Source organism: Neobacillus cucumis, from assembly GCF_016908975.1.
GTDB lineage: Bacteria > Bacillota > Bacilli > Bacillales > Cytobacillaceae > Neobacillus > Neobacillus cucumis.
Genome location: NZ_JAFBEX010000005.1, coordinates 230,686 through 288,356, shown reverse-complemented (window position 1 = coordinate 288,356; position 57,671 = coordinate 230,686). Strand labels below are relative to the sequence as shown.

General features: G+C 37.2%; 51 protein-coding genes (2 of these 51 only partly in view). 6 read left to right on the top strand and 45 right to left on the bottom strand.

What is annotated here, in order from left to right:
• Both JOC76_RS08995 and JOC76_RS08990 read left to right on the top strand, forming a co-directional pair.
• On the top strand, positions 1-78 hold the 3' end of the coding sequence (locus JOC76_RS08995; RefSeq protein WP_205177258.1) for a DHA2 family efflux MFS transporter permease subunit. The gene continues 1,356 nt to the left of window position 1, outside the view; 78 of the gene's 1,434 nt are visible here — the last part of the coding sequence; its start codon lies beyond the left edge, outside the window; it ends in the stop codon at positions 76-78.
• Between the two features lie 214 nt (positions 79-292).
• The gene (locus tag JOC76_RS08990; RefSeq protein WP_205177257.1) at positions 293-781 is read left to right on the top strand and encodes a DUF2798 domain-containing protein; all 489 of its coding nucleotides are present in this window, start codon (positions 293-295) and stop codon (positions 779-781) included.
• Positions 782-845: 64 nt separating this feature from the next.
• Here the strand turns inward: JOC76_RS08990 and JOC76_RS08985 are convergent, their stop codons facing one another.
• The 26 genes from JOC76_RS08985 to modA all read right to left on the bottom strand — a co-directional run bounded on the left by JOC76_RS08985 (position 846) and on the right by modA (position 33,890).
• Positions 846-1,811, bottom strand: a complete 966-nt coding sequence (locus JOC76_RS08985; RefSeq protein WP_205177256.1) for an ROK family glucokinase — start codon at positions 1,809-1,811, stop codon at positions 846-848.
• 57 nt (positions 1,812-1,868) lie between these two features.
• Positions 1,869-2,840 (bottom strand): sugar phosphate isomerase/epimerase family protein, encoded by a 972-nt coding sequence (locus JOC76_RS08980; RefSeq protein WP_205177255.1) that lies wholly within the window; start codon positions 2,838-2,840, stop codon positions 1,869-1,871.
• A 20-nt stretch (positions 2,841-2,860) separates the two neighbouring features.
• On the bottom strand, positions 2,861-3,301 hold the full coding sequence (locus JOC76_RS08975; RefSeq protein WP_205177254.1) for a C-glycoside deglycosidase beta subunit domain-containing protein: 441 nt from the start codon (positions 3,299-3,301) through the stop codon (positions 2,861-2,863).
• A 12-nt stretch (positions 3,302-3,313) separates the two neighbouring features.
• The gene (locus tag JOC76_RS08970; RefSeq protein WP_205177253.1) at positions 3,314-4,441 is read right to left on the bottom strand and encodes a Gfo/Idh/MocA family protein; all 1,128 of its coding nucleotides are present in this window, start codon (positions 4,439-4,441) and stop codon (positions 3,314-3,316) included.
• Between the two features lie 65 nt (positions 4,442-4,506).
• Positions 4,507-5,412, bottom strand: coding sequence for a sugar phosphate isomerase/epimerase family protein (locus JOC76_RS08965; protein WP_205177252.1), 906 nt, complete (start codon positions 5,410-5,412; stop codon positions 4,507-4,509).
• 460 nt (positions 5,413-5,872) lie between these two features.
• Complete coding sequence (locus JOC76_RS08960; RefSeq protein ID WP_205177251.1) at positions 5,873-6,760, bottom strand: carbohydrate ABC transporter permease; 888 nt, start codon at positions 6,758-6,760, stop codon at positions 5,873-5,875.
• A gap of 17 nt (positions 6,761-6,777) precedes the next feature.
• Positions 6,778-7,644 carry an ABC transporter permease gene (locus JOC76_RS08955; RefSeq protein ID WP_239557639.1) on the bottom strand — a complete coding sequence of 289 codons (867 nt, stop codon included), beginning with the start codon at positions 7,642-7,644 and terminating at the stop codon, positions 6,778-6,780.
• 209 nt (positions 7,645-7,853) lie between these two features.
• A complete protein-coding gene (locus JOC76_RS08950; protein WP_205177249.1) occupies positions 7,854-9,353 on the bottom strand; it encodes an ABC transporter substrate-binding protein in 1,500 nt (499 codons plus the stop codon).
• 320 nt (positions 9,354-9,673) lie between these two features.
• A complete protein-coding gene (locus tag JOC76_RS08945; RefSeq protein ID WP_205177248.1) occupies positions 9,674-10,621 on the bottom strand; it encodes a helix-turn-helix domain-containing protein in 948 nt (315 codons plus the stop codon).
• A 76-nt stretch (positions 10,622-10,697) separates the two neighbouring features.
• Complete coding sequence (locus JOC76_RS08940) at positions 10,698-13,379, bottom strand: glycosyl hydrolase (protein ID WP_205177247.1); 2,682 nt, start codon at positions 13,377-13,379, stop codon at positions 10,698-10,700.
• Positions 13,380-13,451: 72 nt separating this feature from the next.
• Positions 13,452-14,855, bottom strand: coding sequence for an MFS transporter (locus tag JOC76_RS08935; RefSeq protein WP_205177246.1), 1,404 nt, complete (start codon positions 14,853-14,855; stop codon positions 13,452-13,454).
• A 630-nt stretch (positions 14,856-15,485) separates the two neighbouring features.
• On the bottom strand, positions 15,486-17,732 hold the full coding sequence (locus tag JOC76_RS08930) for a glycoside hydrolase family 3 N-terminal domain-containing protein (protein ID WP_205177245.1): 2,247 nt from the start codon (positions 17,730-17,732) through the stop codon (positions 15,486-15,488).
• Between the two features lie 96 nt (positions 17,733-17,828).
• Positions 17,829-18,920 carry a Gfo/Idh/MocA family protein gene (locus tag JOC76_RS08925; RefSeq protein WP_205177244.1) on the bottom strand — a complete coding sequence of 364 codons (1,092 nt, stop codon included), beginning with the start codon at positions 18,918-18,920 and terminating at the stop codon, positions 17,829-17,831.
• 19 nt (positions 18,921-18,939) lie between these two features.
• Positions 18,940-19,725: a sugar phosphate isomerase/epimerase family protein gene (locus JOC76_RS08920; protein WP_205177243.1), complete on the bottom strand. Its 786-nt coding sequence runs from the start codon at positions 19,723-19,725 to the stop codon at positions 18,940-18,942.
• A 218-nt stretch (positions 19,726-19,943) separates the two neighbouring features.
• Positions 19,944-22,481: a GH39 family glycosyl hydrolase gene (locus tag JOC76_RS08915; RefSeq protein ID WP_205177242.1), complete on the bottom strand. Its 2,538-nt coding sequence runs from the start codon at positions 22,479-22,481 to the stop codon at positions 19,944-19,946.
• Positions 22,482-22,626: 145 nt separating this feature from the next.
• A complete protein-coding gene (locus tag JOC76_RS08910; protein ID WP_205177241.1) occupies positions 22,627-23,616 on the bottom strand; it encodes a sugar phosphate isomerase/epimerase family protein in 990 nt (329 codons plus the stop codon).
• A gap of 17 nt (positions 23,617-23,633) precedes the next feature.
• Positions 23,634-24,041, bottom strand: a complete 408-nt coding sequence (locus JOC76_RS08905; protein ID WP_205177240.1) for a C-glycoside deglycosidase beta subunit domain-containing protein — start codon at positions 24,039-24,041, stop codon at positions 23,634-23,636.
• Positions 24,042-24,304: 263 nt separating this feature from the next.
• Positions 24,305-25,558, bottom strand: coding sequence for an MFS transporter (locus JOC76_RS08900; RefSeq protein WP_205177239.1), 1,254 nt, complete (start codon positions 25,556-25,558; stop codon positions 24,305-24,307).
• Positions 25,559-25,633: 75 nt separating this feature from the next.
• The gene (locus tag JOC76_RS08895) at positions 25,634-26,791 is read right to left on the bottom strand and encodes an FAD-dependent monooxygenase (protein ID WP_205177238.1); all 1,158 of its coding nucleotides are present in this window, start codon (positions 26,789-26,791) and stop codon (positions 25,634-25,636) included.
• A 22-nt stretch (positions 26,792-26,813) separates the two neighbouring features.
• A complete protein-coding gene (locus JOC76_RS08890; RefSeq protein WP_205177237.1) occupies positions 26,814-27,569 on the bottom strand; it encodes a cyclase family protein in 756 nt (251 codons plus the stop codon).
• Positions 27,570-27,594: 25 nt separating this feature from the next.
• Complete coding sequence (locus tag JOC76_RS08885) at positions 27,595-28,506, bottom strand: fumarylacetoacetate hydrolase family protein (protein WP_205177236.1); 912 nt, start codon at positions 28,504-28,506, stop codon at positions 27,595-27,597.
• Between the two features lie 15 nt (positions 28,507-28,521).
• Complete coding sequence (locus JOC76_RS08880; RefSeq protein ID WP_205177235.1) at positions 28,522-29,628, bottom strand: alpha/beta hydrolase family protein; 1,107 nt, start codon at positions 29,626-29,628, stop codon at positions 28,522-28,524.
• 220 nt (positions 29,629-29,848) lie between these two features.
• A complete protein-coding gene (locus JOC76_RS08875) occupies positions 29,849-30,796 on the bottom strand; it encodes a VOC family protein (protein WP_205177234.1) in 948 nt (315 codons plus the stop codon).
• A 200-nt stretch (positions 30,797-30,996) separates the two neighbouring features.
• On the bottom strand, positions 30,997-32,232 hold the full coding sequence (locus JOC76_RS08870) for an ATP-binding protein (protein ID WP_205177233.1): 1,236 nt from the start codon (positions 32,230-32,232) through the stop codon (positions 30,997-30,999).
• Between the two features lie 203 nt (positions 32,233-32,435).
• Positions 32,436-33,095: a molybdate ABC transporter permease subunit gene (gene modB, locus JOC76_RS08865; protein WP_205177232.1), complete on the bottom strand. Its 660-nt coding sequence runs from the start codon at positions 33,093-33,095 to the stop codon at positions 32,436-32,438.
• Positions 33,096-33,101: 6 nt separating this feature from the next.
• Entirely contained in the window at positions 33,102-33,890 is a 789-nt protein-coding gene (gene modA / locus JOC76_RS08860; protein ID WP_205177231.1) for a molybdate ABC transporter substrate-binding protein, read from the bottom strand.
• 151 nt (positions 33,891-34,041) lie between these two features.
• On the opposite strand from modA, the gene JOC76_RS08855 reads away from it, so the two are divergent.
• Positions 34,042-34,974 carry a substrate-binding domain-containing protein gene (locus JOC76_RS08855; protein ID WP_205177230.1) on the top strand — a complete coding sequence of 311 codons (933 nt, stop codon included), beginning with the start codon at positions 34,042-34,044 and terminating at the stop codon, positions 34,972-34,974.
• A gap of 46 nt (positions 34,975-35,020) precedes the next feature.
• Here the strand turns inward: JOC76_RS08855 and JOC76_RS08850 are convergent, their stop codons facing one another.
• A complete protein-coding gene (locus tag JOC76_RS08850; RefSeq protein ID WP_205177229.1) occupies positions 35,021-35,269 on the bottom strand; it encodes a hypothetical protein in 249 nt (82 codons plus the stop codon).
• A gap of 190 nt (positions 35,270-35,459) precedes the next feature.
• Between JOC76_RS08850 and JOC76_RS08845 the strand changes: the two genes are divergently transcribed.
• Positions 35,460-37,460 (top strand): fibronectin type III domain-containing protein, encoded by a 2,001-nt coding sequence (locus JOC76_RS08845; protein ID WP_205177228.1) that lies wholly within the window; start codon positions 35,460-35,462, stop codon positions 37,458-37,460.
• 67 nt (positions 37,461-37,527) lie between these two features.
• Here the strand turns inward: JOC76_RS08845 and JOC76_RS08840 are convergent, their stop codons facing one another.
• Positions 37,528-38,325 (bottom strand): DUF2935 domain-containing protein, encoded by a 798-nt coding sequence (locus JOC76_RS08840; RefSeq protein WP_205177227.1) that lies wholly within the window; start codon positions 38,323-38,325, stop codon positions 37,528-37,530.
• An 819-nt stretch (positions 38,326-39,144) separates the two neighbouring features.
• Here JOC76_RS08840 and bcaP point away from each other — a divergent pair.
• A complete protein-coding gene (gene bcaP / locus JOC76_RS08835) occupies positions 39,145-40,533 on the top strand; it encodes a branched-chain amino acid transporter BcaP (protein ID WP_205177226.1) in 1,389 nt (462 codons plus the stop codon).
• Positions 40,534-40,656: 123 nt separating this feature from the next.
• Positions 40,657-41,082, top strand: a complete 426-nt coding sequence (locus JOC76_RS08830) for an EamA family transporter (RefSeq protein WP_205177225.1) — start codon at positions 40,657-40,659, stop codon at positions 41,080-41,082.
• A 52-nt stretch (positions 41,083-41,134) separates the two neighbouring features.
• Here JOC76_RS08830 and ssuE read toward each other — a convergent pair whose 3' ends face one another.
• From ssuE to JOC76_RS08745, 17 genes are all read right to left on the bottom strand, one after another.
• Positions 41,135-41,668 (bottom strand): NADPH-dependent FMN reductase, encoded by a 534-nt coding sequence (ssuE, locus tag JOC76_RS08825; protein WP_205177224.1) that lies wholly within the window; start codon positions 41,666-41,668, stop codon positions 41,135-41,137.
• A 40-nt stretch (positions 41,669-41,708) separates the two neighbouring features.
• The gene (locus JOC76_RS08820; RefSeq protein ID WP_205177223.1) at positions 41,709-41,921 is read right to left on the bottom strand and encodes a Fur-regulated basic protein FbpA; all 213 of its coding nucleotides are present in this window, start codon (positions 41,919-41,921) and stop codon (positions 41,709-41,711) included.
• A gap of 88 nt (positions 41,922-42,009) precedes the next feature.
• Positions 42,010-43,140: an amidohydrolase gene (locus JOC76_RS08815; RefSeq protein ID WP_205177222.1), complete on the bottom strand. Its 1,131-nt coding sequence runs from the start codon at positions 43,138-43,140 to the stop codon at positions 42,010-42,012.
• Positions 43,141-43,158: 18 nt separating this feature from the next.
• A complete protein-coding gene (locus JOC76_RS08810; RefSeq protein ID WP_205177221.1) occupies positions 43,159-43,671 on the bottom strand; it encodes a GNAT family N-acetyltransferase in 513 nt (170 codons plus the stop codon).
• An 11-nt stretch (positions 43,672-43,682) separates the two neighbouring features.
• Positions 43,683-44,720, bottom strand: coding sequence for an ABC transporter substrate-binding protein (locus tag JOC76_RS08805; protein ID WP_239557623.1), 1,038 nt, complete (start codon positions 44,718-44,720; stop codon positions 43,683-43,685).
• Positions 44,721-44,765: 45 nt separating this feature from the next.
• Positions 44,766-45,536: an amino acid ABC transporter ATP-binding protein gene (locus JOC76_RS08800; RefSeq protein ID WP_205177220.1), complete on the bottom strand. Its 771-nt coding sequence runs from the start codon at positions 45,534-45,536 to the stop codon at positions 44,766-44,768.
• Positions 45,533-46,243, bottom strand: coding sequence for an amino acid ABC transporter permease (locus JOC76_RS08795; RefSeq protein WP_205177219.1), 711 nt, complete (start codon positions 46,241-46,243; stop codon positions 45,533-45,535). Before JOC76_RS08795 ends, JOC76_RS08800 begins: the two co-directional genes overlap by 4 nt.
• Positions 46,244-46,258: 15 nt before the next feature.
• Positions 46,259-46,966, bottom strand: coding sequence for an amino acid ABC transporter permease (locus JOC76_RS08790; protein WP_205177218.1), 708 nt, complete (start codon positions 46,964-46,966; stop codon positions 46,259-46,261).
• A 27-nt stretch (positions 46,967-46,993) separates the two neighbouring features.
• Complete coding sequence (locus JOC76_RS08785; protein WP_205177217.1) at positions 46,994-47,824, bottom strand: transporter substrate-binding domain-containing protein; 831 nt, start codon at positions 47,822-47,824, stop codon at positions 46,994-46,996.
• Between the two features lie 114 nt (positions 47,825-47,938).
• Positions 47,939-48,217 (bottom strand): glutaredoxin family protein, encoded by a 279-nt coding sequence (locus tag JOC76_RS08780; RefSeq protein WP_205177216.1) that lies wholly within the window; start codon positions 48,215-48,217, stop codon positions 47,939-47,941.
• A 318-nt stretch (positions 48,218-48,535) separates the two neighbouring features.
• Positions 48,536-49,870: an LLM class flavin-dependent oxidoreductase gene (locus JOC76_RS08775; RefSeq protein ID WP_205177215.1), complete on the bottom strand. Its 1,335-nt coding sequence runs from the start codon at positions 49,868-49,870 to the stop codon at positions 48,536-48,538.
• Positions 49,871-50,068: 198 nt separating this feature from the next.
• Positions 50,069-51,382: an LLM class flavin-dependent oxidoreductase gene (locus JOC76_RS08770; protein WP_205177214.1), complete on the bottom strand. Its 1,314-nt coding sequence runs from the start codon at positions 51,380-51,382 to the stop codon at positions 50,069-50,071.
• Positions 51,383-51,420: 38 nt separating this feature from the next.
• A complete protein-coding gene (locus JOC76_RS08765; protein WP_205177213.1) occupies positions 51,421-52,479 on the bottom strand; it encodes an LLM class flavin-dependent oxidoreductase in 1,059 nt (352 codons plus the stop codon).
• Between the two features lie 16 nt (positions 52,480-52,495).
• Positions 52,496-54,517, bottom strand: coding sequence for an ABC transporter ATP-binding protein (locus JOC76_RS08760; RefSeq protein ID WP_205177212.1), 2,022 nt, complete (start codon positions 54,515-54,517; stop codon positions 52,496-52,498).
• A 12-nt stretch (positions 54,518-54,529) separates the two neighbouring features.
• On the bottom strand, positions 54,530-55,420 hold the full coding sequence (locus JOC76_RS08755; RefSeq protein ID WP_205177211.1) for an ABC transporter permease: 891 nt from the start codon (positions 55,418-55,420) through the stop codon (positions 54,530-54,532).
• Positions 55,421-55,433: 13 nt separating this feature from the next.
• On the bottom strand, positions 55,434-56,360 hold the full coding sequence (locus tag JOC76_RS08750; protein WP_205177285.1) for an ABC transporter permease: 927 nt from the start codon (positions 56,358-56,360) through the stop codon (positions 55,434-55,436).
• Positions 56,361-56,390: 30 nt separating this feature from the next.
• Positions 56,391-57,671: the 3' portion of an ABC transporter substrate-binding protein gene (locus JOC76_RS08745; RefSeq protein ID WP_205177210.1), read on the bottom strand. It continues 369 nt past the right edge of the window; only the last 1,281 of its 1,650 coding nucleotides appear in the window; its start codon lies off the right edge, out of view; its stop codon occupies positions 56,391-56,393.

Here is a 57,671-nt window from a genome sequence, read left to right as displayed (position 1 = left end):
ACGCTTGTCGGTCTTGCCCTTGCCTTCTTCATCCGCCGCGTTGTCGTCAACCATTCCGCGATGAATCCAATGCATTAATGACAAAATCAAATTTTTTTCTGAGGACTTCCTTGCTACACAGGTGGTCCTCTTTTTTTAGGTCATTTATTTATAAGGAGTAGAGAGAACTTCAAGATACCAATAACAACGAGAAATATGTAAGGAGAGCGATAAAATGTTCACAAAATGTTCACTTACGAGAGGTTTTTCACTATGGTTATAATGAAAAAGTTAAAAGAAGGGATGATGAAACTTGCCTACAACTAAAAAGGAAAGTCTACAATTTGGCTTAATGATGTGCTTTGGGATGGTTTTATTTATGACCATCTATAATTTATTTTTAAGTGGCTTTATCGAAGCCATTACCTTAATGGAAGTAATTAAAGAATTTATTATTGGTTTTCTTATTGCATTAACTTTGGATATTTTCTTAGTTGGTCCTGGAGTTAAAAAAATTGTATCTAAACTACCAATAGATAAATCCAAAAAAATCAATATGGTCCTTGCAATGTCAACATTAATGGTTTTAGCTATGGCTTTATTTATGTCTGTTTTTGGTTTAGCAATTTCATACCTGCATAATGGTAATGAAGATAATTCTTTATTGAAAGATTACTTTTCTACTTTTTTAAAGAATTTTATCGTTGCTTATCCACTTCAATTAATTGTTATGGGACCGCTTGTACGTTATTTATTTATTAAGTTTGTTTTAAAAATAAAATGCAATTGCAATGAATATTGATAATTTATTATAAAAGCCCATACAAACAAGATATTGTGATAACTTGTTTGTATGGGCTTAAGTATTAACAGTTACTAGATTTTTTCACTAACGATGCAGCTCCAATAACTCCAGCATCATTCCCTAATTGCGCAAGTTTCAGTTTCGTACTTGTTCTTACTGTCGGGAAGGCAAACTTTTGGAAATATTCTTCTACCCCATTTAACAGCATGTCACCTGCAGCTGACACTCCCCCGCCAATCACAATCGTTTCAGGGTTTAACATGTTTCCAATATTACCGCAAGCTAGTCCTAAATAAAAATAAAATTTATCGACAACGATTAAAGCCAATTTATCTTCTTTTTTAGCCTGATCAAAAACGGTTTTAGCCGTCACTTCTTGTCCATCATCAATTAACCACTTTAATTCAGATTCCCCGGCATATCTCTCTGAAAAATCTCTGGCTAATCGGACAACACCTGTTGCACTTGCCACTGTTTCCAAACAGCCCTGATTTCCACATGTACACTGATAACCATTAGGTTCTACAACGATATGGCCAATTTCTCCTGCTGCACCAACCTTACCATGTATAAGATTGCCATCCGCGATAATACCGCCCCCTACACCTGTTCCAAGTGTAACAAAGACAACATCCGCGCCATCTTCACCGGCACCTTTCCAGCGCTCGCCTAATGCCGCCACATTGGCATCATTATCAATATAAAAAGGAATGCCTGTTCCTTCTTCAATCTGTTCTCTTACTAACTGCAAGGTATTCCAGTTTAAATTATATGCTCCAATGACTGTTCCTTTTTCACTGTCAACTGTCCCTGGAGAACCCATCCCAATTCCTAAAATATCCTTAGATGAAAGCCCATACAAATTAAGGTGATGATTAATCGATTCAACAATGTTTGGAACGATATTCTTTCCTTCATTTTGAATATCTGTCTCAATACTCCACTTTTGTTGAATCTCACCTTCTTCAGTCAAGATTGCAAATTTTGCCGTCGTTCCACCTAAATCAATACCAATTAGTTTTTTCATTTTGTTCCCCGCCTTATGAAATAATACAGGTGATATACCCACCTGTATTATTATAAACTATTTATCTAATAATTTCCGCTCCATTTGTAAATGTCGTTTGGTCATTTCTAAAGCTCTTCCCGATAAATGATCTTCATATTCTGAAACAATGTAACCATCAAAATCAGAGTTTTGAATAATCGGTAAGATTTTATCATATGGTATGCTAGCTTCTTCCAAATTCTTATCAATATAATGGAATTTCCCATGAAAATGAATCACATGTGGCATGATTTGTTTTAACCCTTCATAATCTGGTTCGTTATAGAAGGTTACAAAACCATACATTCCTTGGAAGGCACCCATGACAGCACCATTTGCTCCAGCATCAAGCATTCGTTGTCTTGCTTCCATCATCGGTACACCATCATAACGTAATTGAGCTGCCATTTCTAATAGTTCTAAAGGTGCTCCATTCGCCAAGGCTTCATCCCAATGCGGTTTATTTGGTTTAGTCGCAAAAGTACCAAAATCAGTGACAAGTCCAAGATATGGAGATCCTGTTTTTTCAATTACCTCAGTGAATTTCTGAATGCTTGGTGATGTTGGCGTTTCGGGATTATGAATTTCAATTCCAACCTTGATACCATAAGCCTCCGCATATGGCGCTAATTTGGCAAAAACTGACGGTCCAATAAGATATTGAGCACGCATAATTTTACAGCCCAATTTATTCGCTGTTTTTAAATCAATAATAGACGACTGAAGCAATTCTTCTTCAGTTAAATCACGATCAGATCTTAATCCACGGTCCGCATTAGCTCCATAAGAAATAAATTCGATTCCATAGTGATTCGTTATGGCTTTAAATTCATTTAAAACTTTGTCATTTACATATGGGTATGATGGCAGCATTTGCGTACCTACCAACTCAAATCCTTCCGCTCCAAATTCAGCTGCAGTGCGAATGCAATCCTCTAATGTAAATTTGCCTTTCACATATTCATCAGTAAAGCTATATAAAGAAACACCTAATTTAATATTACTCATTAGTTAGTACCTCCTTTCTCCTAATCTCTCACTAATAATGTTTTGCTTCCGCAAGAATCTAATACAGCGTATTCTCGTTCTGTCTTTCTGCCTGGAACGGCCATATATGGAATCCGTAACATCATTTTCACATCAATATGATGTTCGCCTTCTGTTAAACCGCCAGGTGCAAATACACGAATCGTAGCTGGGTCTATCAAATTCCAAAATTTCGAAATAAGACTTGGCAGTTGTCTTAAGGTAAACTCTTTCTCATTAAGACTAAAGGTTATGTCATCAGAATTTACTTCTTTACCATCAACAGCTACCACAAACTCTTCAATACAAGATAAGTAATGTCCGCGATAGTTACTCAAACGGATTTGAAATTCATACCCTAGTTTTTTTCCATTTACATACGTGTTTTTTAAACTTTCATCGCAAACAACATCGACGAAAGGTAATTTCATACTAAATGCCACTCTACCCACCTCCTATTTGCTTGCAACTGTTTCCTGTTCAAAAACAATTTCTTTACCAGTTTCAGCAGATCGATAGACAGCATCTAAAATTTTTGTCACAACAAATGCTTGTTCTGGTTTTACTAGTGGTTCTTTATCATATTTAACCGCTTCTAACCATTGTTTTGCTTCTAGTACTTCTGGCTTATTGGATCCACCTTCAAAGAATGCAATTGCTCCACCTGCAGAGTTTTTCTCTTCTGTTAACATACCATTGCGTGCAGAGTTATAAATTAATTCATTGTTGCGGAAACTCATGCCGGAATTGATTTGTGCTCCTGCCTTTGTACCACATAGAGTTGTAGCAGCTTCTCTTGATTCTAGTACATTGAGTGCCCAAGAAGATTCAAGGAAAACCGTTGCTCCATTTTCCATTTTGATGTATCCGAAAGCTGAATCTTCCACTTCATATGTTTCTGGATCCCAAGGACCAAACATATTTCCTTCAACAGCTTCTGGCAGATTACCTAATTTATTGAAAACAGAACCTGTCACCGAAACTGGTTTGTAATTATCCATCATCCATAAAGTGATATCAAGAGCGTGAGTACCGATATCGATTAGTGGACCGCCGCCTTGTTGAGATTTATCAGGAAATACTCCCCATGTTGGTACGGCGCGGCGACGAAGGGCATGTGCTTTTGCAAAATAAACTTCTCCAAGCTCATCTTTTTCACAAGCTTTATAAAGAGATTGAACTTCTGGACGGAAGCGGTTTTGATATCCAATGGTGAATTTCTTACCGGATTTTTTCCAAGCATCCATCATTTTCTGAGCAGCTTCAGTATTATGTGCCATTGGTTTTTCACACATAACATGCTTTCCTGCTTCAAATGCTGCAACGGTAATCGGGCTATGGCTAACGTTAGGAGTTAATACATGCACAAGATCAATGGATTCGTCTTTTAATAGCTCTTTATAATCAACATAAATTTTCGCATCTTCAGTTCCATATTCTTTCGCCGCTTTTTCAGCGCGTTCAATTTGAATATCACAGAATGCAACCATTTCAGCAACCTCTTTAAATTGTGCTAATGCTGGAAAATGTTTTTGATTTGCAATACCACCGCAGCCAATAATACCAATTTTTAATTTACCCATAATTTTCATTCTCCTTTTTTTCTTCATTATTAAATGATTTATTAGATTTATATATGATTATCTATCTAAGCAAAAAATTGACTCAAATAGTTTTTACTGATTTTAATAGAATCTTTCTTGGATTTTAGTGAGTCTTCGAACGCTTTGTCTTCTACCTCAATGACAGCATATCCTCGGTAGTCGATATCAGTTAAGGCAGATACATATTGACCCCAGTTTACATCTCCGAGCCCTGGTAGTTTAGGCGAGATATATTCTAGTGGTGTAGCCATGATTCCTACATCGTTTAGGCGATCTTTATAAACCTTAATGTCTTTAAAGTGGATGTGGAAGATACGCTCTTGGAATTCATATAGCGGCTTGATATAATCCATTTGCTGCCAAACAAAATGAGATGGGTCGAAATTCAATCCTAAATTTTGGTTCGGAATTAATTCAAACACACGGCGGAAGATAGCTGGTGTCGTCATTAGGTTTTGTCCGCCTGGCCATTCATCAGTAGTGAATAACATTGGACAGTTTTCAATGGCAATCTTGACTCCTAGCTCTTCTGCAAATTCTACGATTGGCTTCCAAACTGTTGACATCGTTTCCAAATTTTCTTCTACGGTTTTCTTTTGGTTCCTACCAATAAAAGTGGTTACCATGTTAATATCAAGCTTGTTAGCTGCCTCAATGCATTTTTTGATGTGGGCAACGTAGTAATCACTTTTTTCTGTATCCTCATCTAATGCATTAGGATAATAAGCAATAGCGGAAATTTTAATGCCTTTTGCTTCGGTATAATTTTTGATGTAATCGACATCTAAGTTATCGACATCAATATGGGTAACTCCCGCATATTTCCGAGCCGCTTTCCCTTTTGGCCATGCACATATCTCCACACATGAAAATCCGTTTTCAGCTGCATAGTCGATCACTTCTTCAAAGGTGCATTCATTTAAGATTGCGCTGTTAAATCCAAGCTTCATTGTGTCTGATCCTCCTATGTTTCTATTAAGTTTTTTATATTGATTTCGCTTACATTTATATCTTAACCTGTCTCCGTATTTTTGCCCTTTCTTTAATTATCCTCAACAGGTATAGATTTTCGTCTTTTTTCTACGTTTCTTTTCTTTTATATAAAAATAGGTTAATAATTATAGTGTAATTTTTAACCTACCCATTTATTTATCAATAAGCTCTATTAAATTTAGCTGTTGATTTCCTCTCCAGGCGCTCGCTTTCCGCGGGCGTGCCGGGGAGCCTCCTCGACGCTGAAGCGTCGAGGAGGCTCCCCTGCCCCGTACTCCCGCAGGAGTCGAGCGCCTTCCGTTCCAATCAACGAGTTATAAGAAAAATAATATTGTTTAATAGAGCCCATAAATATAAAAAGGTGCCATATTACTCTTTGCACCTTCTTTTTTAATCATATTGAATTACATTTTCTTTTTATCCTTTAACAGAACCTAAGGCAATTCCTTTGACCAGGTACTTTTGAAAAAATGGATAAGCAAGAAGTATAGGCAGGAATCCGATGACTGCTATTGCCATTCGAACACCTGTGGTAGGAATAGTGGAAGCCGCTTTACTCGCGTTCGAACCTAAATTACCGCTTGCTAAAAACTGAATGTCTGACAGCATTCTGTTCAAGATATTCTGGATACTATATAAAGATGGATCCGTAATATAGACTAGACCGTTAAACCAATCATTCCAATATAGAATGGTTTGAAGCAGACCAATTGTAGCCAATATGGGAAGTGAAAGCGGAAGAATAATAGAAAAGAACGTTTTAATTTCTCCGGCACCATCCATCCGTGCAGATTCGATCACAGGCTCCGGTATGGACGTCATAAAGAAAGTTCTCATTAATAACACATTAAATCCGTTCATAAGTAACCCAGGAACAATTAATGCCCAGATTGTATTTTTAATATCAAACACCTGCGTATAAACAAGATACGTAGGAACTAGACCGCCGTTAAACAATAACGTAAAGAAAACCAAGAAGGTAAACAAATTTCTGAAAGGTAAATCACGTCGAGAAAGTCCATAAGCCAAAAACGAAGTCATCACTAAGCTGACAAAGGTTCCAAATACCGTTACAAATATCGTAATTCCGTATGCCCTTAATAAGCTTGCTGAATTAGCGAAGAGATACTTATAAGCATCAAAATTTATCTTATTTGGAAAAAAGGAATATCCCTCTTTTAAAATATTTGCTTCACTTGAGAAGGAAGAAGCTACGAGTATTATAAACGGAATAATGCTGCCTGCCGATAGGACTATTAAAAAAATATGGGAAACCCACTGTGTGATTCGATCAGATTTATACATCCTTTACCACCTCCAGATTAAAATAATGCATGGTCTTTGCTTTTTCTACGAACGAGATAATTTGATAGTAATACGAGTATAAATCCGACGATAGACTGATAGAGACCAGCTGCGGCCGACATACCAATATCACCAAGCTGCATTAAACCGCGATAAACATATGTGTCAATCACATTCGTAGTATCATAGAGAGCACCAGAATTCATTGGTACCTGATAAAATAACCCAAAATCGGAGTAGAAAATCCTTCCTATTGCCAATAAGGTCATCATAATGATTACCGGAGAAATAGAGGGAATGGTAATATGAATGATTTGCTGCCATTTATTCGCTCCATCTAATTTTGCTGCCTCGTAATATTCTTGGTCAATTCCGATGATAGCGGCTAAATAAATGACACACAAGAAGCCGACACCCTTCCACATATTGATGAAAGTAAGTATATAAGGCCAATATTTTGCTTCTGAATACCAAGAAACACCATCTAATCCAAGCATAGGTAAAATAGTCTTATTCAGATAACCGACATCCTCGCTTAGAAAAGCGAATCCCAAATAACTGACAATCACCATTGAAATCAAAAATGGCAAAAGAATTACACTTTGGTAAAAGCTTTTCGCTAGTTTATTTTTAATTTCATTTAACATGATTGCTACTGCGATTGCTACTATTGTATTTAGAATAATAAATCCGACATTATAGAGAATCGTATTTCGAGTAATGATTAAGGCATCTCTTGTACTAAACAGGTATTCAAAGTTTTTAAAGCCAATCCAATCACTTCCTAAGATCCCTTTAGCAAAATTGATATCTTTAAACGCAATCATAAGCCCCAACATCGGTAAATAATTATTAATTAGCAAATAAATTAAACCTGGCAGCATTAAGATATAAATTGGAATATACCTTTTCAATTTGATTAGCCTAGTGTTGACCTTTCTCTTAGAAATTGATTGGACATCTGCCTTCAATTCCTTGACCGTTACTTCTGACATCCCTATTCCCCCTGTTCTAATAAGTACTGAACTATAAAAAAAGAGATTAAAAATCAAAATTGGATTTTTAATCTCACCATAATGGATAAGATAGTTAATTATTTATTTTGGTTATTTGCCCATTCATTTAATTGTTTTTGTTTTTCTTTTATAATCTTTTCAATACCCGCTGCCTTTAAACTGCTAATAAATTCAGGTAATTTCGTTTTAGGATCTAACACACCTGATTCCAATCCGAGCGCATATTTACTCACCACATTGGTAACGGCTGTCACCTCTGTTTTGACTGGAGAACTATCAAAATTAAAACCAAGTGCTTTCGATTTTAACGCACTCTTGTTAAATTCCTCTGTTTGAGTCCATAGGTTTGGATCATTCCCCTCAAATACATAAGAGAGGAAAGCATCTCCCATAGCAAAACTCATATTTAAATTGTATCCATCGTTTTTGGCATCGACACCATTTGGGTACTTAATGACATTATCTGATACTTTTACATAATGCTTTCCTTCAATACCCCAGTCTAGTAAATTAACGATTTCTTTATCCTGATACATTAAATTAAGGAATTTCATCGCAGCTTCAGGAACCTTGGACCCCTGTGGAATTCCCCACATCATGGTGGTTACAGCAGAAGTGGTCGTTACCGGTTCTTTAAGTGATGTGGTGACCATCGGAACAGTAGTAATTTGAGATTCTTGTAAAGCAATACCAGGTTTTTGTGGACTAAAATAACTAAAACCGACATTTGACTTTACTAAATTTGTTCCAGCTTCTGTATTGGTAGTCGGATTTTTTAAAGTCAGTCCTTCATCATGCCATTTTCTCATTTTCTCAACAAACTGAGCATAGTCCTTTGTTTCATATAAATCTACTACTTTTAGATTGTTATCATAGTTAGGTAAAACCCCTAAAGTATCTCCTAACGGATCAAACCAATTATAGACAACTGTAGGTTGTGCTCCAGCTTGAAAAGGCACAATTGGTGTAATACTTGGCTCATTTTTCTTTATTGTTTTCAGCATGGATTCTACATCATCCATCGTCTTAATCTTACTAATGTCAATATGATATTTATCTACCAAATCTTTACGCATATTAATACCAGAGGCACCAGCCATATCTCTAAGTGTTGGAATCGCATACATTTTTCCTGATACCTTTGCCGCATTCAAATAATCAGGATCCATTACCTTTTTTATATCTTGACCATATTTATCTACTAAATCATCCAAAGGTAGTAATTGTCCTTTTGCCACTTGTGATGTATATCCAAAGAAGGATGTAACTAGCATTAAATCCGCCTTTTCATTACTTGATAACATCAAGTTTGTCTGTTGAACATAGTTACCGATATTAATTGGTGTTAATTTTACCGTTGCATTAATTTTTTTCTTAGTGATCTTGTTAATTTCATCTTGGACTAGGTTTAAATCCTTAGGCACAGTTGTAGTAAAGAAGACCATATTTACTTCTGGTATATTTCCTCCTTCACCTGAACTTTCATTTGTCGAACTCTGTTTATTTGAACTACATGCTGAAAGTAAGATTAAAAAACAAACCAGAATTATACTAATTAATCTTTTATGTGTCTGCAAAATGACTAACCCCCAATTTCTACTGTCTCTTTGACACCGCTTACATTTCTAAGTAGTTTTCAATCACTTCTTTTAAATTCCCAAGCAGGAATCACCGCCTTTTGCGAATGGTCTTTTTATTAACCATCGTTCTATATATCGCTTATTATAAGGAGGAATACTAGCGAAAACGTTCACATTATTAACAATAATAATGTTAATTTTTAATATTTTTAGAAAATACAAAAATATTTAAAATCGAAAAACCGCAAAATGGTTTATAACATTCTGCGGTTACTCCGAATCTAATTATTAGATTTACTATCAATCAATAACATACTTCAACTAAAGCTTTTAATTTGAAATGCTTGAACATACTTATCCAACTCTATTAGATTGTCTTCTTCCGTATAATCATAACTCTCAATTCCTCTTTTTTCACTTTTAGAAGATGGACTAAAGGATTTCTGCTGATTTTTGCGAAACTGGTAGGGGGTTGTGTGAAAGGTATCTTTAAATAGCTTGTGAAACGTATTCAAACTAGAAAAACCAGACTCCATCGCAATCTGAATTACCGACCAATTTGTATTAAGTAGATATTGTACAGCCTGCTCCAGGCGAATACCGTTTAGATATTTTACAAAAGACTGTCCCATATGCTGCTGAAAATATCGTGATAAATAAGGAACCGTCAACTCTTCTTTTTCTGCAATTTCATTTAAGGTAATCGGGTGCATATAATTTTTTTGGATAAAGTTAGTAATTCTTGTCAGACGTTCCATATCTTTGCTGCTGTTTCGGTTGATCTGCTTATGATTTATCACTCTAAATTGACTAATAAGGTGGTATACAATGTCTAAAAGCAATGAATGAATTTTAATATCATATCCTAGCTCTTTTTTTCTTAATGTAAGCATAAGTTGTACCATTAACAAACGGATACCATCGAACCTTCCTTGATCCTCATTATGAAAGGATTGACATTCAAATGATTCCATCTCAATGTTTTGATAGCATTTTTTAATAAACGTTAGTGGAATTTGAAGTAATAACACCAAATTATCTTCACTTGCTTCCACACCGTGAACCTCATTGCTGTTTATCAGGAACAAATCATTTTCTTGTAGAGAATACTCTTCTCCCCCCACAAAAACTTGGATTTGACCTCTCAGAACAAACAAGAATTCAATCCTATCATGCCAGTGCATCGCGACATATCTCACACTTGTCATTAACATTAACATCGGAACCTCTTCATTTATGACCGCACTTTCATATGGATATTTCATAAGCGCCTCCCCTACAGTGAATATGAAAACTTATAAAAGGTGTGGCCTTTTCAGGTACCACACCTTTTTAGAATTCTCATGACATAAACAAGGTAATCTTTCCAAACATGCCAGTTGGATCTATTGGGTCATGCCAAACAATAAATGGTGGTTCTGGTTGATTAAAACGATCTCTATCCAATGTAGTTGCTACCTCCACACGAATAGTATTGGTACCGTTCCTTAAATAGGAGGCTACATCATAAATATATGGTGGACAAACTTTCATCCCGACATATTCATCGTTAATCCATAATTCCACAGCTTCATAAATGGATTCAAAAGCTAGAATCCCTTGTTTTGGAACCTCTGCAAGGTCAAATGACTTTTCGTACTTAATAATTCCCGTAAAAGCTGGGTTTATCTTAGAAATTGGTACCAATTCATTCATTTGATTTACTTCGCCAAAATTCGGATATTCAATGTTTTTTACCAGAGAATATTTCCAATCTGAAGATAGGTCCTTTGCTTTTTCGCAATCTGACAGCTTTATAGAAAAAGGAAGATGATCATTAAATTCTCCAGAATGTTCATTATCACTAACAAAAACAACACAAGATTCATAAGGCTTTAACTCTAGATAAATCATGGCTTTTTCATTTTCTTTTCTTACAGCTATTTTTTCAAATTTATTCTCTAAACCATTATAGACAATAGCAAATTCACCATCAGCTAGTTCGATTTCCCCGCTAAAGGTTTCATGCGCTGATTCATTCTGGAACATGTAAATGTTATGTTCTTTCAGATAGTGGTAATAAGTTAAATCCTTAAATGGTTTCTTTAATTTAATATCATAGATTCCTACCGTTCTAAGTTCAGAAGCCAATTCACCTAAAGATACCACCTTACATTTATCTACTGCTTTTAATAGGTTTGAGGCTTCCTCCTGATCAACTAGGTTCGAAATTCCTTCTGGTCTACCATCAACAAAAATAATCTCCAAGTCAGCTGAATTATTAATAAACGCAGCTAACTCTTTCGTTATAAACTGACTATATGGAATAACCAAACATTTAAATGCTTCTCCATTAATCATTAAATGTCTTTGGTCTAATTTCCCATTATAGGATTCTAGATCAATTAGCATATCAATTGGAACGAAGTCAAAATCAATTTGATTTTCCGTTAAAACCCTAGCTGGTTTTTGCATTTTCATGTATTCACCCGTCCACTCACTCTCGCCATGGTACAAAACAGCCACAGGTGCCACATGTCTGCCGCCATTAAAGATATGACATAAGCGGTTGGCATAGTGCATTAGATAGGCAAAATGTTTAAACTGTGGATTATGTCCACGGGCATAGAAGTGCGGAGGACAATCGAAATCAGGATATTCACGCATCGAAAATGCATGTGGAACAAGGTAATTGATGCCACGGACAACTAAATGATCCAAAATATACTTCATATCTCTAACGCCAAGCTTCCATCCATAAGCACCAAATAATTCGCACATCGTTCTTCCTTTTTTCTTGGGATCGAGATGACCGTAGGAAGAGCCTAGTTTTCCGAGTGTATAATGATAGAATTCACCATCTCCCTTGAAGATTCCACGGCGTTCTAACCCCGCACCGCCAAAAATCACTTGACCGCCAATCACATCAATTCCCGACATATGCTGTCCTGATAAGGCTCTAAAGAAATGCCCCGCACCGCTTCCTAATCTGCTATGCTGATCATTATCTTCAATCACGTGTCCAATGTATTCAACATGATGTGCTTCACACCATTTGCCCAATTGATGACTAAAGTTTTTTTCATATAAGCGGGTTACAATATCCATATAGGTATAACGGGTATGAACACAATAATTCATTTCATCCGAGCTATTCCATAAATAAGGTAAGCATACTCTCCACTGATCCCCTAGGGCTTCTGATAGCAGAGCTTTTGCTTCTTCACTCCAGGGTAATGGCATGTCTTTTTTTCCGATCGTTTCATTAAAATCAAAGCCATTAACATTACCAAATGCAGGCTCATCTGAGAAAAATCCTGTAAATGTTTTCCCAAACTCCTCTTTGTAACGTTCAAAATGTGGTTGATATACAGCTTCAAGCTGTGTGTTGACTGACTCTTCATCGATCATATTAATATATTTCGGGTTACCGCCATCTGTTTTCGTTTCATAAACGACATAAATTCTCCATGCTCCTTCTGGTAAGGTGCAGGTTAAAAAATCACCCTCAACTCGATCAGTTAAATCAATTAATTCTTCATTAATAATCCCTTCCGTTACTAATTTCCCAGCCACAACACTAATTAATTTATTATGTTTCTGTTCTTCTTTGTCAATTGCTTTCCCAATATCTAACCATGATGTCTTTGGCTTTAACATAAGCGAAATATGTATGGTGACTTCACTTTGCGCACCTAATACATCCACTGTATTATAATTGATATATGTTTTCTTTCGGTTCGGATATTTTTTCTCAATTAATCCATTGGCATAGCCTGTTGGAAAATGAGCATCATCTAATACCCAAACTCGCATTCCTCTTTGCTTGGCCTCGTCCATGACAATATCCAGGTCATGCCACCAGTCTGGACCTGCGAAGTCAGGATGCGGTCTTGCTTCGACACAGATTCCTTTGATCCCGCATTCAAAAATTCTAGCAATTTCTTCTCTAATAACAAGTTCTTCTTCCCCTCTCATCCAGAGAAAAGGTAGAATATAATTTTTGGTTTGATGATTCAATAAATCCTGTACTGTCTTATACATGATGTAAACCTCCTATTAAAATAGCTTATAAGTTACACATCATGTGCAACTTATAAGCTCATAAAATAATATTTACATTGTTATCCCATTTCGTCTTCTTAAAAGTTCATTTGTATTCTCCATAGCTCTTGCTTTAGAGATCTTATAAAAATATAACGGAATGGTGGCTAATAGATAAATGATCCCAGGTGCTAGGTTTACTAAAGCATTTATTCCGTGAACGACTTCAGGTGTCTGCTGTTGATTGGCCACATAACCAATTGCGCCTAAGATTGTTGCACTTGCCGCCCCAACTAAAGCGCTTGCAATCTTGGTTGAAAGACTTGTAAATGAGTAAATGGCACCGTCAGCGCGAATTCCTGTTTTAATTTGATAGTCATCGATACAGTCAGCAACCATACTAAAATTCATTGGGCTGGCAAAACCAGTTGGCAAGCATGCAGCGATTGTCAATACGATTATCATTGTAATATTAGTAGCTGGTGTAAAGTATAACGCTATAAAAGCAATACCAGTAAGAGTTGAACCAAGAATTAGGATTGTTTTCTTCTCAAAAAATTTAGCTATAAAAGGAAGCGCAAATGATCCAATTGCCCCACATACTGAAAGAATCGTAAATGAGACCGCAATTAAATCTGGACGATTTAAAACGTAAATACAGTAATACGTTAATGTACCAATTCTTCCAAATACACCTAATAGTACAACGAAAAGACTTGTTAATAACAGAAGTAATTGTTTATTAGCTCCAACAGCTCGTAAAGATTCCTTAAGTGTTGGTCTCTCCTCAATCGTTGGCTCTATTAATTCCTTACAGTTCTTAAAAGTAAAGAATAATAAAGGGGCCGATACCACTGATAATACAATTGCTGCATAGAAGAAACCATGTTGCTGATTACCATGACCTAAGATAGTTATTAAAGGCATTACCGCAGCTCCTGTAAGAATACCAGCGACTTGTCCAAAAACCCCTCTATAGGCATTTAAATTTGTTCTTTCGTGAGTATCTCTAGTCATTACAGTGGCAAGTGCACCATAAGGTACATTTACGACAGAGTGAACAGTACCTAAAAGTAAATATGTAACACCTGCGTAAATTACCTTAGCAGTTCCTGTTAATTCTGGAGTGTAGAATGTCAAAATATTTAATAGAGCTAGAGCAAATGCACCGTAAAGAATATAAGGTCTAAAACGTCCATGTTTGCTTTTTGTTCGTTCCATGATTAAGCCGAGGATTGGGTCAACAAAGCAATCCCAAACCCTTGCTACAAGTAGAATAATAGCTGCTGCTCCGCCAGCGATACCGAATACATCTGTATAAAAAAACAATAGATATGACGATGCTAAACTCCAAACGACACTTGCAGAGAATTCACCAAACCCATAGCTTAACTTTGTAAGAAAACTAAGGTTACCACCATTAATTTGAGGCACTACCAAACTTTCTTTTGTTTGTGGAACTGCTCCATTTGCCATATCGTATCCTCCTAGTTCAAAATACCTCAATTAGAATTTGTGAATCATTCAGTAGCTACTGTTACAATTATAGTACCGCACCTATTATGTAACCGCATTCATATAATTAAACACATAACAGCAATATCTTATCCTTTATAGTGAGTCTGTATGGGGGTTTACAAAAAGATTAAATAAATAGTTATTATTCTTAACCTAATTTTTAATCAATTCCGACATTTATTGAAAAAAAGCTATTATTTTAGCTTTTTTCTAGCTATTTTATCACATTTTTATCAATGGTAGATTATTATTTTGCTAGGTAAGCTTACCCAGTTTAAAATCTTTTGTTTTTAGAAATAGGCTGTGTGGATGTTGATTTCCGCTCCAGACGCTCGCTTTCCGCGGGCGTGCCGGGGAGCCTCCTCGACGCTGAAGCGTCTGCGGGGTCTCCCCGGCCCCGTACTCCCGCAGGACTTTGATATTCTTCCTCGGGTCCACCCACGCACGAAGAAAATGCGATAGCATTTTCGAGGAGTCGAGCGCCTTCCGCTCCAATCAACATCGTTCCAAAATCAACAATAATCATTAACACAGCCTAGAAATAAAAAACAACCTATAACATTGTCATAGGTTGTCGATCAATTCTATTTATTTTTCTAAAACTCTTAATTCACCTTCTAGTCCTTCTTGAGAGTTTGGTCCGACGCATACTTTGAACAAACCAGGTTCCACCACATATTCCATCGCCTCATTATAAAAACCAAGGCTATGTATATCCAGATCAATAGTAACAGTTTGACGTTCTCCTGGCTGTAGATTGACCTTCTTAAAGCCTTTTAATTCCTTGACTGGTCTTACTCTAGAAGCAACTAGATCTGAAATATAAAGCTGAACAACTTCTTCACCGGCTCGTTTCCCTGTATTAGTTACATCTACACTAATCGTTGTGAGACTATCCTTCGTAACCTCTGGAGAATTTACAACAAGGTTATCATAATTAAAGGTCGTGTAACTTAAACCAAACCCAAAAGGATACAATGGTTGATGTGGTCCATCAATATATTTAGATGTGAACTTGATCTTACCTGCCGGTCTTCCCGTACGCGGATGATTATAGTAAATTGGCACTTGTCCAACTGAATAAGGGAAAGTCGCCACTAATTTACCGCTTGGATTGTAATCTCCAAACAAAACATCAGCTACCGCAATGCCGGTCTGAATACCCAGTTGCCATGCTTCGACAATGGCAGATACGTTGTCGGCTACCCAAGGGATAGCTAAAGGTCTTCCGTTAATAAGGACCACTATGACAGGTTTACCTGTTTGGTGCAATGCTTTTAATAATTCTTCTTGTCGCCCTGGGAGATTTAAATCCATTCGGCTAGAGGCTTCACCGCTCATGTCGGCATTTTCACCAACAACCGCAATAATTACGTCTGAATCGCTTGCCATTTCCACAGCTAAGTTAAAATCCATCCCTTCCTCTCCAATGACTTCACATCCTTTGGAGTAGGCAATCTCTGTATCATTTTCAACCGCAGCTGTTATGCCGGAAAGAATGGTAACTACATCTTCTTCATTACCTGTTATTGCCCAAGTACCTAGTAATTCCTTTTTATTATCGGCCAAAGGACCAATAACGGCAATTTTCTTGAGATTTTTCTTTAATGGCAAGATATTGTTCTCATTTTTCAACAAAACGATCGATCGTTTCGCCATCTCTCTCGCGATATCGATATGTTCAGGTGCCAGCAGAGATTGTTCCTCTATAACCTTATTTGTTCTATACGGATTATCAAAGAGACCCAAGTTGAATTTCACACTTAAAATTCGTCTAACCGCTTCATCCAATACCTCAACAGAGATGGTACCGTTTTTAAATTGTTCAGGTAAATCTTCTTTGTAGGTACCTTGACTCATATCCATTTCTAATCCTGCAAGAAGTGCTTTTTTGCTCGCTTCTTTACGATTCTCAGCATATCCATGTACTTCCACTTCAGCAATCGAGTTGGCATCACTGACCACAAACCCAGTGAATCCATACTGTTCTCTTAAAACATCTGTTAATAGATATTTATTGACAGTACATGGAACACCATTCAAATCATTAAATGCACTCATAAAGGTTCCAACACCTGCTTTTGCCGCAGCCTCAAACGGTGGAAGGAAGACATCATGAAGCGTTTGGAGCGACATATCGACTGTATTATAATCCCTGCCACCAACTGCACCACCGTATGCAGCAAAATGCTTGGCACATGCTAGTATTCTTTCAGGTTGAGAAACGTCTTCTCCCTGAAACCCTCTGACTCTAGCAGCAGCAATTATACTACCCAAATAGGTATCTTCACCAGCACCTTCTGCTATCCTTCCCCAGCGCGGATCCCTTGTGATATCTACCATTGGGGCATAAGTCCAGTGTAATCCTGAAGCAGAGGCTTCTTTTGCAGCAATTTCTGCCGTCTTTTCAATTAATTCCATATCCCAGCTACAGGCTTCTGCAAGAGGAATGGGAAAAATCGTTCTGTAGCCATGGACCACATCTAAACCAAAAAGAAGCGGTATTCCTAATCTTGACTCTTCCACAGCAATTTTTTGTAATTCATTTGAAAGCTCCGCTCCTGTGACTCCTCCCATTGAACCAAGCAGACCCTCTTTTATTTCATCTCTATGATAATTTCTTTCCATTGCTTGAAATTCCTCATAAGAAATCTCACCTTCTACTAATTTGGCAATAATTTCGTCTTTTGTCATGCCAAATGCACCAAAAATGGATGGAAGAAATTGTGTTAGTTGACCGATTTTTTCTTCTAAGGTCATTTTCCCAACCAGATCATTTATTTTTTTCTCATAATCTTTATTAATGATTGTTTTTAGATTACTAACCTTTCCCATTACCATTCTCCTCGTTTATCTTATTATTGGTTCTATTACAAAAAGTACCCTACAGGTAGATTTTTTTCTACACTATAAGGTACTTTGCACCCTCTTTTAAAATGATGATAGTAACCGAACCTTATCTTTGACTTTTTCGAAAAAAACAGGTTCTTTTCTGCTAGCTGCTTTATAAAAATGATCGATTATATTCATCATGTAAACGCCGTGTTCTGCAGGTGCGATTAATTCTTCACCAGTTAATATACTATTTAGAAAATGCTCAAACTCATTCTTTAATTTAATATTTGGATTAAGAACTGGTGAAATATCAACACAGGTTTCCAATAACTCAGAGTGAATCTTTACCTCACCATTAATTAGACTTATTCCACCTTTAGTCCCTAGTATTTCAATAAAGGTTTTATCTTGTTCAATATTAGAAGCCCAGCTAAATTCAAAATTTACAGTAGCCCCATTTTGGAGACCAATAAAACCAACAGCTGTATCTTCGACATTAAAGATTCCATTGGGATTCCCCTTATAACCGTTACGGTTACGTGTAGTGGTATGGCTAAAATTTTGATGAATAGCACCTGTAACATACGACGGTGCCGGCATCCCGATGAGATATAATGCTAAATCAAGATAATGAACTCCTAAATCAATCATGACTCCGCCGCCAGCAGAATCTTTATTGGTAAACCAGGTACCCCTGCCTGGAATTCCGCTTCTTCTGATCCATCCAGCTTTTACTTGATAGATTTCTCCTAAGTATCCCGAATCAATATATTTTTTTAGAAAAACCGCTTCATTTGTAAAACGATTATTTAAACCAATCATGACCTGTTTGCCTGATTGATTCTTTGCATCGACTATTTTCTGTGCTTCATTTGCATTAATTGCAAGAGGTTTTTCACAATGGACATTTACCCCTTTTGTTAGCGCGTAGGTTGAAATCTCAGCATGAAGAAAGTTAGGAGTGCAAATACTTACCAAATCCAATTCTTCTTTGTCTAACATTTCCTCATAATTACTATAAACTTTGGTAATATTATATTTTTTCGCCAGTCTTTCTGCACTCTCAATATTTACATCACAGATAGAAACTAATTCAACATTTGCTAGTGTCATATAATTATTCAAATGCTTTCTCTCAGCATTACTGCCCGCCCCAATTAAACCATAACGTAATTTCTTGTTGTTCATTTGACCACTCCTCCTGTATTTAAAATGCTAGTTTTCTCATATACTCAATAGTGAAATCTATTCCTTTTTCTCCAAGTTCTCCAGTCCATACAGGAGAATGCGGTTCAATACTTAGTCCTCCTGTATAACCCTTTACTCTTAATAATGAAATAAATGTTTTCCAATCTGTTTGATCTAAGCCTGCTGGCGGGTCATCCACTCTCTCACCATTGATGATCATTGACCCTTTTAAATGTACATGGTTAAAACGGTCACCCCAATCAAGTGTTTCCTGGAGGTAATCACCGCCAAAATATCGACTGTGGGAAGGATCAAATTTGATTCCTAATTCCTTTAAATGACCATGAACGATTTTCCAGACATCTGGAGTATTAACAAAATTCACCTTTCGGCAATTGTAAGAAGAGACCTTTACTCCTTTAGGTTTTGCATAGTCTATTAATAGTGAAAAAAACTGAATGGCAGCTCTACAGTTTTCAAAGAAAGATAATTCTTCCACATAGTTACAACCACTTACAAAGTTGGTACATCCTAATTCACTTGCTACATCAATCAGTTTGTAGCATCTTTCTAACTCTTCTTCGATAACACTACCTTGCTCATTAATGCGTAAGGATTTCCATCTGCCAATCGAGCCAATGTCAATACCATATGCATTTTTCCATTTTTTTAGATTCTCACGGTTGTGATAAAACGCATCAACATCTTGACCTTCATTTACACAGACTTCTATAAAATCTAATCCTTTTTGCTTCGCTTTTTGAAAACTTTCTTCTGTTGGAGTAGCTATAATTCCAAGCTTCATTTTTAAAACCTCTTTCTTATATTTTTATTAGCCAATTATCTAACAATGTTTTTAAGTAACGCTTACATTTTTATTTTAATCTTTGTGTTAGATTTCTTCTTTCTTCTTGTTATCCATTTAATCGTTAATTTTCATTCTTTTTCATTTCTTTTCCATAAAAACAAAAAAAGAGGTTAAAAATCTATATTAGATTTTTAACCTCTTTATTCGAACATCATTTATATATCACTAAACAACAAGTTGAATTCAAATAATCTTACCTCGTGGGGCTGTAGTTCTCCTTTTAAAACAATTGAATTACCCTCCACCACATGATGTTCCACTTTCATATAGGGAACACAAATTTGTTTTAAATATTCGACTTCATCTGGTTTCATATCATCCACGGCACCAAATTTCAACCATTCATCAAGGACACTCCCATGATCGCGGTTTAATTTAAGCTCTTTTACTCGATATTTCCCATTGACGAGTCCTTGTATTTCTAGTGAGAGATTTAACGTTTCATTGTTCTCAAAAATTTCATATTGCTCGTTAATTCCCATAGTTCCTTCAGGATGTAAATAATAAGAGTAGTTAAAATGTTTGTAGTTAAAGCAAATTACTTGGAATCGATTTCCAGACCGCTTCGTTACAATATAATGTTCACCCTTGGCCACTAGAATTTCACCCAATTGCTTTAACAGCGTAAACGCATGGTAACTCGGTTTCTTTATGCCACTTTTCGTTACCAAACCTGCACCACCATGCAGAAGTGTTTTGGAATCCCAAAAGTCACTAAAAATATCCGAAAACAACCAGTACCCCATCATATTCACTTGATTTTGATTCAAATTTTCAATGATGTTTTTGGTCATGTAAGAAGCCTTAAAACAGCTATCATTAAGAAAGTTACGATTTGAAATGGAAATATTCCATTCTGTCACATTCAATTCTAAACCATCAAAACCAGCCTTTTTTAAAGCTTTTCTTACCTCATTCAGTTTATTTATAACATAATTAGGATTGTTGGAATGTAAATTTTTAATCGGTACCCGGTACTTATCTCGATTAATTTCAATTGGATATAGGTAAATGGAAAGAAAATCAGGCTGAATTTCCTCTTTCTTCCATTGTTCTAGAAGTAAATCAAGTTTATCGCCTTCCAAATCAATACTTAACCCACATCCACCAACCTTCGCTAATGGTATAAGTTCGTTTGTATGCTTTTTAAATTCACTGAATATCTTAAAATACTCTTTAAATTGGCTCAGGCCAACATCTTGATTGTTTTTAACTTGATCTAAAAAGTCCTTTTCATCTTGTAAACTTGTATTAAATACATCCGTGTGTGGTTTCCACATTTCAAAATACCAAGTCTCGACTTCATCAATTCCATATCGCTGAATACATTGCAGTAAAAAGGCCCTAAATAGGTTTGTCCATTCTTCTAGTGACCTTTGACTTATTGTTTGGATAGCAATTGTCTCTCCTATGGCTTTTTGAATGATTTTAGGTTTTGGACCCATTTCAATAAATGGTTTTAATTTATTTTTGACTAAAAAATCCAATAATTTGTTTGTATTTGAAAAATTGTAGGTGATCGTTCCACCAGAGCGATCTTCAACAAGCATATCATCTCCAAACAAACCCCAAAATCTGGCATAGGTGAAGCCGATTTCGCCTTGTAGAAGCATGATTTGCTCTTGCATATCCGAATTTAGAATATCTTTTGCATAACCAATATTCAAAAGCTTATTCCAATACTTCGTAAATGCATCCAATTTCCCTATCTTAATGGTTTCGGTTTCGACTGTTCCTGTCACTTTAGGGAGTGTTTGGACCTTTTGCTCCTCCGAACCTTTAAGATATTGACGCAGCTCAGTGAATGCTTCATCACTATCTTGATTCCCTACTTCTTCAGTAAAATTATCTTCTTTTTCAGTTGTCTCAGACATTTGTTTACGATATTCAACTGGCTTTACCTGATAATTTTCATTAAAGACCCTGTTAAATGCCGCTAAATTAGGAAATCCATTGTCCAATGCAATGCGAGTAATAGGCTTATTCGTGTTAACCAGTTCGTTAACCGCATGTGCGAGACGAATTCCATTTAAATATTGAGAAAAAGTTTTTCCTGTTTGTTTCTTAAAAAATTTAGACAAATAAGGAACAGAGATGAAATGGAGTCCGGCAACTTCCTCTAAGGTTAAGGGCTCCCGATAATTACTTTGAATGTACTCCATGATTTCAGATAATCTTTCATTTTGTCCTTTACTAGTTGAATAGCTTGGTATTTCTAGCTGATTCGAACTCTTTAAGTAATGAAATTTTAGTAATGAGATTAATTTAAATGTTTTCTCTAATGTTTCCACCTCGGAATCATTTCTCTGTTGCATATATACGGATAATAGTTCTTCAATGACTTGTCTAAAGTCCTGGTCTGAAGAAAGACTTTGTTCGTTAGAATTACATAAAAATAATAAATTTTTTTGACCAAGCAATGAACTTAATTCTAAATAATTGAAATGAAAAACAACAAATAAATTATCCTTTTCAGATTGAAAAGAGTGAAATTCATTTGAATTCACTAAGATAAAATCCGATTTGATCAAATGAAAAGTATTTTGATTGATTTTCACTTGAAGCTGACCTTTTATCACATAGATCAATTCAATTTCCCGATGGGCATGCTCTAAATTACTCTTATGATTCATAACGGAAACCGTTACCAAATTGGAATCTATGGAAGATTGGAAAATCTGTGTACCACTCATTTCAATCACCTCTTTAAAGCAATACTAAAAAAAGTACCTTTATTTCTAAATATAGCACAAAAGAAATCAATTCGACATTTTTTTTGTAATCTTCAAGTTAACCGTAAACATTAAATAGGAACCTTTTTCCAAGGTTCCTAACAATCTATTGATTTAGTAAATTGCTTAATAACACTTGATGTCGTCTAACTTGTTCTACACTGTCGACTTCCATATAATCTTGAATATGCCGGTTTCCTTCATACTCGCTGTCAATATAACCCTGGTACCCTGCTTCTGTTAGAACATTAATAATATCTTTATATGGAATACTAGGTTCTTGGTAGTTTTCGGTAACTTCATAGAATTTTCCATGGACGTGCATAATATATGGAATATAGTCTTTAAGGATATTAGGATCCGTGTAGACAAAGTGTTTTGCTAATTCTGCATATTCCACATCCTTTTTATTTGCATTCTTCATTCTTGTTACAGCTTCAAAGGTTTCTTGTTTGTCGAGTCCATTTGCATAATTGTCACTAACGAATTTAATAATTTCAGGTGTAGCTCCATCACGAATATATCTTTGCTCTATCACAGGTGCCATTCTCTTTACAAAGATACCTAAATCAGGCATGATTCCGAACCACTTGGTTCCGCTTTTTATGATATATTCCATCCTTTCCTCAAACCATGGTGTTCCAAAAGTAAACGGAGCATGTACTTCAAGAGCTATTTTCACTCCATACTCTTCAGCGTAAGGTAGACTCGCCTTTACTACTTCAAGAGGAGTGGAAACTAATGTTCTTAACACCTTAAAACCTAGTTTATTAGCAAGCTTGAGGTCCCTTACCATCATATCCACATTTTCTTCGAGTGTTAATAATCGATTAGGGAATAATTTGTTATCTAAAAACGCGTCATAGGCAATCGGTTCTACTTTATATTGATCCATCCAGCCAAACCACTGATCAACAAATTCATCTGTTACCTTTGGAAAACCTTTAAGCATTTGTTCCGGAAGCAATTCAATCCCAGTCGCACCCGATTTTGCCACCGCAGCAATACATTGTTCTAAACTTAACTTTCCAGTATAATACTCCTCCTGATAACTATATAAGGATACACCGCGTTTAATGTTTGCTAGATTTGTCATTTTGAAAGCCTCCCTCTCTATTCTAAGACCTTATCTGGTTCAAGTGTAATTTGTTTGGTATCATCACCAATATTTGGCCATGGTAGATAGGAAATCCGCAAATTAACGACAGCATGTACTTTATGTGTTCCCGCCTCTAAACCACCAGATTTTTTTACGAACAATGTTGCCTTTTCTCCGAATTCCCAACGATTATTGATGACCGTTGATATTTCATGATAAGGAAAGCTGCCAGTTTCTACTGAAAAAATCATATCGTCGTGTGAATAAAATTGATTATCCACCTCTAAATCAATACTATTAATCAATGACAAGGCAATACCTCGATAGTAAGGAATCCGCAATTTTACTTCAAAGCCAACTGTCTGTCCATCTTCCACAACATTTCGAAAACCATCTTCGCAGACTAAGTATTGTTCAAACATGTACTACCACTCCTTAAGAATCAAATCTCTTACTAGAAAACGTTTACTTTTTGGTCCCATTTAAAATATACCTCTACATTTTCAGTAAAACTATTTTGTTTTCTCCCAATTTCCATATACTTTTATAACCATTTTCCTTATGAAATGTATTTATGTAGTCATTTTAGATTAAAAAAGTAATGCATTTTTTTAACCAATTCAAAAAAGGGCTTTACTTCACACAAAAAAAAGGAAGGATTTTCCCCCTTCCTTTACACAACTAATTATAGCGGAGCTTGGATCTCTTTATTGCTCGAATGATTTAGTTTAATTGGTGCTGTTTCTTTTATTCCAAACGTGCAAAGGAACCCAACAAAGGCAGCAGCTGCCGTAACCCATAAAGGGGCCATAAGTCCAAAGTGATCAGCAAGAATACCAGACACAGTTGGACCAAAACTGCCTCCGATGATTTCACTTGTTAATATGACGAAACTTATGGCAGTGGCTGAAAATGCCCTAGAAACAGACTCAGCAGGAATAATGTTCATAATTAAAGGCTGATAGCCATTTCCTAATGAGAAAATAAGAATTGAGATGAGTAGAACTCCGAAGTTATGGTAAGTAAGCGCTATCGAGATAGGAAGGAATATAGCTAATAAAGAGAAAATCTTGATGGCCGGTAATCGTCCGACACGGTCAGATATAGCTGCGCCGCCGAATTGTCCAATAAACATTAGCAAACCCATTAACCCTAATAACATACCAATTTGTGATTCGCCATAATCAGTAGATTTTGCATAGATAGTAGGTAAAAAGGCAGTTAGCGTTAAAATGTAGATCATATTGCAGATACCCACAATGGTACTTAACCAAATATTCCTGGTTTTAAAAACGCTAACATAATCAGCTTTGGTAGGCTTTGCCTTTGAATCTTTAAGATGATGAGCTAAATTGAGTTTTGGTTCTTTTAAAAATTTCCAAATAATAAGACCCAAGAGAATTCCCGGAATTGCGATAATATAAAAGGAAGATCGCCATCCATAAGCTGCAGCAAGGGCTACGGTGACCACAGGTGCCAATGTCCCGCCAATTAAAGAGGATGAACTTTGAACAATCCCCATGTTAAATCCTCTTCTTTTTTCCGAAGATTCATGAATCACAATGGATTGTACAAGCGGCATGACTGGTCCTTCTGCTAAACCCATTATGCCCCTTACCAATAGTAAGCTGGCAAATGATCCGACCCAACCTGATAATAATGTAGCAATTGAAAAAAGAAACACAAAAATGACAAGCATTGGTTTCTTTTTGCCTAAAAAGTCAGAAAGACTGGCAAAGATTAAGGTAGACAGACCAAAAAATACTCCCGTAACGGACACAGTGATTCCTAATTGCGTATTGGACAATCCCAAGTCAGGAGCAATTTTAGGAAAGATAAAACCTAAACTTAACCGATCTAAGAATACCAGACCAACCACCAAAAACATGGTGAATACTAGGAAATTTTCATATTGAAAAAATCCTTTCTTTTTTCCCATTCAATTTGCCCCCTTCAATCAATACTCTTGCTACGATTACGAAGTGGAAACGTATACAAAGTTGTAACAATTAATTTATAGCGTGTCTACCTCCGTTAGCAATGGTTCATTCATTTTAGCAAGTGTTTCATAGACAAACTTACCTATATTCACATCCTCTTTCATTTGACCGCTCCAAGTAAGTAATTCCCATTCAACTAACTGGTCTGAATGATCAACAATCAGTCTGCAGCGTTCATACCGCTTCTCCATCAAAATTTTAAACGTCTCTTCGACCCCAATGTTAGATTTAAGAATATCAGCCAAAACTATTACATCTTCAATAGCGATAGAGGCACCTTGTCCTAAGTGAGGAGCTGTACCATGAGCAGCATCACCGACAAGTAAAACATTTCCTTTGTACCACGGTTTTGCCAGCATATGCGTAAAGATTGGTCGATAAACCACTTGATCAGGGTCGGTAAGTTGATTCGCCGCCTCTGCAATCGCACCGCCAAATTCAGTTAGCCTCTCTTTTAGTAGTACATGGAGTTGGTCATTCGGAAACTTCGGGTTACCTGGTTCATGTGTAGTGACAAGCAAATACATTTCATCCTTTGACATAGGAACCAAGCCAGCTTTTGCTTTTTGTCCATAATAAAACAGACCTCGATCCACTTCTTTCGGGCGTGGAAGGGTGTAACGCCATACCCCTTGTCCGCTATATTTTTGAACAATATCCCCAAACAAAAATTTTCGGACCCTAGAGTTAGCACCATCCGCTCCAATAACCATGTCATAAACAGCTGAAATTCCGTTGCTTAACTCCACCTTTACACCATGTGAGATATTTTCAATTCTTTCAATTGTTGAACCCATATAAATTTTGGTATCAATTTTTTCAACGGCCTCTAAAAGAAATTCATGAAGTTTTCTTCTCGATATTCCGTTAACTCCCGGATATCCTTCAATAGTGGGGGAGTCTCCCTTAAACATAAAATGTCCTTGGCCGGTGTAATAATCGAAGCCGGGATATGAATACCCCTCTTGCATACATACATCAGCCAAGCCAATTTCATTAAGGGCCCTAAGGGCATTTGGCGGCTGAATAATCCCAACACCGTATACATTCCATTCCCGTTCCTTCTCAACAATCTCCGCTTTAATCCCAATTTTATGAAGGGCTGCTGCTGCTGCTAAACCACTAATTCCACCGCCAACAATGAGTACTTTTTTAACAAATTGATTTACCATATTAAACACTCCTCATTTCCTATTAATCAATAATCGCGACAGCACGGGTCCAACCTGCACTGCCACCTCTTATTTTTACAGGAAAAACAGATACTTTAAATCCAAACGCTGGTAACTGATCTAAATTTGCTAGTTTTTCAATTTGGCAGTACTCTTTTTCTCTTCCGGCAAAATGAGCCGCCCAAAGGACACCAGGTCGTGGATTTTGTTTATAATCTTGCGCCTGTATCGACAATGGTGTATCCCAGCCCCATCCGTCGGTTCCCATTACTTTTATACCTTGTTCAATTAACCAGAGTGTCGCTTCCGCTGAAACACCTACATGGATTTCACTATAATTAGGCTGATATCTTTTTTTGTCTGCATCACTACGGATCATGACAATATCATACGGCTTTAGCTCGTAATCTATTTGTCTTAGTTTTTCCTGAATATCTTCTACTGTCAAAGTAAACCCTTGTGGTTTATCCGTAAAGTCAAGTACGACTCCATCGTTAAAAAACCATTCAAGTGGTAATTCATCAATCGTCCGGGAAGGTTTTCCTTCAGATGTCGGCCAATAATGCCACGGTGCATCGACATGAGTACCTGCATGACTGGTCAGTGTAAGAAATTCTCCTGCAAGCCCTTTTCGCTCAGGAAAATCATCCGGTGTTACCCCGACAAGCTTTGCACCAAATTCTGCCCCTTCTTCATGTGTTTCAAATCGAATTGAAAACGGAAGAGGATCTTTTAAATCCTCTTCAATGGAAACACTTAGGTCTACAATTCTTGCCATAAAAGTTCCTCTCCGTTCATGTCTCTTAGATAATTCTATTTTTCAATGAGCCAAGAGCTGTAATCGTTAATTCTACTTCATCCCCAGGCTCCAACCAGCGATGCACTTCGGGACCGAGCTCCATTATGCAACCAAAACCAACAGTTCCTGATCCGATAATATCCCCTGGATATAACGTAACGTCTTCAGAAGCCCGCTCGATCATGTCGCCAAAAGTATAATAAATATCCTTAAAGTTTCCGCGGGAAAGAATCTCACCATTTACGGCTGCTGTCATCTCAAGGTCAAATCGACCATTTGTTTTAAATGGTTCTAGTTCATCCTTTGTTAACAGATAAGGCCCAATCGATGTCGCGAAATCTTTTCCTTTTGCCGGACCCAAAAGCACTTTCATTTCTTTCATTTGGAGATCCCGAGCAGACCAGTCATTTAAAATCGTATAGCCAAAGATGTAGTCTTCTGCTTCATCAGCCTTGATATTTTTTCCTTGTTTCCCAATGATGCAGGCGAGCTCAAGTTCATAATCAAGTCGAATACATTTCGCTGGTCGTTTCACCTCATCCCCTGGTCCCTTCATGGTATGGGGATTCGAGAAATAAAAGATCGGCATTTCATACCACTCAGGTGCAACGGTATCCCCATTGCGACTTGTGGCATTTTTGATATGCGTCTCAAACGCCACATAATCTCGGAAAGTAACGGGGTTTGGTAATGGCGCAGTTAACCGTATTTCTTCAAGCGAATAGGCTGGAAGATTCTCTGCCCCTTGGCTTAAAACCTCTATATTTGCCATATACTTTTCGTTATTTTTGATAAAATCTGCCATATTATCAGGTAATTCACCCTTTGAGGCATGCTTCATATCTATTACTCTATTACCATCGAGCCATCCTGCCCGCATATGGCCTTCCGGATTATAAAAGGTAACAAACTTCATTAGTCCAACTCCTCATTACCTTGATAACTGCTCTTTTAACCAGTCATACATTTCATAGGTTTCAGTAATATTATCGACCTGACAATGAGACGAACCCGGACTGCTTGTTGGAATAATTTTTAACCAGCGTGGTCCTGTTAGGTCATTATATACATTGTAGGCATTATCAACTGTATTTTGACGGTCATCTTCACCATGAACGATGTAAGTTGGCATTTGGATTTTTTCAGCCACACCGCGTAAATTATAGTGCTGCAGCATTGCCCTTGCGGCAGGCATGTCTTCTACACCAAAGATATGCTGAAGGATTTTCGCTAATGGATGGTTATCTGGACGTTTTGCCCATACATCATTGTAATCATAAACTGCACCCCAAATTGCACAAGCTTTAAACCTTGGCTCGAATGCCGCACATCTTGCAGCCATATAACCGCCCATCGATACAGCCATTACACCAATCCGCTCTGGATCCACATCCAAGTTTTCAACAGCCCACTCATAGGCCGCTGTACCAGCAGTATCATAATCATGACGCGAATGAATATGATGGATTCGTAAGGCTCCTCCTTGACCAGGACCATCAAGGGCAAGCAGCGAAATCCCTCGTTGATTTAATAACTGAGCAGGACCATAATATAATTCCTCTGCAGTAGAATCCAAGCCGCCGAACATAATCATTAACGGTCCCTTACTTTGACCTGGGGCTTCAAAATAATATCCAGGCAGCACGGCATGCTCAAAAGGAATATTAATAGCTTTTGGCGGCGTGGCTAAAAGCTCCCCGCCTTTTCTAAACGATTCCACCCCTTTTAAATAGGTTGGTAGTTTACGTTCATCATCAGGCTGCAGGAAAAATTCTGCCGTACGAAAATAGTTTGCTGCCCGTAAATAGCCGGAACGGGCTGTTTCTTTATTTCCTTTGTCCATTGCATCATTAGCCGTTGATAATGATTTATTTCCAATTCTCATCCATTCATGATGAAAACTCTCTAAATCTCCTAACTTCATACGGCTGGCCGCATCGAGGATTTCATTTACTTCGCCGCCGCCAAAATACGACTGACTAATCATTCGTACAATTTGATAAGACCACATATAATTTTCCGGAAAGAAATGCCACATTTCGTTAATTCCCCTTTTTGCTTATATATTATTTAAGCTGTGTTAAACATGGATCTTGATTTCCGCACCAGGCACTCGCTTTCCACGGGCGTGCCGGGGAGCCTCCTCGGCGAAGACAGCGCCTGTGGGGTCTCCCCAGCCCCGTACTCCCGCAGGAGTCAAGCGCCTTCCACTTCAATCAACATCGTTCCAAAATCAACAATAACCTTTAACACAGCCATTATTTAATCACTTTACCAGATGCATCCCAAGGCATTTCTCGACCCCATGCATCATTTGGATTTTCAGAAAGACTCCAACGGTAAGGACCAAAATCAGGGGCAAACACAAGATGGGCTCCTGCGTATAACTCAAAACGATTGCCGCCTGGCTCATCTACGTAAAAGAAAAAACCTTCTGCAAGGGCATGTCGTGTTGGTCCTCCCATAGCCAATTCATAACCGTTTTCTAAGATGTGATCTGCCGCCAAGAGGACTTCTTCCCTGCTTTCAACGGCATAACACACATGGTTGAATCCGCCTGGTTTCCCGCTATGACCTTTCAAAAACGCAATATCGTGGGAGAGATTCGTGACAGATAACCATGCACCAATTTCAGGACTTCCTGGTTCATCCGCATTTAAGAAAATCCCTTCGTTATAGCGGAAGCCAATATTTTGATAGAATTCACGGTCTTTTGTTACATCATTACTAAAAAGTGTGATGTGATCAATTCGACGTGGAGAAATGCCGCGTCCTGGATTTTTTTGCGGACGATTTTTCCATTTACTGCGCAGTTGATCTGGTGCTTCATATAATTCAACATCCCAGAAAATCTCTTCCAAGTGTCCATCAGGAGAAGTAAATTGATAGGCTCGCCCATGACCAAGATCACCTTCAATCCAACCAATTCCGAACCCGAGTTTTTCAATATGGGCAGCTGCCTCTTCCAGTGCGGCAGGACTATCAGCGCGCCAGCCGATATGTCCAAGACCCGGTTCTTTTCCTGCGGTTATTTTCAAACTATGGTGGTAATGCTCCCCCCATGCCCGAAAATAAACGGAATTCTCTGTTCTGTCGGACTCTTCTAAGCCAATAATATTTTTAAAGAAATTTGCGGATTCTTCTAGCTCTGGACTGATTAATTCAACGTGGGCAAGATGGGAAAAAAAATGTGGATTTTTATACATACTATATTCCTCCAATAATAAATATCATATTAAACCAGCTTACACGAAAGCGGTTTATTAATGATAATTATAAAGAGACCCGCACTTGAAAACGTTCACATTTTTATCGAAATTAATATTAATTTTTATCTTTTTTTAGAAAACAATAACTACTCACTCATAATAAAAAAAAAGTGTAAAATTGCTTTCACACTTTTTCTTTAAACAGGAATTAATATCGTAAAGGTTGTCCCTTTCCCTTTTTCACTGTCAACTTGTATAGTCCCGTTTACTTTACTTATCGTACTATATACCATCAGCATCCCAAGACCCGTTCCTTCTTTTTTTGTAGAATAATAGGGACTTCCTAATTGTAGAACCTCTTCTTTGTTCATACCAATTCCGTTATCTTCAATTTTAATCATGACGTTATTCTTTTGCTCCGATACAACGATTAAAAGAATCCCCCCATTTTCTTTCATCGCCTCAACAGCGTTTTTAAGTAGATTAATTAAACACTGCTGGATTTGGTTTTTATCATATTTAAACGTTAAAGTGTTGTTGAAGGTATATTGAATGTCCACTTGATGCATGTTGGCAAATGGAGTCATAATATTTTTTACATACTCTGTTTCTTCCTTCAAATTTGAATTAACCATATTCTCTGATTGTGGCTTTGCAAACGCTAAAAAATCACTGACAATCTTTTCAGCACGTTTTAATTCCAATAATGCATATTCTATGTAAGTCCTTTCTTCCATGGTAATCGTTCGCGATTTACTTAAAAGCTGTAGAAATCCGTTTGTTACCGTAAGTGGATTTCGGATTTCATGAGAAACACTAGCCGATAATTCACTTAGTACTATGAGCCTCTCGGATTGTAATAATGACTTTCGGGCATTATTATTATTCATAATTTTCTCTAACAATACCATTATCACAAACATGACTAAAGCATAAGTACAAACTGCATTTACAGTCAGGATCCAGAATTCCATATTTAAGACTGGTAAAAATGTTGCTAGCGTTGAAAGATAGAATACCATTGTAAGAACAGCAACTACTATTGCAGAAATAATTCTTTTCTTTGCGTTTTGTTGAATAAACTTTTTACTTAGTAACGGAACTAAGCTAAAAATGACAGTTGAAAAAAGAAAGGATTGAAATGTACCCGGTCCACCAATCATGAACCGATAGATGTTTAACACAAAATACAATGTAAAACTATATTTATATCCCCCAAACAGCGCAATGATGAGAAATGGAATATATCGTAGATCAAATATAAAACCAATTTGTAATTTAATCGGAAACGCCATGCAGAGAACCATTGATATAGAGGAAAGAAAAATAAGAATATATTTATTATATGTATGAAACTTGTTCTCAAAGAAAATAAGATAAATTAAAACTGGAAATAATAGAAATAAAAAATTTAATAGTAAAGATTCGATCAAGCTGAAACTCCTTTCAGGCTGTTGAAATCAAAAAACCAATGGATTCTGTTTATAAACAGAATACTATTTTACTACATAAATTGATATCCATTTAAAAATTATTTTTCGTTTTCTCTTAAAGCGCTAAACAACAAAAGGAATAGAACTCATTCAATCCACAAATGTGCATTGTGAAAGAGTTCTACTCCTTAATTCATTGGCTTTTATTTAGATTTCATGAGTTGTAATCCAATTAACATTAAGAATGAAATGATCACCAAACTTGATACCCATAACCAAGCCAATTCCATATTACCTGCATCCATTGCTACATATATCGCGGTGGAAATCGTTTGGGTTTTCCCTGGAATGTTTCCAGCAAACATTAATGTGGCTCCAAACTCGCCTAATGCTCTTGCAAAGCTAAGTATCGCACCTGAAATGATTGATTGAAATGCAAGAGGGATAGAAATCGTCATAAATAATTGAACTTCTTTCGCCCCGTCCACACGAGCTGCATTCTCGATATCCTCATCTATTCCTTCAAACCCTGTCTTTGCAGATTGGTACATAAGGGGAAAAGCCACAACAGTAGAGGAAATAACCGCTGCCCACCAAGTAAACATAACAGGTTGATGAAAAATCCATTCCATCAATTGTCCAATTATACTATTTCTCCCAAATACGACAATTAACAGGAACCCTACAACAGAAGGCGGCAAGACTAACGGTAGAAGGAAAAACGTCTCAACAAAAGATTTCCCTTTAAACTTCTTATTAGCCATCACCTTTGCAAAAAATAAACCTAAGATTAATACACACACACCCGAAACAGCTGCTACCTGAATAGAGAGTTTAACAGGTGACCAAAAATCAGTTGTCATTGTAGTTTACTCTAATCCTTTAAACCCATACTTTGTAAAAGTCTTTAACGACTGTTTATTTTGAAGATATTCATACAATAGTTTTGCCTCTGTTGGATGGGTACTATTCTTGATCACACCAACTGAATAAACAATCGGTGCATGTGTATTTTCATTAGCTGTTGCTGCAATTTTTACCTTTTTTGAGATCAATGCATCGGTTTTGTAAACAATTCCTGCATCCACGTTGTTCGTCTCTACATAGGTAAGCACTTGGCGTACATCCTTGGCATATACGACTTTTCTTTCAACTGCATTCCAAATATGTAATTTGTCGAATGTCTCTTTTGCATACTGACCTGCAGGTACAACCTCTGGAGTTCCAATGGACAGTTTGTCTATCTTCGTGAGATCTTCGAATGATTTGATTCCTTTAGTAGAATCTTTCGGTACCACTAAGACCAAATCATTTCCAAGCAAGTCTTTTCCTTTTGTTTTCTCAATTAATCCATCTTGAATCAATTTATCAAACTTGTCTTTTGCAGCAGAGAAGAAGAGATCCACAGGTGCTCTTTGTGAAATTTGCTGTTGCAGTGCCCCTGATGCTCCAAAGTTATAGTTTATGGTTACATTCGGATATTTTTTTTCAAAGTCTGCTTTGACATCATTTAGTGCATCTTGTAAACTAGCCGCAGCTGAAACGGTCAATTCTACTTTCTTCTCAGAAGTCGTTTTTTTAGCTTGTTCGTTAGAAGAGCATCCAGCCAAAGTTAGTAAAAGCAGTATAATAGAAAAAAATATATATTTCCTTTTCAAAGCTCTCTCCCCTTTTTAATTATAAGTAATTATAACTAATTATAATTAGTTATAATTAAAATGAATAGAACAAATCTCACTTTTTGACAAATTCTTTAAAGAATATACTTTCGGACAAGTAGTAGTTAAAATAAGGGTTGGAGGGATGTACATGTCAAATGAGCTTTCCTATACGATTGAGGAGGTTTCACAGCTTTTAAAGGTGTCCAAATTAACCCTTTATGATCTAGTGAAAAAAGGCGAGCTGCCAATATTCCGTGTTGGGAGGCAAATGAGAATTGCGTCAAAAGACCTTGACAATTTTATAGCTAATCATAAAACAAATCAAAATAATTTAAGATCAGCCCCGGATACAGCCCATCAAGTTAACGAAATAAAGAATAATAAGATTGTCATAAGCGGGCAAGACATCGTTTTGGATATACTGGGAAAACACATTGAGAAAAATTCAATGTATAAGTCTTTAAGATCATATACAGGAAGTTTAAACAGCCTTATCTCTATGTACAGTGGTGAATGCGATATCGTTAGCTTGCATCTGTTTGATGGAGATACAGGTGAATATAATCTGCCCTATATCCGGAAAATTTTAGTTGGTTATCCTTTTATCTTAATCAATCTTCTCTCAAGAAAAGCAGGATTATACGTACAAAAGGGCAATCCATTAAATCTACAATCTTGGTCTGATTTTCATCGTGACGATATAATCATGATTAATAGAGAAAGAGGATCAGGTGCAAGAATTCTTCTCGATGAACAATTAAGAATAAACGAAATTCCCTCTAGAAGCATAAATGGTTATGAAAACGAAGAAACAAACCATTTAAGTGTTGCTTCCGCTGTATCTTCTGGAAAAGCTGCTGTAGGAGTTGGAATTGAAAAAGCTGCAAAAATGGTAGGAATAGATTTTATACCATTAGTAACCGAACAGTATGACCTGGTTATTATTAAAACCCCCAAAACAGAGCAGCTTATTAGGACAGTAATGGAAATATTATCATCCCCCTCTTTTCAATCAGAAATTAACTCATTAGGGGATTATGATACTTCCAATACAGGGAAAGTTATTTTTGAAACCTATTAAAAAGAAGGACTGATAATCAGCCTTCTTTTTTTGTTGACTTTATCGATTATAGTACTAGCAAATACTGAATTTGATATGGAGATAGCGGGGTAATGGCTGCAATATGGTAGCCAATACTCAGTAACTGAGATAAGGTCTCTGCACAATTTTGGCGGGGAGGTTCAATGGGTGCATGAAAACTTTTATATAGATTCATAAACTGATTATCAATTGTACAATGAAGTAAGACAACATGTTTACCCGTCCATGCTTGACCAATGATGGGTTGAATTGGAATTTCCGCTGTATATCGCATCTTTTTACACCTTCACTTATTGATACCACTACATTATGTAATCATTTTGTCCATTGTTCTGCCTAAAAAGGGATTTGGAAATCAACTGGAACATATTGTTCATTAAAAGAAAGCGATTTATATATTAATATAGAATTATATGTCTTTTGGTAGCATTTATTGAGTTCAAGATTTTTAAGAGGAGGCCTCTATGCTAAAGAAAATCATCTCAACTGTATTCTCCTTCTCCATCATGCTCACTGGTATTTTATCCATTTCAATTATAGAGCCAGAAGTTACAGAGGCTTCTTCCTATAACAATTTATCTGGACGTCCGTTTATGGGATGGAGCAGCTGGAGTTCTATTCGTAAGAAACCGACAGAGCAAAATATAAAAGCTGCGGCTGATATTATAGCAGCCAAATTTAAGGCTCATGGTTATGAATATGTAAACTTAGATGATTATTATCAACTTAATTGGACCACTCATGTCGATAAATATGGAAGATGGGTGGTTGATCCTAAGAAATTTCCACATGGAATGAAAGCCCTTGGAGACCACATTCATAAAAAAGGATTGAAATTTGGTCTATATATCACTCTCGGAATTCCCAAAGGGGCCATTGACCAAAATACCCCCATTGAGGGTACCCCCTACCATGCAAAAGATATTGTAGATTTTAGTAAGGGACAAAAAGTCAGTTTTAATTTTGATAATATGTATTCCATCGATTATTCAAAGCGAGGGGCACAGGAGTATGTCGATTCATGGGCTAGACTGTTTGCTTCTTATGGAGTAGATTATCTTAAAATTGATGGAGTTCGAAACGAGGATATTCCAGATATTGAGGCATGGGCTAAAGCATTGAAAAAAACTGGAAGAGCTATCCATGTGGAGTTATCCAATAACCTTGATATCAATCATATTTCGACTTGGCAGAAGGTAGCAAATGGCTGGCGGACAGATCATGATGTGGAAAGCTATGGAAAACCCACCCTTACCGATTGGGAACATGTCGTTAGAAGATTCAATCATGCCGCAAAGTGGCAGCCTCATGCTGGAGCGGGTGGCTGGAATGATTTTGACTCACTTAATGTTGCAAACGGCAGTAGAGATGGACTAACTGGTAATGAAAAACGCTCCTATGTATCACTATGGGCAATTGCGTCCTCTCATTTCGTCATTGGAAGTGACCTTACGAAACTAGATGATTATGGAATCAGCCTTTTAACAAATGACGAAATAATTGGAGTTAACCAAAGCGGTGTTGCAGGAAAAAGGTTATTTAAAACGGCTAACTCCGAGGTATTTTATCAAGAACTGTCAGATGGCTCGTACAACGTTGCCCTCTTTAATACCGGTTCATCTGCCCAAAAGGTAATGGTTAACTGGACGGATTTAGGGTTTGACGGTCCGGCAATGGTACATGATAGGTGGAGCCACGAAGATTTAGGTGAGAGTGAGTCAGGTTTCAAAGCCAATCTGGCTACACATGCTTCTCATATGATACATGTGGTTCCCTCTTCCACACTTACAGTTTCACCGATTAACGGCGCTTCAGAGATAAATCCTTCAAGTATTACATTAAGCTGGAGTGCAATATCCAAATCGGACAGCTATCATGTACAAGTGGCAACAGATCCTGATTTGACAAAAGTGGTTGTTGACCGTACTGTTACTTCCACTTCTGCAAAGGTAAAGGACCTTGAAAAGGATACACCCTACTATTGGAAAGTATCATCAGTCATAGGTGGAACGGAAACACAGATAGGGATTTATTCCTTCCATACAAAAATGACAACTGCCCCAACTGCGCCAGACTGGGTTATAGTAAATAAGAAAAATAATACGGTTTCACTAACATGGAACCCATCAGTAGGGGCTTCATCCTATACCGTCTATCGCAAAGAAGTAAATATATTTGGCTTCGAAAGCTATCAACCGATTGCAACGAATATCAAGGCTCCACGTTATGTGGATAAATCTACTACTGCCAAAACCAACTATGCTTATGTCGTAACGGCAAAGAATAGTGTCGGTGAAAGTGAACAATCTATTGAAGTGCAATCAGCTAGCAACCAAATAACGATTCAGCTAATTGCTCTTTTGACAGGATTTGTAATTTTTGTTTTCATTGTTACTACCTTGAGGATTAGAAGAGACCATTCCAACGCTACCTCTATTGAAGGTAAAATTGTTAAAACAGCTTAAAATGATACTCTAAAAAGGGCGTACCCAAATATCGTAGCTTGGGTACGCCCTTTTTTGATAAGCACCTTTATTCCTGAAGTCTAGGTTTAGTAGGATCACAATTGGGTGGTTCAATACTTGCCGATTCTGCCAATTTCATCAGGTAATAACATTCTTCCCGAAACATATGATCCGCCATTAGCGGGGCAAATGTCCCTAATGCTTGCTTACTTAGTTCAAGTTCTTCAATTTCAAGTAAAAAGTTTTGAAATAACTTAATTTCCAACTGGGCGTCTACATTCATTTTTGTTAAAGCTGGAAATGTAGTCAAACTTGTTCTTAGATAACCTGCTAATTCAACAGCCTTCAGGTAAAACTCTTCAAAGCTCTTCGTAAATAGATTACTTTTCTCTTTCAACTTCTTTTCAACCCCATCTAAATTAGAGGAAATCGCTTCTGAATGACCAGCAGCATCCAATAACCATACGAGATGATGATGGAGCTCATGATAAATTGGCGGCACTTTTCCTTCCTTAAGATGGCTCAAAATTCGGACATACTCCTCTAATTCATTGACCATATGATTGATAAAAGTAGGTGAAAGATGAATTTTAATTTTTCCAATAAGGTGTTTGTTAAGCAATTCTAATTTAAATTCTCGTAGATTTATCACCTCTTTTTCAGCTTCCACGGTTATTGAACTCAAATCAGCAGATTTTGCCCTCTCAAGCAGAGTGTCAAATATACGAATAAATTGGGATGCCTTTTTAATTTCCTTTTCTTGAACCGGTACAAGGGCTTCATAAATAAATCTAGAATGATCCCCTAATATTTGAAGCCAAAAACGGTGTTCAAATCGAGCAGTTTGTGCAAAGACATCATTCATATTAGCCTCCTCCGTATAAACTACCCCCACTAATTTAAGATTTTATTCTCCTGATTAACATTTTATTAAGGAAAAGCGACATAACTCCCTGTCCTTTTTTATAGCAGAACTAAAAAAAGGTTTGTCCAAACTATAATTTCATAATAAAAGGGCCCCTTCATGCCAAGGCCCCTAAACAACTGATTTATAAGTAGCTTTTTGCTTTAATAATCTTATTTTCTGATTCTTAGTTAAGATTCTCCATAATCTTGCTTTGAATACCATAATATACCTCTCCTCTCAGGGATCATGTATTTTAATGTCATTTCATAAACATATAGCATCGAATTAAGTAGTTGTGTTATCTATTGTAGCAAACATATTATTTAAAAGAAATTCTAAAAAAACGACTATTTATAACTCCAATTTACAAAATTCATGCATTATTTAATAAATGTGATCAAAGTTTTGGAGAATCACCGTAGAACCATCTCTATTATTGTCGAAATATGAATAAAAAAAATTGAATAAATATGTCAATAATGTGAACTGATGTATAAACTCTATGTAGATATTTCTATAATGTGTTTACCCATTTGTATCAATTTTTTAACATGTTATGGACACTTTTTATAAATTTATTGTTTTCCTTTCCCCTCTAAATCATATCAATTAAATTAAAAAATTTATATAATTTCTTTTTAAAGAATATTGATTTTTTTTAAAATAAATTATATTATTAGACTCGTTGATTTTTCTTTCGACATTTTTCGCGCTATTTTCATTCTTAATTTTTTCACAATTTTGATATTAATAAGAGTTTTTAGAAGGGAAGTACTTATGGAGATTTTTAGAAAAAAATCCATTCAGGATTTAATAAATGAAGCTGGAAAAAAAGATGTTTCCTTAAAAAAGGAACTTGGTGCCTTTGATTTATCTATGCTTGGGATTGGAGCCATTGTAGGAACAGGGATTTTTGTTCTCACAGGGGTTGCCGCAGCTGAGCATGCCGGTCCTGCACTTATTTTATCCTTTATTCTTTCAGGTTTAGTTTGTGTATTCGCCGCACTGTGCTATGCAGAATTTGCTTCAACAGTTCCTGTTGCCGGGAGCGCCTACACCTATAGCTATGCAACATTCGGAGAATTCATTGCATGGATCTTAGGGTGGGATTTAATTCTTGAATACGGGTTTGCATCCGCTTCAGTCGCAAGTGGGTGGTCCGGGTATTTCCAAGGACTGATCGCTGGATTCGGGATTCACGTACCAAAAGCCCTCTCTAGTGCATTTAATCCAGCAAATGGAACATATGTAGATGCACCGGCTATCTTCATTACATTTATTATCACGTTTCTTTTAACTAAAGGGGTCAAACATTCGGCACGTTTTAATACCTTAATGGTTATCATTAAATTGGCCGTTGTCATTATTTTTCTAGCCGTTGGGGCTTGGTATGTGAAGCCTGATAACTGGACACCTTTCATGCCATTTGGATTTTCCGGGGTAACTGCTGGTGCTGCAACAGCATTTTATGCCTATATTGGTTTTGATGCCGTTTCAACCGCAGCAGAAGAAGTGAAGAACCCGCAGCGAAATATGCCAATTGGGATCATTGCTTCCCTCTTAGTTTGTACGCTTTTATACGTTGCTGTCTCTGCTGTTCTAACCGGTATCGTTCCATATCAACTGCTTGATGTGAAAAATCCTGTCTCATTTGCCTTAAATTATATCCACCAAGATTGGGTAGCTGGGTTTATTTCACTAGGAGCCATTGCAGGGATTACGACTGTCTTAACCGTAATGGTATTTGGACAGACCCGATTATTTTATGCGATTAGCCGTGATGGACTGCTGCCAAAAATATTTTCCAAAGTAGATAAGAAAAAACAAACACCAGTTGTGAACTCATGGATTACCTGCCTCCTTGTCTCCATTTTTTCCGGCTTGATCCCACTCGGCAAGTTGGCAGAACTCACAAATATTGGGACGCTTTTCGCATTCATGTCCGTTTCTATTGGCATTTTATATCTACGTAAAAAACAAGGAGCACCAAAACGTGGATTCCGGGTACCTCTTGTTCCATGGATTCCGCTGCTCGCATTTTTATCATGTGGATACCTAGTGCTTCAACTTCCAGCTTTAACTTGGATCAGCTTTTTCGTTTGGCTGTTAATTGGTTTAGTAATCTATTTCAGTTATGGTATAAAGCATTCCACATTAAATCGATAGATGTCTACAAGACCTTTTGAATATAAAAAAAACGCAAAGTGGGAGTACCTGCTTTGCGTTTTTTTATGAACATGGTGATAAGCTATAATAAAATAAGATAAAAATGGAAGAAGGTCGTTATGAATGTCTTGGTTACTATTTGCTATTTTATCGGCTGTATCAGCTGCGTTAGTTTCTATTTTTGGAAAGATAGGATTACAAAATATTGATGCCAATACCGCTACTGCGATTCGTTCCGTCATCATGGCAATCTTTTTAATCGGTGTTGTTATGTTCCAGGGGAATTTAGGGAAAATCCCTGAGATTATCGGGCAAAAAAAAGCATTATTATTTATTGTTTTAAGCGGTATAGCCGGTGCCACATCCTGGTTGTTTTACTTTTTAGCCTTAAAAACTGGAAAAGTGTCACAGGTGGGTCCAATTGATAAACTTAGTGTGGTTATTGCAACTGTTTTAGCCATCATCTTTTTCGGAGAGAAGCTTAGTCTAGTAAACGGAATCGGGGTATTTTTAATAGCCATTGGAGTTATCTTAACAGCTTTACAATAACCTCATTAAAAAGAGGCGATGCCCTCATCGCCTCTTTTCTAATTGAATACTTTTATACAGTTAAAAGTGAAGGTTTTAAGCTATTTAAGGAAGCAACCAATCGATTTTTCGCTTCTTGGTCTAGTTCATAGCGATTATTTCCTAATTTTTTGATTTGGTTATCTAAGATAAAAGCTCCCTTTAAAATATGGGTTGCTCCCAATGCAGTAAATACAGGTTTTAGTGAATAGTCGATCATCAATAAGTGACCAAAGGTTCCTCCAACAGCAATCGGTAAAATGATTTTACCCTCTAGACCATTTTGCGGCAAGAGATCCAAGTAAGTTTTCAACACACCGGAATAGGAAGCCTTATATACCGGTGTCAGAATGACGATAATATTCGAATCCTCTACTTTTTTGTTTGCCGCGATAATTTCTTCATGATTGAACTTTGCCTGAATTAAAGCCTCTGATGGAAGCTGACGAACATTAATAACTTCAGGAGGGATTCCAATTTCACGAAATTGGTTTAAAACATCATGCAAAACTCCATTTAATCTTGTTTCTTCTGTTGGACTTCCAGAAATAATTAATACTTTGCTCATTATTTTAACTCCCTTTCTTCTATTAAAATAGTTAATAAGTTTATGATTTTGCTTTTTTACTTGTTAGTTTAATGGAACCGAAATTGCAATGTGGATGTTGTAAAGATTTAAATGCCTTATATTCATGTTCTAATTCGGTTAAAGATAACTCAAAAAGATGTTTATCTTCTTTTTTATACACATTAAAGGCAATCAGTTTATCAATTAATTTTTTGCGCTTATTTTCCACAGCTTCCCGAAGAATATTCCCCACCCGAATCACTCCTATTTATAGATTTAGTTTATAAATGAAACGTTTTTCGTTTGGATCATATACTTAATTGTTATTAATTAGTAAACTGTTAATCTAATAATTTCCTTGCACTTGCATATAAAAAATAAGCTGCTTTTAAAAGAGCGGATTCATCAACAGTAAAGGCAGGATGATGCCAATCCTCTTTTCCATTTGTACCAAAAAAGGCAAAAGTTCCGGGGATATGCAGAAGATAATAAGAAAAATCTTCACCTGCTGTAGATGGTTCAGGATGAATGACGTTCAGGGATTGTTCAATCGCTGCTCCTTCAACAATTTCAGTCACCGATTGATGATTTACTAGTGGAGGTGGACCTGAAAACCAGTGAATCTCAACTTTTTGTGTGAAAGCCGCAGCGATACTATTTACGATCGAGTAAAACCTTGCTTTCACCTCTTCACGAACTATCGGATCAAAGGTTCGTACTGTTCCTTCCAAGCTTACTTCACCCGGAATAACGTTCCATGTACTACCTCCAGTAATTTTCGTCACACTTAATACAGCACTTTGAAGTGGAGAAACATTGCGGCTGACAACCGTCTGCAAGGCTGTGATTAGCTGTCCTGCAGCAACGATGGGATCATGACTATTTTGTGGAAGCGCCGCGTGACTGCCTTTGCCATTTAAAACTATATGAAAACGGTCAACAGCTGCCATCAATGGTCCTTCTTTTATTCCAATTGTACCAACTGGCAGGTCTGGTTTATTATGAAGTCCTATTATCGCCTCCACTCCATCCAACTGCCCATCCTCAATCACATACTTTGCTCCGCCCCCTAACTCCTCGGCCGGTTGAAAAATCAGGCGCACTGTACCATTTAACTGTGATTGATTTTCTTTTAAAAGATGTGCAGCACCAATAAGAGCAGCAGTGTGGAAGTCATGACCACAGGCATGCATGATTCCTTTTATTTTAGAAGCATAGGGAAGACCTGTTTTTTCTTCAATTGGCAGTGCATCAATATCGGCACGAATGGCTACAATCGGTCCTGGTTTTCCTCCCTTTATATCAGCAAAAACACCTGTCTCTAGTTCTGTGTTTCGAATCGGGATATTTAGTTCCTTAAGCCATCCTTCAATAGACCTTGTTGTTTCAAATTCTTGTTTCGACAATTCTGGGTATTGATGTAAATGTCGACGAATCGATATTAAGAATGTCTCAAATTCCTGTTGATTCATAGTAATGTCCTTTCTTTTTTATAAATCATACCGATAGCATTTTACTAAAATATCATTGTTATAAAATTCCTTGGTTTGATCCCGTTTAAATCCAAGCCATTCATACAACTGGATAGCTTTTGCCATTTTATCACCTGAATGCAAGTATAATTGGTTTGCCCCTTGAGACTTTGCAAACTCTAGACCTGCTTTTAATAATGCTTGTGCTATACCGCGTCCACGTGCTTCAGGATGAACCGCCAAAAGGCGAATTATCGGTGAGAAAATTTGTAACTCTGGTCTTTGATATGCTTGATCGGAAGACAAAAATAACTGTAAAGTACCAATAATTTTGTCCTCGCTTTTAGCAATTAAGATTTTTTCAACATTTGGATTATCAACAGATGCTTTTATATTAGCTAAGTACTCTTCCCAAACGTGAGCATCCTTATATTCATGCTCGTACTGCCCATAACTCGACACTAATAATTTGCGTACGTCCTCTTTTTGTTCTTCCGCCATTTCATCTATTATTATTTGGTTAAGGACCATATTTGCCACTCCTATTTATCTGTAATTTTCGCTAACTCCTTATCAAATTCATGGCTCCAGAAAGTATTCACATCGATTTTTTTATTGATGATACCTACACTATTAAAAATATTTGCGATATCTTGCTGAGACTCTGTCTTTGTTTCAGTAAGGGGAATTACACGTGTTGGCCGTTGTTCTTCACCTTCTTTGAACGTTTTAAGAGCCTGCTCATAGGGTTGGTTTGTATTGGTTGCTACAATTTTTGCCCATTTTTCAGGATTTTCTCTTTCCCATTTATTAGCTTGGTTTATTCGATCAAGCAAATCGACAATCGCTGCATGTTTTCGTGGATCACTGATAGCATCTGTTAATGCATTGATTTGGAAATCCCCAGATAAGATATCCTTTGCACTAGCCAGTGTTTTAGCACCATTTTGATGTGCAGAAATAATCGCATTTCCATAGCTTGCTAAAGCATCTACCTTCCCGCCAAGAAGTGCCGCTAATCCATCGGAAGTTGTTAACTGTACAGGCCTAATATCATTCCATGTTAAGCCTGCTTCCTCCAACATTTTGATTAGAAAATAATGAGCAGTTGTATTTTGAACATAAGCAACTTTTTTCCCTTTTAAATCTGCTACAGTTTTAATCTCAGATCCTTTTGCTACGACTAATTCTTGTTGCAGTGTATTGGATTGTTGAATGGCAATTACTTTTGAGTGATCCCCATTCTGAGATAAAGCTGAAAAAAGAGGAGGAATTTCACTTGTAATTCCAAAATCAATATGACCAGCCGTCATGGCCTCAAGAATTAAATTTCCACCCTGAAACACACTGTATTCCACTTTATAGGGGGTGTCATCAAGTCCTGAAGCTTTTAGGGCCTCTTGAATGGTCCCCCAGCCAGTTTGACCGACACGCAAAGTGACATTACTTAAATCGGCGGATGCTTTAGTAGTTGCTTGTTTCGCACTCGTTTTATCACTTGCAATATTAGAGGAACAGCCTGTTAGTCCTATTAACATTAAAATCCCCATAAACAAGGAGATTACGCAAATCTTTTTCATAATCATTCCCTCAAGTCTATTCAAATTTTTCGTATCTTTCGTCTTTTAATTTACTTGCTCTTTTAAGGGAGTAAAATATGAATCACCCGATATTCGTTGTAAGAATCGGCGAGTCCGGTCTTCTTTTGGTGCATTAAAGATCTCTAAGGGGGTTCCTTCCTCCACGATTACACCCCCATCCATAAATAAAACGCGATCAGAGACCTCTCTAGCAAAACTCATTTCATGTGTAACCACAACCATCGTAATACCTTCTTGTGCTATTTCTTTAATAACAGATAGCACTTCTCCAACCAATTCTGGATCTAATGCAGATGTTGGTTCATCAAAAAGAATTACCTCTGGATTTAATGCTAAGGCTCTTGCAATCCCAACTCTCTGTTGCTGCCCCCCTGATAATTGCGATGGATAGAAATGTAATTTATCACTAAGGCCGACTTTCTCCAGTACCTGTTCACTTACTACTCTGGCATCCTTTTTCTTTACTTTTTTTACAACAATTAAGCCTTCCATTACATTCTCTAATACGGTCTTATGAGCAAAAAGATTATAATGTTGAAAAACCATCGCAGATTGTTTTCTAATCGACAACATGTCTTTTTTCTTCGCCTTTTCAGCATTGATCTGGATATTGCCAATTTGAACAATTCCCGCATCGGGTTTTTCTAAAAAATTCAAGCATCGCAGTAATGTTGTCTTCCCTGAACCACTCGGCCCAAGAATAGTAACTACCTCACCTCGATTTATTTTAAGATTAATTCCTTTTAAAACCGGCAATTTGTTAAATGTTTTTTGTATTTCTTTTAAAATAATCATGACACGCCTCCTCGACTATACGATGTCACCCTTTTTTCAAGTAAAAATGAAATTCCCTCCACGATAACCGTTAGTCCCCAATAGATAATCCCTGCAGCGATAAACGCCTCTAAAAATTTCAAATTGGTAGAAGCAACAATATTGGCAGCGCCTGTCAATTCTTTTTCTGAAACAAGAAAAGCAATAGACGATGTGTGTAAAAACCCAACAAAAATATTTGTAAAATTAGCTACCGATTGTGCCAATGCTTGTGGAAGAACAATTCGGAACATTGCTTGAAACTGAGTCATCCCTACTGAATAAGCAGCTTCCAATTGACCATTCGAAACACTGATGATTCCTGAGCGTATAATTTCGGATAAATAGGCACCTGCTGCTAATGACAAGGCGATTAAAACAAATAGAACAATAGGAATCTTGTTAGATTGGATATTTAAGTCATACTTTGAAGATATTTGGTCAACTATTAAGGGGATTCCGTAATAAATAATCATAATATGCATGATAATGGGAGTTCCTCTAAAAAAAGATACATATCCATTTGCTACTTGATATAATAATTTGGTTTTATAGATTCTGACAAACGCTACAACAATCCCAATTAAAAAACCAACCACTAATGGAACAATAGTTAATATTAGCGTAATTGGAACTGATTTTATGATTTCCTTAAAAGCGATCCAGATAAAAGGAAGATCAATCGCCATGTATATTCCCCCTTACTATGAAGCAGCTGAAAGTTCTGCTTTCTGATAACGATTGAAATATTTTTCTAGATTTTTAAATAGCTTCTCAAAGATTAGAACAACAGCATAATAGATAATAGAGAGGGATAAATACACTTCCAGGGCATGAGCTGTTGCTGAAATGAGCGTATCCCCTCTACCCACCATATCCATCACACCAATGGTAAAAGCAAGTGAGGTATCCTTTAAGGCTCCAATCACAGAGTTTGCTAAGTTTGGAAAGGCAATCCGTAATGCCTGAGGTAAGACAATTCGAAAGAAGTTTTGAGAGCTGGTCATTCCAACTGAATAAGCTGCTTCCGTCTGCCCTTTATCAACTGCACGTATGGCTCCTCGAAAAATTTCTGAACAACCTGCACCATGACTAATGGCATAAGTAATAATGACAAAATAAATCGCATCTAGCTTTGAAATATCAATGTCAAAGATCATTAGAACAGCAGGCAACCCATAAAAGACAAGGAATAATTGAATTAAAATAGGTGTTCCCCGAATAAAAGATACATATAATATCACCAGTTGATTTAATAAAGGAATTTTAAACAACCTCGGTATAGCGGCTGCTACACCGAGGATCAGTCCTAGTAAAATAGATACTGCTAAAATCTGAAGAGTTACCCCAAGATAGTGCAGAAGTGTTGGTAAAAACTCAATAATTAATAAAGGATCAAATGCTTTCCCCATTATTAGATACCTCCCAAAACAAGCTAGTTAAAAGTTGACGGTGTAGTCAGCTCCTAACCATTTTTTACTCAATTCGCTAACGACTCCTTCTTTTTTCAATTCAATGAGTGCTTCATCAATTCTTTTCTGAAGTGGTGTTTCATCTTTTCTTAGAAGGAAATATACTTTTGAATTTAAGAGCGGTTCACCAACTACTTTTTCTTGTGCATCCACTGACTTATTCAGGAAATCAACGGCAAATGGTGTTGTGATCGTAGCATCGGCTCTACCTGTTTTTATTTGATTAATGGTTGAATCTGGTCCATTTCCTGCATAAACAATTTGGATTCCAGCGTTATGTTCCTTGTTGTACTTTTCGATAAATACGGCTGAATTACTAGTTGCACTAACGATAACCTTTTTGCCTTTTAAATCTTTGATTGAATTAATTTCATTGTTATCTTTCTTAACTGTGACATCAAGAGGAAAGATATTATAAGGTTCTTTATTAAATAAAAACTTTTTCTGCCTCTCTTCATTTACTTCCATTTGGTGGGCAATAAAATCAATCTTATTTGTTTCCAGGCTTATTAATAGGTTGGAAAAATCCATTGTTTTAAATTCAAATTTGTATTCTGGCAGCTTTTCATCAATCTTTCTAACTAGTTCCACATCATAGCCGGTTAACTTTCCATTCTTGTCAATAAAGCATACATTCGGAAACTGCGTCCCTGTTCCGACTATTATTTTTTGAACTTTTGTTTCCCCCTTCGAGTTATCTGAACTTGCCTTTGAAGTTGTTTTGGTTTCTTGGGAAGAGCATGCACCTAGCAATAGAGCCGCAAGTAAGGTCATGCTCACTAAAATTTTTTTCTTCATATTTCTAACCCCCGCCGTTTATTTACTGTTTTTCTTCCGACACTACACTAATGGATCCAAGGATATGTAGTATAACGATCTATTAACCTAGTAAATACATTAATTTAGTCGGAATTAACCCAAAATATTACTCTTATTAAATTTTTCTAGTACTTCCTCAATATATTCAACGCCAACTTTTGTTACAGCTTGATACACTTCTCCCTGGCCAATTTCCACCACAGGTACATGACGGACACCATATTTTACTTCCAAGATATCTCTTCTCTCGTCATGATGCGTAACATCAATGGTTTCGTATTTGATACCTTTATCCTCTAAATATTGTTTTACTTCTCCGCAATAATGACAACCTTGTTTAGCCCAAACCACAACTGATAATTCTTTTTCCATCTTTAATTCCTCCATTTTTGTTCATCTCTGTTAAATTTAGCTGTTGATTTCCGCTCCAGGTGCTCGCTTTCCGCGGGCGTGCCGGGGAGCCTCCTCGGCGCTGAAGGCGCCTGTGGGGTCTCCCCTGCCCCGTACTCCCGCAGGAGTCGAGCACCTTCCGCTCCAATCAACTGATTATAAAAAAACAAATGTCGTTAATTGTGCCTATTTTTTAATAAAATAGGCTCTCTATTTAAGATTGATCTTCTTAAAAAGAGAGCCTCTAGTTGTCTAGCCGGCAGATATTTTGATTATAAACGTGTTGTTTATTTTGTTTTATCAATGCGTAATCACCTTTTTAGCATAACGGTTTTCTGGAAACGAAATTCCTAGGTTACCGCGTAATGTGTCAGCCTCATATTCTGATCTAAATAACCCTCGTTTTTGTAGAATTGGCACGACAAAGTCCACAAAATCATTCAATCCATTTGGAACAGCGGAACCAACAATAAATCCATCAGCGCCACCTGCTTCAAACCATTCTTGGATAAGGTCAGCCACTTTTTCTGGCGTTCCGATGAAAGTCGGTTTTGGTGTAGTCTCTTGTAATGCGACTTGGCGAAGAGTTAAATTTTGTTCCTTCGCTTGACGTTTGATTCGATCCGTATGACTTTGGAAACTATTTTTACCTAAGTCACCTAGTTCAGGAAACGGTGCATCGAGTGGATATTGCGAGAAATTATGATGCTCGAAGTATCGACCTAAATAATCGAGAGCTTTATCAATTGAAACAAGATTTGCAATTTCTTGATATTTTCTTTCAGCCTCTTCTTCTGTTGCGCCAATAATAGGTGCGATTCCTGGAAGGATGGCGAGTTCCTCTGGGTTTCTTCCCAATGCTTTTGCCCTCTCTTTGACATCCTGATAAAAGGCTTGTGCCGCTGCTAATGTTGGATGGCCAGTAAAGATTGCATCTGCTTCTTTGGCTGCAAGATCCTTTCCTGCCTCTGAGGAACCGGCTTGAAAAATAACGGGTCTGCCCTGCTTTGATCTGGCAATATTCAGCGGTCCTTGTACAGAGAAAAATTCTCCTTTATGATTCAATTGATGTAATTTATCTGGATCGAAAAATACCCCAGTTTCTTTATCACGAATAAATGCATCATCTTCCCAAGAGTCCCAAAGTCCCTTCGCTACCTGCAAATATTCAGCAGCAATCCGGTACCGTTTTGGATGATCAGGATGTTCTTCAATCGTTTTATTAAAGTTTAATGCCGTTTTTTCTAATGGTGAAGTCACCACATTCCATCCTGCCCGACCATTACTGATATGGTCAAGTGAAGCAAACTGTCTTGCCACATTAAACGGTTCACTATATGAAGTAGAAAGTGTTCCTACCAGACCAATTTTTGACGTGACCGCGGCTAAAGCAGATAAAATCGTTAGTGGTTCAAACCGATTCAAAAAGTGTGGAATCGACTTCTCGTTAATATGCAAACCATCCGCAATAAAGACTAAGTCAAATTTCCCCTCTTCTGCTTTCTGAGCTTGATTGGTGTAAAACTCTAAACTGACACTTGCATCAGCTTGAATATCTGGATGCCTCCATCCTGAAATGTTTCCACCTACTCCATGAATAATTGCACCAAATTTTAATTTTTTTTGATTAGACATTGAAGATCCTCCTTTTTAATTCTTAGTTATTTGATAGGAATACTTTTTTATTCTTGTGCTTTATCCTATCATGTAAGAATTAAGAATTCTATACTTTACCTGATAGAAAAACATATTCTTTATATTGATAAAATCTATCAAAAAAGATTCATTTAATGGTTGTAATATGTAGAACTGCCTAGCACGATTGTTGTAAATTTAATTTATAGGAAGCAGATTGTAATGCTCCCTTAAAGTAGTACCTGAATAATCCGTTCTAAATAACTTTCTACGCTGCAATTCTGGTATGACGAAATCGACAAATCGTTCGAAATCAGGATTCATTAATTGCGGCATAATATTAAATCCATCAGCAGCACCGTTAAGGAACCACATTTCCAGTTCATCTGCAATACGTGTTGGTGTACCGGTAATCGTATAATGCCCCCTCCCTCCACCTAAACGTATGAGTAACTGTTTAAGTGTAAGATTTTCTCGCCTGGCCAATTGTATGATTAATTCTGTACGGCTTTGGTGACCTTGTATCTCTTGAATATCAGGAAGATTCGGCAGCGGTTCATCCAAAGAAACAGATGTTAAATCCACTCCAATTCGATTAGAAAGCTGAATTAAGCTATGATTGAAATTCATGAATTCTGCTAATTCAGCTTCTCTTTCTCTGGCTTCTTCTTCTGAATTAACGATAATAAAACTAATTCCCGGCAATATTTTTACTAGATTGGGATTTCTTCCGTTCTTGGAAACTCTTTCTTTTACATCTTTATAAAACTCCCTAGCATCTTCAAAGGTTTGCTGTGCAGTAAAAATGGCATCCGCATATTCTGAAGAAAACTTCTTGCCATCTTCTGATGTTCCTGCTTGGACAAGTACAGGTCTTTTCTGCGGCGATCTTGGAATATTTAACGGTCCACGAACCTTAAAAAATTCTCCGTGATGATGAATTTCGTGTACCTTTTGTTTATCTGCAAAAATTCCGTTCACTTTATCTGCTAAAATGGCATCATCTTCCCAACTATCCCAAAGTTTCATTGTTACCTCTAAAAATTCTTTGGCCTTTATATACCGTTTTGAATGATCCGGAATCCGATCGAGATTAAAATTCTGCGCTTCCTGATCAGTTCCAGAAGTAATGATATTCCATCCGACACGTCCATTGCTCAAGAAATCGAGTGATGAAAATCTGCGCGCCACATTATAGGGCTCATTAAAACTGGTTGAAACTGTTCCAATTAAGCCAATATGTTCTGTTACGGCTGCTAATGCTGATAATAGTACGGTTGGTTCGAATGAAATAAGTGAACCATTTTCAACTGCTTCTGGAGAAGTTGAAATACGATCTGCCAGAAAGATAGAATCCATTTTTGCCTTTTCTGCTTTCAGAGCTAAACGATAATAATAACTAAAATCCATGATTTCTTTAGGTTCTGCCTTTGGATGACGCCAAGCGACCTCATGATGTCCCATATGATATAAAAATAAATTTAGATGCATGGTACGCTTCTGATTGCTCATGGGCCCCCCCTTTCCCTACTTAGCAAGTAATCTGTCCATTAAGATTTCACAGCAGGTTGTTCAATTTCCCAAACGGTACTTGGAATTTCGCTTTTTAGCACTGGAATAACCTCTGTAGCAAATCTTTCAAGCTGCTCATATTGTTCATCCTTGCTTAATCCACCCACACTAATACTTTGGACTTGATGTCCAAATGCTTGGTGGTATTTTAGAATCTTTTCTATGACAAAATCAGCACTTCCAATTAGTGCTGAACCATTTTGTATGTGATCCTCTAAATCTTTAAATGGTGATTGATTATGTTTTGCTGCATCCGTATTCATTTGAATATCATAGTAAGGTCTGAATCGGTTAATTGCTTCTTCAGTTGTGTTAGCCAAGTACAAACTGCCAGCTCCAGCACCTACGATCGCTTTCGTTGAATCATATCCATAAAATTCGAGTCGTTCACGATAATGATCGATTAATTCCTTATATTTTGCCATCGGATGAAATGCATTCGATGAAAAAATGGGTTCCCCATTTTTTGCGGCAAGCTCAGTAGAAAGTGGACTTGATGCGCTGCCATGCCAAATAGGAATCTGTTTTTGAAATGGTCTAGGTTCTGTCGTTACATTATTTAGCGGTGCCCGATACGCTCCTTCCCAAGAGACATTTTCCTCGTTCCATAAACGCTTAAGAAGTTCATACCGCTCTGCAAGGGACACCCATTGCTCTTCCTCTGTTATCCCAAATAACGGGTAATGGCGTGGATCATTGCCTTTACCTATCATCATTTCTAATCTTCCGCCTGATAAATGATCAAGAGTAGCATAATCCTCTGCCACTCGAACTGGATCGAGTACACTCAAAACCGATACGGTTGGCAGCAATCGAATTTTTGTAGTTTTGGCCGCAATAGCGGTTAACATGACGGCTGGTGAAGAAGATAGAAATGGAGCACCATGCCGCTCGCCTACTCCATACCCATCGTAACCGAGTGATTCAGCAAGAACAGCCTGGTCAATCACTTGTTGAATTCTTTCCTGTGCAGTTAGAATCTCTCCTGTCACACCATTTGGGTGGTTACTCATCAAATCAAACAAAACAAATTTCATAATCTTTCCTCCTGAGTTAAATCGGATTATGGCATGCAGCCCAATGCCCTTTAGTCACTTCCTTAAAAAGAGGCTGTTCTTCACGGCATCGTGCAGTCGCTGCCGGGCAGCGGGTATGAAATCTGCACCCAGTTGGCGGGTTTGCCGGTGATGGGATTTCTCCACTAATGGATATCCGTTCTCTGGACCGAGTTGGATCGGCAACTGGAATCGAATCAATGAGACCTTTTGTATAATGATGGGCAGGATGTAGGAACAATTCTTCACTACTGGCCACTTCCACCAATTGACCTAAATACATCACGCCTATTCGATCGGAGATATGCCGAACAATATTTAATCCATGAGCGATAAATAAATAGGTTAAATTCCGCTCTCTCTGCAAATCCTGCAATAAATTAATGATTTGAGCCTGAACTGAAACGTCTAATGCTGATACGGCTTCATCAGCTAAAATAAACTTGGGATTTAGTGCAATCGCTCTAGCAATCGCAATCCGCTGACGCTGTCCGCCTGAAAATTCATGTGGATATCGATCATAACTATCTTTATTGAGACCAACAATTTCTAATAATTCTTGAACTCTTTCATTCTTTTCTTTTACGCTGAGTGATTCGTGAACTTGAAGAGGCTCTCCGATAATATCGCCAATTTTCCAGCGAGGATTAACAGAACCATATGGATCTTGGTAAATGACCTGCATATTCCTTCTCTTTTCACGTAATTCTCTTGGATGTAATTTAGACAAGTCCTGCTCCTGAAAGAGAACCTTTCCGCCTGTAGGTTTCTCTAATTGCAAGAGGACGCGACCCAATGTGGATTTACCGCTGCCTGATTCTCCAACTAGCCCAAAGGTTTCCCCTTCATAAATGTTAAAGGACACGTTATCAACTGCTCTAATAAAAGATGGCTGACGAGAAAAAAGTTTTTTACCAACAGCATAATATTTACTCAGGTCCTGAACCTCAAACAATGTTTTACGGGTTTCTTCTCTAATTATCTGAGTCTTTTCTCTTTGAGTTTCTACGTCAATGTCGAAATTGATTTTTTCATTATTGAGATTTTCTAATATTTCTTCTGAATACCAGCAGGCAGTGTGGCGGTTATTTACCTCCATTAATGGTGGTGCTTCACTCTTGCATCGTTCTGTTGCAAATGGGCAGCGTGGATGAAATAAACACCCAGAGGGCAAATTCGCTAACGTTGGAATCGATCCATTAATCGCGTACAATTTCTTACTCCTATCACTATCCAATGTCGTAATGGATTGCAATAACCCATATGTATAAGGATGATAGGGCTGTTCAAACAATAGCTTAACGTCCGCATGCTCAACTATCCTGCCTGCATACATGACAATGATTCTGTCTGCCATTTCTGCTGCAACTCCCAAATCATGGGTAATTAAGAGAATCGACATTCCCATTTCTTCTTTTAATTCCTGGAGAAGCTGTAATATTTGTGCTTGAATGGTAACATCAAGCGCGGTAGTCGGCTCATCCGCGATAAGTAAATCTGGACCACAAGCAAGTGCCATTGCAATCATAGCCCGTTGCAGCATTCCTCCGGACAACTCATTCGGGTACTGGTTCAAGCGTATTTCAGCATCAGAGATCCCTACTCGCTTTAGTAAATACATAGCCCGCTCTTTTGCGTCCAACCTACTAGTTTGCTTATGTTCAAGAATGGTCTCCGTAATTTGGCTTCCAATTGTAAAAACAGGGTCAAACGCGGCCATTGGTTCTTGAAAGATCATCGCTATTTTTTTTCCTCGGATGGATCGAAGTCTTTTTTGCGGAAGATTCGTAAGGTCGATACCATCAACAACAATACTTCCCTCTGATATTTTTCCATTCTCATAATCTATAAGTCTCATAATGGCCTTTGAGGTAACCGTTTTGCCACTGCCTGACTCTCCGACGATACAGACCGTTTCTCCAGGTTTCATATGCAATGTAACATCTTTAATAGCTGTTAATGGGTTATTGCTACTGGTAAAATCAACCTTTAAGTCCTTTATTTCTAGTAATTTTTCCATTTTACTCACCCCTTACCTCACTTTGTTCGCTTTTGGGTCAAAGGTATCGCGAAGTTTATCCCCTATAATGTTGATGGAAAGAACAAAAAGAGTAATGGCTAGACCTGGAAAAGATGATATCCACCATGCCACTGTTAAATATCCTCTTCCTTGTGATAGCAGTGCACCCCAATCAGGTATTTCTTTAATGGTCCCAAGACCCAAGAAACTTAATCCTGACCCGATTAAAATGGATGTCCCAAGACCTATTGTCCCCATAACAAATAAAGGTGACCAGGAATGCGGAAGAATATGCCAGAAGAATATTTTCCAACTTGATGTTCCAATCGAGCGTGATGCATCTACGAACTTTCTTTTCTTAATACTCATCATTTGACCTCTCATCACACGTGCATATCCCGGGATGGCCGATGCCGCTACTGCCAATACAATATTAAGTAAACTTGGACCAAGGGCAGCGGCAATGGCTAAAGCTAGTAGTATACCAGGAATCGTCATTAAAATATCGATGACCCTCATTAAGACTAAATCAACGATTCCGCCAATATATCCCGCCAACGCCCCAATACTTCCACCTAAAATTCCACCGATTAGTACGGATGTTACCCCAATAATTAGCGAATCTCGACTTCCATAAATCACAAGGCTAAATACGTCTCTCCCAAAATAATCGGTCCCAAACAAATGCTTGACATTTGGTTTACTTAAAATTAGCTCTGTATTCATGTAGGTTGGAGAAAACGGTGCGATCCACTTTGGAAATAGAGCACATGCAATAAAAAAGAGGACAATAAAAATGGACAAGTATAAAAATAGATTTCCTAACGTAAAATTAATTTTCCATTTTTTCACCGTCCACTTTGGAACCCGCACAATGGTTTCAACATTAACGATTTCTTTCATTTATTTCTCTCCCTTAATGTGATCTCCTTACCCGTGGATCAATAATGGAATAGGATAAATCAACTAATAAATTAATCACTACATAAATGATGGCACTGAAGAAGACAACACCCTGAATGACAGGTAAATCCTTAGCCATGATTGCATCTGCCACAATTCTGCCAATCCCTTGTCTAGAAAACACGGTTTCAATTACTACAGTCCCCGCCATTAATTCACCGATATGAATACCAATTATCGTAATAGCTGGAATAAGTGCATTTCGAAGAGCATGTTGGTACATGATGATTCTTTCAGAAAGTCCCTTTGCACGAAGGGTGACGATAAATTGCTCATTAATGACTTCCAGCATACTCGTTCGAACCATGCGAATAATTAACCCCGCACCGACAAACCCAAGTGAAATGGATGGAAGGACAAGTGTTTTCCAGCCATCCGATCCCATCGCAGGAAACCAGTTTAAAAATACGGAAAAAAATAATATGAGTAAGATTCCAGACCAAAAGGTTGGCATTGAAATACCAAACAAACCAATTAATCTTGCTATAAAATCAATCCATTTATTTTTGTAAATAGCCGATAACACTCCAAATATAAGCCCAATCACTATAGAGAGTAATGCACTGCAAAAAGTTAAAGCGAGTGTAGCTGGAAAGTGTTCTAATACTTTCGGTAGAACAGGCTCACTATTTACGATTGATTGACCAAAATTTCCATGAAGAACATTCACAAAATAATCAGAGAATTGTAAATAAATCGGTTGATCAAGCCCCAGTTCCTTGCGTAAATTGGCTACCGTTTCGGGTGTTGCCGTGGAGGGATCCAGCATCGAAAGCACTGGATCCCCGGGCAGCAGATAGATAATGAAAAAAACAAGGATAAGGGAGCCAAAAATGGATACAACAGCAGTTGAGATTTTCAACAGGATTTTATTGAGAATTTCCATATTATTCAGCTCCATTTCGTTTGCTTATTTTATATTGACATCATTGAAGAGTGGATAACCTAAAGCATCAAATTTAATTCCATTTACAGTTTTAGATGCTGCAACGGTATAAGGGAATACATAAATAGGGATAATCCAAGCTTGGTCAATGATTTTTTGTTGTACTTGTTTATATATCTCTTTACGTTTTGCTTGATCCGTTTCTACTGTTCCTGCTTCTAACAATTGATCTATTTCTTGATCAGAACCACCACCTAACCGTTTCACTGCTGCCTCCTCTTGAGGAGTTGTTGAATGGTAAAAGGCGCGTAATGCATTGGGGTCTGAATTAACCTGGCTATTTCCATAGATATCATAATCAGCATTTTGTAGAATTACGGAAGCAATGTCCTTGGTAATATTGATTTCTACCTTTATGCCAATCTTCTTCAATTGCTGCTGTACCATAACAGCAATATCATTTCTTTTCTCACGGTTTGGAGTTCCATCAACATATTTTAATGTCAATTTCTTTCCATCTTTTTCACGAATACCATCCGATCCTTTTACATAGCCAAGCTCCTCGAGGAGCTGATTAGCCTTCTCTATATCTACTTTGGTGCTATTTTCAAGCGATTTATCATAACCCAAAATACCCGGTGAAAGTGGAGACCATGCTCGTGAATAGGTATTTAGGTAAAGTGTTTTTACAATCGCATCGACATCAACCGCAAGCTGAACTGCCTTACGCGCCTTTACATTATTCCATGGTGCCCTTCTCTGATTAAAGAAAAGTGTATAGGGTAAACCAATTGTATTTACTTGAAGCAATTGAGTTTTTGGATCATTTTTTAATGAAAGAATATTTTGTGGTGGCACCGTTTCAGCCGCAAGCACTTGATCTCTCTGGACGCTACCAATACGAGTTGCCTCCTCTGGAATGATTTTAAAGGTGATTTTATCAAGATATGGTGCGTTTTGGTTCTCTACAATGGAAGGACCCCATTGATAATCTTTATTTTTTTCGACTACAATATCTGCATTATCTGTCCAACTGACAAATTTATATGGTCCAGTTCCTACAGGGTGCTTACCAAACTGATCACCATACTTTTCTGCTGCTGTCGGGGAAACAATTCCCAGCATTGCCTGGCTTAAATTACTTAAAAACGCCGTTGAAGGAGTTGCAAGATTGATTTTGATTGTATAATCATCAATCACTTCTGATGATTGATACGGTTTCAAAAGGGCAACTGCATTTTTTGCCTGAGTTTTTGGATCGAGAATCCGGTCATAGCTATATTTCACAGCTTCAGCATTAAAGGG

Coding starts and splice junctions, on each gene's coding strand:
- JOC76_RS08985 (WP_205177256.1), bottom strand. CDS start 1,811: ATGAAAAAACTAATTGGTATTGATTTAGGTGGAACGACGGCAAAATTT.
- JOC76_RS08980 (WP_205177255.1), bottom strand. CDS start 2,840: ATGAGTAATATTAAATTAGGTGTTTCTTTATATAGCTTTACTGATGAA.
- JOC76_RS08970 (WP_205177253.1), bottom strand. CDS start 4,441: ATGGGTAAATTAAAAATTGGTATTATTGGCTGCGGTGGTATTGCAAAT.
- JOC76_RS08965 (WP_205177252.1), bottom strand. CDS start 5,412: ATGAAGCTTGGATTTAACAGCGCAATCTTAAATGAATGCACCTTTGAA.
- JOC76_RS08960 (WP_205177251.1), bottom strand. CDS start 6,760: ATGTATAAATCTGATCGAATCACACAGTGGGTTTCCCATATTTTTTTA.
- JOC76_RS08955 (WP_239557639.1), bottom strand. CDS start 7,644: ATGCTGCCAGGTTTAATTTATTTGCTAATTAATAATTATTTACCGATG.
- JOC76_RS08945 (WP_205177248.1), bottom strand. CDS start 10,621: ATGAAATATCCATATGAAAGTGCGGTCATAAATGAAGAGGTTCCGATG.
- JOC76_RS08940 (WP_205177247.1), bottom strand. CDS start 13,379: ATGTATAAGACAGTACAGGATTTATTGAATCATCAAACCAAAAATTAT.
- JOC76_RS08935 (WP_205177246.1), bottom strand. CDS start 14,855: ATGGCAAATGGAGCAGTTCCACAAACAAAAGAAAGTTTGGTAGTGCCT.
- JOC76_RS08930 (WP_205177245.1), bottom strand. CDS start 17,732: ATGGGAAAGGTTAGTAATCTAAAAACAATCATTAATAAAGATTATGAG.
- JOC76_RS08925 (WP_205177244.1), bottom strand. CDS start 18,920: ATGAACAACAAGAAATTACGTTATGGTTTAATTGGGGCGGGCAGTAAT.
- JOC76_RS08920 (WP_205177243.1), bottom strand. CDS start 19,725: ATGAAGCTTGGAATTATAGCTACTCCAACAGAAGAAAGTTTTCAAAAA.
- JOC76_RS08915 (WP_205177242.1), bottom strand. CDS start 22,481: ATGAGTGGTACACAGATTTTCCAATCTTCCATAGATTCCAATTTGGTA.
- JOC76_RS08910 (WP_205177241.1), bottom strand. CDS start 23,616: ATGACAAATCTAGCAAACATTAAACGCGGTGTATCCTTATATAGTTAT.
- JOC76_RS08905 (WP_205177240.1), bottom strand. CDS start 24,041: ATGTTTGAACAATACTTAGTCTGCGAAGATGGTTTTCGAAATGTTGTG.
- JOC76_RS08900 (WP_205177239.1), bottom strand. CDS start 25,558: ATGGGAAAAAAGAAAGGATTTTTTCAATATGAAAATTTCCTAGTATTC.
- JOC76_RS08895 (WP_205177238.1), bottom strand. CDS start 26,791: ATGGTAAATCAATTTGTTAAAAAAGTACTCATTGTTGGCGGTGGAATT.
- JOC76_RS08890 (WP_205177237.1), bottom strand. CDS start 27,569: ATGGCAAGAATTGTAGACCTAAGTGTTTCCATTGAAGAGGATTTAAAA.
- JOC76_RS08885 (WP_205177236.1), bottom strand. CDS start 28,506: ATGAAGTTTGTTACCTTTTATAATCCGGAAGGCCATATGCGGGCAGGA.
- JOC76_RS08880 (WP_205177235.1), bottom strand. CDS start 29,628: ATGTGGCATTTCTTTCCGGAAAATTATATGTGGTCTTATCAAATTGTA.
- JOC76_RS08875 (WP_205177234.1), bottom strand. CDS start 30,796: ATGTATAAAAATCCACATTTTTTTTCCCATCTTGCCCACGTTGAATTA.
- modB (WP_205177232.1), bottom strand. CDS start 33,095: ATGACAACTGATTTTTGGTCACCTGTTAAACTCTCTATTCAGGTAGCA.
- JOC76_RS08855 (WP_205177230.1), top strand. CDS start 34,042: ATGTCAAATGAGCTTTCCTATACGATTGAGGAGGTTTCACAGCTTTTA.
- JOC76_RS08850 (WP_205177229.1), bottom strand. CDS start 35,269: ATGCGATATACAGCGGAAATTCCAATTCAACCCATCATTGGTCAAGCA.
- JOC76_RS08845 (WP_205177228.1), top strand. CDS start 35,460: ATGCTAAAGAAAATCATCTCAACTGTATTCTCCTTCTCCATCATGCTC.
- JOC76_RS08840 (WP_205177227.1), bottom strand. CDS start 38,325: ATGAATGATGTCTTTGCACAAACTGCTCGATTTGAACACCGTTTTTGG.
- bcaP (WP_205177226.1), top strand. CDS start 39,145: ATGGAGATTTTTAGAAAAAAATCCATTCAGGATTTAATAAATGAAGCT.
- JOC76_RS08830 (WP_205177225.1), top strand. CDS start 40,657: ATGTCTTGGTTACTATTTGCTATTTTATCGGCTGTATCAGCTGCGTTA.
- ssuE (WP_205177224.1), bottom strand. CDS start 41,668: ATGAGCAAAGTATTAATTATTTCTGGAAGTCCAACAGAAGAAACAAGA.
- JOC76_RS08815 (WP_205177222.1), bottom strand. CDS start 43,140: ATGAATCAACAGGAATTTGAGACATTCTTAATATCGATTCGTCGACAT.
- JOC76_RS08810 (WP_205177221.1), bottom strand. CDS start 43,671: ATGGTCCTTAACCAAATAATAATAGATGAAATGGCGGAAGAACAAAAA.
- JOC76_RS08805 (WP_239557623.1), bottom strand. CDS start 44,720: ATGAAAAAGATTTGCGTAATCTCCTTGTTTATGGGGATTTTAATGTTA.
- JOC76_RS08800 (WP_205177220.1), bottom strand. CDS start 45,536: ATGATTATTTTAAAAGAAATACAAAAAACATTTAACAAATTGCCGGTT.
- JOC76_RS08795 (WP_205177219.1), bottom strand. CDS start 46,243: ATGGCGATTGATCTTCCTTTTATCTGGATCGCTTTTAAGGAAATCATA.
- JOC76_RS08790 (WP_205177218.1), bottom strand. CDS start 46,966: ATGGGGAAAGCATTTGATCCTTTATTAATTATTGAGTTTTTACCAACA.
- JOC76_RS08785 (WP_205177217.1), bottom strand. CDS start 47,824: ATGAAGAAAAAAATTTTAGTGAGCATGACCTTACTTGCGGCTCTATTG.
- JOC76_RS08780 (WP_205177216.1), bottom strand. CDS start 48,217: ATGGAAAAAGAATTATCAGTTGTGGTTTGGGCTAAACAAGGTTGTCAT.
- JOC76_RS08775 (WP_205177215.1), bottom strand. CDS start 49,870: ATGTCTAATCAAAAAAAATTAAAATTTGGTGCAATTATTCATGGAGTA.
- JOC76_RS08770 (WP_205177214.1), bottom strand. CDS start 51,382: ATGAGCAATCAGAAGCGTACCATGCATCTAAATTTATTTTTATATCAT.
- JOC76_RS08765 (WP_205177213.1), bottom strand. CDS start 52,479: ATGAAATTTGTTTTGTTTGATTTGATGAGTAACCACCCAAATGGTGTG.
- JOC76_RS08760 (WP_205177212.1), bottom strand. CDS start 54,517: ATGGAAAAATTACTAGAAATAAAGGACTTAAAGGTTGATTTTACCAGT.
- JOC76_RS08755 (WP_205177211.1), bottom strand. CDS start 55,420: ATGAAAGAAATCGTTAATGTTGAAACCATTGTGCGGGTTCCAAAGTGG.